41 protein-coding genes (2 of these 41 running past the window's edge) are annotated in these 57,671 nt (G+C 43.8%); 22 read left to right on the top strand and 19 right to left on the bottom strand.

The genetic code is table 11. The annotated features are described in order from the left end of the window. The 3 genes in view from BLQ87_RS13820 to BLQ87_RS13810 are tightly spaced (at most 11 nt apart) and all read right to left on the bottom strand, a layout consistent with a single transcriptional unit that may run on beyond the window. Positions 1-222 carry the beginning of a DUF5777 family beta-barrel protein gene (locus tag BLQ87_RS13820; RefSeq protein ID WP_074607608.1) on the bottom strand. The gene continues 732 nt to the left of window position 1, outside the view, so 222 of the gene's 954 nt are visible here — the first part of the coding sequence; the start codon lies at positions 220-222; its stop codon lies off the left edge, out of view. Then, entirely contained in the window at positions 222-767 is a 546-nt protein-coding gene (locus BLQ87_RS13815; protein ID WP_074607605.1) for a YceI family protein, read from the bottom strand. Before BLQ87_RS13815 ends, BLQ87_RS13820 begins: the two co-directional genes overlap by 1 nt. Positions 768-778: 11 nt before the next feature. Further along, complete coding sequence (locus BLQ87_RS13810) at positions 779-1,141, bottom strand: c-type cytochrome (RefSeq protein ID WP_074607604.1); 363 nt, start codon at positions 1,139-1,141, stop codon at positions 779-781. A gap of 234 nt (positions 1,142-1,375) precedes the next feature. Between BLQ87_RS13810 and BLQ87_RS13805 the strand changes: the two genes are divergently transcribed. Both BLQ87_RS13805 and BLQ87_RS13800 read left to right on the top strand, forming a co-directional pair. Then, on the top strand, positions 1,376-1,963 hold the full coding sequence (locus BLQ87_RS13805; protein WP_074607602.1) for an RNA polymerase sigma factor: 588 nt from the start codon (positions 1,376-1,378) through the stop codon (positions 1,961-1,963). Next, positions 1,947-3,095 (top strand): outer membrane beta-barrel protein, encoded by a 1,149-nt coding sequence (locus BLQ87_RS13800; RefSeq protein WP_074607600.1) that lies wholly within the window; start codon positions 1,947-1,949, stop codon positions 3,093-3,095. The genes BLQ87_RS13805 and BLQ87_RS13800 overlap by 17 nt, the downstream gene beginning before the upstream one ends. Here the strand turns inward: BLQ87_RS13800 and BLQ87_RS13795 are convergent. Genes BLQ87_RS13795 through BLQ87_RS13780 form a run of 4 tightly spaced genes read right to left on the bottom strand, consistent with a single transcriptional unit; the run spans position 3,090 to position 9,587 of the window. After that, positions 3,090-6,029, bottom strand: coding sequence for an FAD-binding and (Fe-S)-binding domain-containing protein (locus tag BLQ87_RS13795; RefSeq protein ID WP_074607598.1), 2,940 nt, complete (start codon positions 6,027-6,029; stop codon positions 3,090-3,092). The two genes, BLQ87_RS13800 and BLQ87_RS13795, sit on opposite strands and share 6 nt — an antisense overlap. 11 nt (positions 6,030-6,040) lie before the next feature. Beyond that, positions 6,041-7,573: an L-piperidine-6-carboxylate dehydrogenase gene (gene amaB / locus BLQ87_RS13790; protein WP_074607596.1), complete on the bottom strand. Its 1,533-nt coding sequence runs from the start codon at positions 7,571-7,573 to the stop codon at positions 6,041-6,043. 1 nt (position 7,574) lies between these two features. Continuing rightward, complete coding sequence (locus BLQ87_RS13785) at positions 7,575-8,486, bottom strand: DUF1338 domain-containing protein (protein ID WP_074607593.1); 912 nt, start codon at positions 8,484-8,486, stop codon at positions 7,575-7,577. A gap of 6 nt (positions 8,487-8,492) precedes the next feature. After that, on the bottom strand, positions 8,493-9,587 hold the full coding sequence (locus tag BLQ87_RS13780) for a saccharopine dehydrogenase C-terminal domain-containing protein (protein ID WP_083361860.1): 1,095 nt from the start codon (positions 9,585-9,587) through the stop codon (positions 8,493-8,495). A 76-nt stretch (positions 9,588-9,663) separates the two neighbouring features. Between BLQ87_RS13780 and BLQ87_RS13775 the strand changes: the two genes are divergently transcribed. Further along, the gene (locus tag BLQ87_RS13775; protein ID WP_074607590.1) at positions 9,664-10,560 is read left to right on the top strand and encodes a LysR family transcriptional regulator; all 897 of its coding nucleotides are present in this window, start codon (positions 9,664-9,666) and stop codon (positions 10,558-10,560) included. An 11-nt stretch (positions 10,561-10,571) separates the two neighbouring features. On the opposite strand, the gene BLQ87_RS13770 is transcribed toward BLQ87_RS13775, so the two are convergent. Beyond that, on the bottom strand, positions 10,572-10,922 hold the full coding sequence (locus tag BLQ87_RS13770; protein ID WP_074607588.1) for an RNA recognition motif domain-containing protein: 351 nt from the start codon (positions 10,920-10,922) through the stop codon (positions 10,572-10,574). 217 nt (positions 10,923-11,139) lie between these two features. On the opposite strand from BLQ87_RS13770, the gene BLQ87_RS13765 reads away from it, so the two are divergent. From BLQ87_RS13765 to BLQ87_RS13740, 6 genes are all read left to right on the top strand, one after another. Further along, on the top strand, positions 11,140-12,048 hold the full coding sequence (locus BLQ87_RS13765) for a lysophospholipid acyltransferase family protein (RefSeq protein WP_074607585.1): 909 nt from the start codon (positions 11,140-11,142) through the stop codon (positions 12,046-12,048). A 174-nt stretch (positions 12,049-12,222) separates the two neighbouring features. Continuing rightward, positions 12,223-14,547, top strand: coding sequence for a hypothetical protein (locus tag BLQ87_RS13760; RefSeq protein WP_074607583.1), 2,325 nt, complete (start codon positions 12,223-12,225; stop codon positions 14,545-14,547). A 7-nt stretch (positions 14,548-14,554) separates the two neighbouring features. Next, positions 14,555-15,478, top strand: coding sequence for an aldo/keto reductase (locus BLQ87_RS13755; RefSeq protein WP_074607580.1), 924 nt, complete (start codon positions 14,555-14,557; stop codon positions 15,476-15,478). Next, a complete protein-coding gene (locus tag BLQ87_RS13750; protein WP_074607578.1) occupies positions 15,466-16,638 on the top strand; it encodes an enolase C-terminal domain-like protein in 1,173 nt (390 codons plus the stop codon). Before BLQ87_RS13755 ends, BLQ87_RS13750 begins: the two co-directional genes overlap by 13 nt. A 15-nt stretch (positions 16,639-16,653) precedes the next feature. Continuing rightward, complete coding sequence (locus BLQ87_RS13745; RefSeq protein WP_074607576.1) at positions 16,654-18,213, top strand: SLC5 family protein; 1,560 nt, start codon at positions 16,654-16,656, stop codon at positions 18,211-18,213. A 197-nt stretch (positions 18,214-18,410) separates the two neighbouring features. Continuing rightward, positions 18,411-18,866, top strand: coding sequence for an L-rhamnose mutarotase (locus tag BLQ87_RS13740; RefSeq protein WP_074607574.1), 456 nt, complete (start codon positions 18,411-18,413; stop codon positions 18,864-18,866). A gap of 3 nt (positions 18,867-18,869) precedes the next feature. Here BLQ87_RS13740 and BLQ87_RS13735 read toward each other — a convergent pair whose 3' ends face one another. Then, positions 18,870-19,736 carry an AraC family transcriptional regulator gene (locus tag BLQ87_RS13735; RefSeq protein WP_074607571.1) on the bottom strand — a complete coding sequence of 289 codons (867 nt, stop codon included), beginning with the start codon at positions 19,734-19,736 and terminating at the stop codon, positions 18,870-18,872. Positions 19,737-20,262: 526 nt separating this feature from the next. On the opposite strand from BLQ87_RS13735, the gene BLQ87_RS13730 reads away from it, so the two are divergent. The 12 genes from BLQ87_RS13730 (at position 20,263) to BLQ87_RS13680 (ending at position 44,359) form a co-directional block, all read left to right on the top strand. Continuing rightward, complete coding sequence (locus BLQ87_RS13730) at positions 20,263-23,379, top strand: SusC/RagA family TonB-linked outer membrane protein (protein ID WP_074607569.1); 3,117 nt, start codon at positions 20,263-20,265, stop codon at positions 23,377-23,379. Positions 23,380-23,398: 19 nt separating this feature from the next. Next, positions 23,399-25,219: a RagB/SusD family nutrient uptake outer membrane protein gene (locus BLQ87_RS13725; protein WP_074607566.1), complete on the top strand. Its 1,821-nt coding sequence runs from the start codon at positions 23,399-23,401 to the stop codon at positions 25,217-25,219. A 273-nt stretch (positions 25,220-25,492) separates the two neighbouring features. After that, the gene (locus BLQ87_RS13720) at positions 25,493-28,018 is read left to right on the top strand and encodes a glycoside hydrolase family 3 C-terminal domain-containing protein (protein ID WP_218129456.1); all 2,526 of its coding nucleotides are present in this window, start codon (positions 25,493-25,495) and stop codon (positions 28,016-28,018) included. Positions 28,019-28,034: 16 nt separating this feature from the next. Beyond that, positions 28,035-31,046, top strand: coding sequence for a LamG domain-containing protein (locus tag BLQ87_RS13715; protein WP_143010443.1), 3,012 nt, complete (start codon positions 28,035-28,037; stop codon positions 31,044-31,046). 55 nt (positions 31,047-31,101) lie between these two features. Next, entirely contained in the window at positions 31,102-33,567 is a 2,466-nt protein-coding gene (locus BLQ87_RS13710; protein WP_074607559.1) for a beta-galactosidase, read from the top strand. A gap of 3 nt (positions 33,568-33,570) precedes the next feature. Continuing rightward, complete coding sequence (locus tag BLQ87_RS33775) at positions 33,571-33,720, top strand: hypothetical protein (RefSeq protein WP_172664911.1); 150 nt, start codon at positions 33,571-33,573, stop codon at positions 33,718-33,720. Between the two features lie 38 nt (positions 33,721-33,758). Next, positions 33,759-35,480 carry a discoidin domain-containing protein gene (locus BLQ87_RS13705; RefSeq protein WP_074607929.1) on the top strand — a complete coding sequence of 574 codons (1,722 nt, stop codon included), beginning with the start codon at positions 33,759-33,761 and terminating at the stop codon, positions 35,478-35,480. A 13-nt stretch (positions 35,481-35,493) separates the two neighbouring features. Further along, positions 35,494-37,512, top strand: coding sequence for a glycoside hydrolase domain-containing protein (locus BLQ87_RS13700; RefSeq protein WP_143010442.1), 2,019 nt, complete (start codon positions 35,494-35,496; stop codon positions 37,510-37,512). Between the two features lie 71 nt (positions 37,513-37,583). After that, positions 37,584-40,145, top strand: coding sequence for a hypothetical protein (locus BLQ87_RS13695; RefSeq protein ID WP_143010441.1), 2,562 nt, complete (start codon positions 37,584-37,586; stop codon positions 40,143-40,145). Positions 40,146-40,150: 5 nt separating this feature from the next. Further along, positions 40,151-42,427: a hypothetical protein gene (locus BLQ87_RS13690; RefSeq protein WP_074607925.1), complete on the top strand. Its 2,277-nt coding sequence runs from the start codon at positions 40,151-40,153 to the stop codon at positions 42,425-42,427. 206 nt (positions 42,428-42,633) lie between these two features. Next, positions 42,634-43,890, top strand: a complete 1,257-nt coding sequence (locus tag BLQ87_RS13685) for a metallophosphoesterase family protein (protein WP_083361857.1) — start codon at positions 42,634-42,636, stop codon at positions 43,888-43,890. A gap of 40 nt (positions 43,891-43,930) precedes the next feature. Beyond that, positions 43,931-44,359, top strand: coding sequence for a DoxX-like family protein (locus BLQ87_RS13680; RefSeq protein WP_074607550.1), 429 nt, complete (start codon positions 43,931-43,933; stop codon positions 44,357-44,359). 23 nt (positions 44,360-44,382) lie between these two features. Here the strand turns inward: BLQ87_RS13680 and BLQ87_RS13675 are convergent, their stop codons facing one another. From BLQ87_RS13675 to BLQ87_RS13655, 5 genes are read right to left on the bottom strand one after another with little or no spacing between them, the layout of a single operon-like run. Next, positions 44,383-46,785, bottom strand: coding sequence for a glycoside hydrolase family 95 protein (locus tag BLQ87_RS13675; RefSeq protein WP_172664910.1), 2,403 nt, complete (start codon positions 46,783-46,785; stop codon positions 44,383-44,385). Between the two features lie 36 nt (positions 46,786-46,821). Further along, a complete protein-coding gene (locus BLQ87_RS13670) occupies positions 46,822-48,111 on the bottom strand; it encodes an MFS transporter (protein ID WP_074607548.1) in 1,290 nt (429 codons plus the stop codon). A gap of 32 nt (positions 48,112-48,143) precedes the next feature. Further along, a complete protein-coding gene (locus tag BLQ87_RS13665) occupies positions 48,144-50,366 on the bottom strand; it encodes a DUF7133 domain-containing protein (RefSeq protein ID WP_074607545.1) in 2,223 nt (740 codons plus the stop codon). Positions 50,367-50,381: 15 nt separating this feature from the next. Further along, positions 50,382-51,128, bottom strand: a complete 747-nt coding sequence (locus tag BLQ87_RS13660; RefSeq protein WP_074607542.1) for a ThuA domain-containing protein — start codon at positions 51,126-51,128, stop codon at positions 50,382-50,384. 12 nt (positions 51,129-51,140) lie between these two features. After that, on the bottom strand, positions 51,141-51,539 hold the full coding sequence (locus BLQ87_RS13655; RefSeq protein ID WP_074607540.1) for a c-type cytochrome: 399 nt from the start codon (positions 51,537-51,539) through the stop codon (positions 51,141-51,143). Positions 51,540-51,674: 135 nt separating this feature from the next. Between BLQ87_RS13655 and BLQ87_RS13650 the strand changes: the two genes are divergently transcribed. Continuing rightward, positions 51,675-52,709: a LacI family DNA-binding transcriptional regulator gene (locus BLQ87_RS13650; RefSeq protein WP_074607538.1), complete on the top strand. Its 1,035-nt coding sequence runs from the start codon at positions 51,675-51,677 to the stop codon at positions 52,707-52,709. On the opposite strand, the gene BLQ87_RS13645 is transcribed toward BLQ87_RS13650, so the two are convergent. The 5 genes in view from BLQ87_RS13645 to BLQ87_RS13625 are tightly spaced (at most 16 nt apart) and all read right to left on the bottom strand, a layout consistent with a single transcriptional unit that may run on beyond the window. After that, positions 52,675-54,036 (bottom strand): alkaline phosphatase family protein, encoded by a 1,362-nt coding sequence (locus tag BLQ87_RS13645; protein ID WP_074607536.1) that lies wholly within the window; start codon positions 54,034-54,036, stop codon positions 52,675-52,677. The genes BLQ87_RS13650 and BLQ87_RS13645 overlap by 35 nt on opposite strands. Positions 54,037-54,052: 16 nt before the next feature. Next, a complete protein-coding gene (gene eboE, locus BLQ87_RS13640; RefSeq protein ID WP_074607534.1) occupies positions 54,053-55,261 on the bottom strand; it encodes a metabolite traffic protein EboE in 1,209 nt (402 codons plus the stop codon). Between the two features lies 1 nt (position 55,262). Further along, positions 55,263-56,441 (bottom strand): 3-dehydroquinate synthase, encoded by a 1,179-nt coding sequence (locus tag BLQ87_RS13635; protein ID WP_074607533.1) that lies wholly within the window; start codon positions 56,439-56,441, stop codon positions 55,263-55,265. Between the two features lie 11 nt (positions 56,442-56,452). After that, positions 56,453-57,331 carry a UbiA-like protein EboC gene (gene eboC, locus BLQ87_RS13630; RefSeq protein WP_074607531.1) on the bottom strand — a complete coding sequence of 293 codons (879 nt, stop codon included), beginning with the start codon at positions 57,329-57,331 and terminating at the stop codon, positions 56,453-56,455. Positions 57,332-57,338: 7 nt separating this feature from the next. Beyond that, a protein-coding gene (locus BLQ87_RS13625; protein WP_074607529.1) for a TatD family hydrolase crosses the window boundary here: on the bottom strand, positions 57,339-57,671 show its final stretch. Its footprint extends 654 nt past the window's final position; 333 of the gene's 987 nt are visible here — the last part of the coding sequence; the start codon falls outside the window, past its right edge; its stop codon occupies positions 57,339-57,341.

The following is a 57,671-nucleotide window of genomic DNA, read 5'->3' as shown; positions in this document are numbered from 1 at the left end:
ACGATGGTCTACTTTAAAATCCAGTTCATTCTTGAAAAGGGTTTCATTGGTATGTCCGTTGATCAGCTTGGTTGATTTGAAAGTAGCACTTACTTTCTCCCTGCCAGCAGCCGGAACTGCCAGTTCTTTTTCGAGCTCTTCCTGTGAAAATGCGGCCTGCCCGGTTAACAACAACAGGGCGGAAAAAACGAGTAACCGGGATTTAATTATTTTTGTCTTCATTATTTTTTAGGTAAATAGGTGGCCTGAATACGAACTTCAACGTACTCAGCAATGTTTTTAAATACAAGTGTTGGGATCTCAATACCATGGTCGGCAATTTTTACTTTAAAGACTGCGTTGGCATTTAGCATTCCCTTACCGACAACCAGGTCGGCCTGGGTTTTGTAAGCTTTGCTGATCCCGTGAATGTTCAGGTTGCCTTCGATGCTGACTTTGTAGGTTCCATCAACATCCATATTGACCGGCCCTTTAATGGTTCCCTTAAATTCAGACACCGGATACTTGTCGGACTCCATGTAGTTTTCATTGAAATGCTCCTGCATCAGTTTCTTTTTAAACTGAAAGGAGGTGTTCTTAACTTTGAAAATGATGTTGCCGGATTTGGTATCAATTACGGAGCCTCCGGCAGCACTTTTTCCCTCAATGTCTTCCATGACCGTGCTGGAGAAAAAAGAGGCTTTTGCATTGTTGCAGATCAGGATTTGTTGTGCATTTACCGAACAGCTGAGGAGGATAAATAGCATAAAAAGACAGGTGTTTTTCATGATAGTTCAGGTTATTCAGGCATGTTTTTATCGAACCATTCTTGTAGAGATTTCAGCTCTTCGGCAGACAGTGTTCTTCCCAAAGGCATGGATTTATTGACCAATACCGCTTGCCGGATCCTGCTCTGGTTGGTGGTAATAGAAGCCAGTCCATTGAAAGTCCAGATGGCTGCTGCGCCTCTTCCCGCACTGTGACATCCGCCACATTTGGTTTGAAAGAGTGCCTGGGCGAAATTGGTATAAGTTACTGCTGTTTCCGGTTTTTCGGGGGTAACGGGCGGTGTTGGTGCCATTTCTGCAGCTTGTCTTTTAGAACAGCTGAGCAACAGCAGGTACATTACGGTCAGGGTCAGGTAGACCATACGATGCTTCATAGGGGGATAGTTTAAGGTGAAAGATGTGTTTAATTATAAGTGATACGCGGAGCCAGGAATAATGGTTGCTTGCGGGTTTGAATTATACTTTGGGAAATAAAATAATAATCTGTGTATCAGTTTGATAGATGACGAAAAATATATTTTTCTTACCTTGCGCAACCTTTTGTCGGTTTGCATCGTATGAGGAAGTAGAAAATGGTCAGGTTAAAAAAGGTAATTACATTTATTTAGGTGCAGGAGATTATTAAAGGGTGTATTCGGAAAGACAGATCCAGTCAGTATCTGCTCTATAAAGAACTCTATAGCTATTGCATGGGTATTTGTAAGCGTTACGCAGTAAATGATGCAGATGCCGCAGAGGTGCTGAACAATGCATTCCTCAAAGCATTTAACCACATTGAAAAGTACGATCCCAGTAAACCTTTTAAAGCATGGATGGCGAAGATTACGGCCAACACGGCAATCGATCACTATCGCATGAAACTGCGGTTTTCAGATCATGATGACATTAACGAGCATGTACATATTGGTCAGGGAGCAGCAGTTTACGACCAGTTGGCCTATGATGACCTTTTGAGCCTGATTCAAACCCTTTCTCCCGCTTACCGTATCGTCTTTAATTTGTATGCGATAGACGGGTATTCACATGAAGAGATTGCCGAGACATTAAACATATCCACAGGAACATCGAAATCAAATTTATTCAGAGCAAGGCAGAAATTGCAGGAAATGCTGGCCGCAAAAGATCAGGCCGAAACAGGATTAAACATTGTAATAGCGAGAGATAAAAACATCAGCGTAAATGAAAGACGAGCATAACATAGACCAGTTGTTTAAAGCTGGACTAGGTGATCCAGAAATTCCTTTCAACGAAATGGATTGGGAGAAGATGTCCAAAAAGCTTGATGCCCATGAGAAGAGACGCATGCTGCCGGTTTGGTGGTTTGTTGGCGCCGGTATTGCAGCCACAGTATTGATTTTCCTGTTTACTATCCTGTTGGAAGAGGAACCTGTAAACAAAAAATTGCTAAAAGCTAAAACCCAGAACCCAAACAAAGAAACGGTAGAAAAACGGGTTCATACAGAAGAGCCGGTAGATAAGAGCAGCATAGCCCTGGCAGCGCATAGTAATAAAGAAGTGCATCGCAATAAAAGTATAAACGGACTGGAGTCCGGCAATCAAATAGGGGAGCCTGGAGCATCAAAAATTCAATTGGTGTCAACGAATCCCTTGCCTGCAAATGTTCTGGCTTCTGATTTTCAGTTAAGCGGACCTAAGGGCGATACGGCACAATTTATTCCGATGAAAGCAGCGGAAGCCTACGTTGGGGTACATACTGGGGCTAAAGTGCCCGTATATGCCAATGTAAAGCGTTCCGGTTTAACGTTCAGCATCATGGCGGCTCCGGACATTTCCGGAACCGGCGCTAACCTGTCCTCAAAGGTCAGTACGAACATCGGACTGCTGGTAACTTATCCGCTTAGCAGGAAGATAAGTGTAAGCACCGGAGTGATTTACGCGAAGAAGCTGTACAACTCAGCTGGTCCTGCCGCAATCAATAACGGATATGGGAATCAATCCTGGGAGGTGAATGCAGATTGCAGGGTATTGGATATTCCTTTGAATGTGAATTATCAGGTGTTCAAAAAACGAAAACTTTCGATAAGTGTGAACACTGGGCTATCAAGTTACCTGATGTTAAATGAGCGTTATGACTTAACGAGTGGCCCTGATCGCAGTGCTTCAAGGGTCGAGGTCAGCAACCAGAATCAGCATCTTTTTGGTGTGGCCAACCTGTCGGTAAGTGTGGAGCGAAAAATAAATTCATCGTTGAGCATCGGAGTACAGCCATTTGTCAAATTGCCATTGACGGGAATAGGGAATTACGACATCCGCCTGAACTCTACGGGTGTTTCCGTGTTCATGAGCTTTAGCAAACTGAAGTTATAAAACTAAATCAGGGTCTGATAATGCATTAAATAAAATCTCCACCGTGTGTGCCGCTTTTCGGCCCGTTCCATCTTTGATCTGATGCCTGCAGCTGGTTCCGGGTGCTGCAATAATGACCTCTGCTTCCTGTTTTCTAACTTCCGGAAACAAAACCAATTCGCCGATTTGCATGGAGAGGTCATAGTGTTCTTTTTCGTAACCAAATGAGCCTGCCATACCACAACATCCTGATGGTATGGTTCGCACCTCATATCCCTCCGGAAAACCTAACGCAAATTCGGTTGCTGAAAGCAAACCCAAAGCCTTTTGCTGACAATGTCCATGAAGTCTGATCGTTTTCTTCTCTAAGCTGAACTGCGATTTTAGAATGCGTTCTGCCTTCATTTCGGCTGCCAGGAATTCATCGATCAGATAAGTATTGCCAGCCAATTTTGTGGCATCGGCAAGCTGGCAGTCCTCTACCAGATCCGGGTATTCATCCCTGAAAGTTAATATGGCTGAAGGTTCAATACCAATTAAAGGCGTGTCAGCTGTAATTGTATCGCTTAACGACGCAACGTTATATTGGGCAAGGGCTTTCGCTTTTCTAAGCAATCCTTTTGAAATACTGGCACGTCCGCTTTCTTTATGATTCGGAATCTTCACTTCATAGCCAAGTTTTTCCAGTAATAAAAAAGCCTTTATGCCGATTTCGGCATCCTGATAATTGGTAAACTCATCACAGAACAGATAGACTTTTTTTTGACTGATATGAAGGTCTCTCTTTTGAGAACTTCGCTGATTGACCCAGGCTTTTAACGTCAGAGGGGGCAGTTCCGGCATACTTCTTTTTACCGCAAACCCAGCTATCTTTTTGATGATACTACTGGTCATCCGACCACTCATTACAAAATTATATAAGTGAGGGATCAGTGCAGTGAATCTTGAAATCAGGCCATAATTGGCAATAAGCCAGGACCTGAACGGAACACCATTTGCATCCTGGTAATGCTGTAAAAATTCGGCTTTTAATTTAGCCATATCCACGTTGGAAGGGCATTCTGATTTGCAACCTTTGCAAGACAGGCATAAATCCATTACTTCCTTGATTTCAGGATGATCAAAGGGATTGTTTTTTAAAGAACCCGTTAAAAATGTCCTTAATACATTAGCTCTTGCACGTGTCGTATCTTTTTCATTGCGGCTGGCCATATAGGAGGGACACATGGTACCGCCCATCAAATGGGACTTACGACAATCACCTGATCCGTTACATTGTTCAGCATGCTGTAAGATATTGTGACCCTGGTATTTGAATACGGTTTTAAAAACAGGACTGGTCTGCCCGGCCTTATACCTCAACATCGTGTCCATAGGTGGCGTATCCACTATCTTTCCGGGATTGAAGATATGATGCGGGTCCCAGGTTTCCTTTAATTCCCTTAGCAGTTGATAGTTTTTAATTCCGATCATCCGCTCAATAAACTCTCCGCGAAGTCTTCCATCTCCATGTTCGCCGCTTAAAGATCCTTTATATTTTTTTACCAGATCCGCGATTTCTTCTGCAATGACCCGGAACATCCGGTTTCCTTCCTGCGTCTTCAGGTTCAAAATCGGCCGAAGATGTAATTCTCCTGAACCAGCATGTGCATAATGCACAGAATGCAGCCCATGCTTTTTAAGAATCTGATTAAATTCACTGATGTAAGCAGGAAGATCGTTCACGTCAACAGCGGTATCCTCAATAACAGGAACTGCTTTTTCATCACCTGGCAGGTTACTTAATAAACCAAGCCCTGCCTTTCTTAAGGACCATACTTTTTTTATATCCTGTCCAAAAACCATTGGGAAATGATATCCTAACCCCAGCAAATGCATTTCTTCTTCCAATTGTTTGCATGTTTCCAGCACCTGGGCATGGGTATTGGCCGAAAATTCTATAACCAGGATGGCAGCAGGATTACCCTTCACAAAGAAACTGTTGACTTCCTGTTCCAGGTTTCCGGCAACACATTCTAAAATGTAATGATCGATGAGTTCAACAGCGTAGGGATGGTATTTCAAGGCAATTAAATTGGCTTTTAAGGCTTCTTCAATGGAGTTAAAATGAACACAAAGCAGGCCTGTCTCCGGAGGTGGCAGCTGTTCTAAATTAAGCTTAATCTCGGTGATAAAAGCCAATGTGCCTTCCGAGCCGCAGAGTATTTTACAGAAATTAAAATCTTCAGTTCCGGCGGTAAAGGGAGATGAGTCTAATAGTAAATCAAGCGCATAGCCTGTATTCCTTCTTTCTATACTTGTTTTCGGAAACTCTTTCCTGATTTCCTGTTGGTTGCCGTAGTCGCCGAGTTGTGCACGTATGGAACGGTAAAGCGCTGCTTCCAGATTTTCTCCCTGGCACTTTTCAATAAACTGATCGAAACTTAATGCGCCGAATCTGGCTTCTGATCCATCACTTAGCAGGGCTTTAATTTCTAAAGTGTGTTCCCTGGTGCTTCTATAGACCACCGAGTTGGAGCCACAGGAATTATTGCCTACCATACCACCGATCATTGCACGGTTGGCAGTGGAGGTCTCCGGTCCAAAGAAAAGCCCATGGGATTTCAGAAAGAGGTTAAGCTCATCCCTCACCACTCCGGGCTGAACACGAACCCAACGTTCGTTCGTGTTCAGTTCCAGGACCTGGTTCAGATGCTTTGAGACATCAACCACGATACCGCTACCTACCACTTGTCCGGCCAGAGAGGTTCCGGCGGTTCTTGGGATCAGCGAGGTTTGCTGTTGTTTAGCAAAAGCAATTAAAGACTTTAAGTCCGCTTCGGTCCGGGGTATCGCTACTGCCAATGGCATCTCCGAATAGGCAGAAGCATCTGTTGCATATAAAACCCGGGTCAGCTCATCAGTATGGAGGACGCCCTCCAGGGATTTAGCCAGCTGTTCCAGCTTATCTTTCATTGGGGCGCTTGTTACAGGTCAAATTTAATCCCTTGGGCTAAAGGCAGTGTATTGGAATAATTGATTGTGTTGGTCTGCCTTCTCATGTATCCTTTCCAGGCATCTGAACCACTTTCGCGACCGCCACCAGTCTCTTTTTCACCGCCAAATGCACCACCGATTTCTGCACCTGAAGTGCCAATGTTTACGTTGGCAATGCCGCAATCAGAACCATTCACTGATAAAAAAGCTTCCGCTTCGCGCAGATTTAAGGTCATAATTGCAGAAGACAGACCCTGAGGAACGCCGTTCTGTAAAGCGATGGCTTCTTCAAGTGTCTTATATTTGATTAAATAGAGTATAGGTGCAAACGTTTCTTCCTGTACAATTTCGTAGTGGTTTTCCACCTCGGCAATGCAGGGTTTCACGTAACAACCGGAAACATAACGGTCACCTTCCAATACTCCGCCCTCAACAATAAAATTGGCCCCTTCAGTGTTGCCTTTCTCAATTGCCGATTGGTAGGCCATAACTGCATCCGTATCAATTAGCGGTCCGACATGTGTTTTTTCATCCAGTGGATCGCCAATTCGCAATTGCCCGTAAGCCCTGACCAGTTTATTTTTGAAATCTTCATAAATGTCTTCCTGTACAATCAGCCTGCGGGTAGAGGTACAACGCTGTCCTGCGGTACCTACTGCGCCGAAAACAGCCCCGATTACCGACATTTCGAGGTCGGCGTCTTTGGAGATGATGATGGCATTATTTCCTCCCAGTTCCAGGATGCTCCTTCCAAATCGGGATGCAACCGCTGAGGCCACGATCCGGCCGATTTTAGTGGAGCCTGTGAAAGAAACCAGCGGGATGCGCTTGTTATTATTGATCATAGTTCCGGCTGCATTTCCAATCAGCAGGTTGCTGATTCCTTCCGGCAAATCGTTTTGTTTTAAAACGTCAGCGATGATGTTCTGACATGCCAGCGCAACAATTGGGGTTTTGGAAGAGGGCTTCCAGATGCAAACATTTCCACATACCCAGGCTAAGGCCGCATTCCAGGCCCAAACTGCTACCGGAAAATTAAAAGCAGAAATAATGCCTACAATTCCCAGTGGATGCCACTGTTCGTACATTCTGTGATTTGTCCTTTCGGAGTGCATGGTCAGTCCATACAGTTGTCTGGACAATCCCACCGCAAAGTCGCAGATGTCGATCATCTCCTGCACTTCGCCCAGACCTTCCTGTAAACTTTTGCCCATTTCGTAAGAAACCAGCGTTCCCAGATCCTGCTTATGCTTCCTGAGCTCGTCACCAAACTGGCGTACGATATCTCCACGTTTTGGAGCAGGTACATTTCTCCAGAAAACAAAAGCTTGTTCAGCAGTTTTCATTACATGTTCAAAAGATTGTGCTCCGGCGGACTGAACTTCTGCAATCGCAAGCCCATTAACAGGGGAGTAGGAAGTGATCGCAGGAGTGCTTTCTTCCTTAAGCCAATCGTTACCTGTTGAGGTGCCGGAATTCGTTGGATTGATTCGTAATCGGTGTAATACTTCTTGTATATTCATTTTATTGATTTCCTTTAACCTGCTTTAAATAGGTGCTTTCAAATATTTTATCTGCATTGCTGGCTTCGAAGCCCTCTCTGCGGTGTTCTGGTCTGATGTGGTGCTGATCAAGTGCTGCAAACTCCGGCAACACCAGACGTTCTGCAAACTCCACATAGCTTCCTGCGATTTCCATTTTTTCTCCTTTTGCAAACACGGCTTCCTGCATCTCGGCGACAGTACTGCTTTGTTTCAGTAAGCCGTCCGGGCTAATTTTGATCTTGCCGCCTTCATCGTTCAGTCTGATGCCCAGTAATTCCACGAACTGGTTAAAATCGGACAGGTGATTGTATCCTTTTTTCAATTCATGTACACTAATCGTATAATGGTTCAGGTAATACCGGTTAAAAATAACCCAGGCCGCATATTCGCTTTCCGACAACAGATCCATATAATCCTGTTTTTCCGCTAAGCCCCATAAGGGCTCATTGAAGAATTTGCCGATTTGCGTTGAGTCATTCAAATCCAGGGAGTCCACAGGATCATGAGCGATGCCTGCGGTATATTTTTGAATGATTTGTTGCGCATGCTCCGACAATTCCGTGACCAGCAACTCACTGATAAAAATTCTCGGATAGTCAGAAGATGGTGGAGCATACCAATAAGCATTCAGCTTTTTTCCTTCAAAATGATAGTTGTTCTTTTTGGTGTAGCCATGGTGCAGGAAGATTTTCTCAAATGATTCGATCCCCAGATATGGTACTTTTAGCGTCCTGAAGGCAATATGGTCGTTGATAATTTCTTCCTGACTGTTAATTAAACCATGGCTCACCATAGCGGAGCTGATCTGCTGTACGGCGGGAACATTTTGCTGGTAACGGTCAAACAAAATATTCAAGAACTTGCCTAAGACGCTTTTGGAATTAAAATTCATCTAAATCTATTTAAGTAATTGTGCCTCTTCCAAAGTACCGGTTTCAAAAAGCTGTCCAGTCTGGGTAGCGAGTAATCCTTCGAAAGGAATGTCTTCCTGTTTGATGAAACCCTTCTCCGGCAATGAGCCATTGGCAACCATTTCCACCACAGCAACCAAACTGGCCGCAGTAGTCCAGGAGATGGCACGCCAGCTTTGACCATCTATAAGGATAGGAGAATAAGACTTGCAGAATTCATTACGTTTTAATGCACCGTTTTTCCATCCTTCTGCCGCTGCATAAATAAGTACTACATCTTCCTCAACTGGCGGTTTCGCATTCTTCAGGATGTCTTCCAGTTGTTGTTTGTCGTTTTTCAGGTGGAGTTCATGAATCAGAAAGTTCATCAGGTCGCAATGGCCTGGATAGCGGATCGTTTTATAATCCAGTTTATCGATCTTTCCTTCATAGGTTTCGCACATCGTGCCCAGACCTCCGGAAGTATAAAATGCCTCGTAACTTGCGCCTTCAATATTAATCGCCTCTTTTCCCTGCAGACTGATGACCTGTTTGCGTTTGCCGTTTTGAATCGCTTCAGCATCATTAATGTATTCATTCACTACTCCGGCAGCCGACCAGGTAAAGGAATATCCCATTTCCCCGTTTGGATACTTTGGTAAAGCGCCTACCCGCATTTCTATAGAACGTAGCGTATCAAAGTCTTTGGCTAAATTTGCACCAATTATGCCAATGATACCCGGCGCCAGTCCGCATTGAGGAGCCATGACCGAATTGCCCGATTCGCTTAGCTTTCTGATGTAATCAGTCGTCTCCACATCTTCTGTTAAATCAAAATAATGTTTGCCCTGTGTATGTGCAATAAGGGCAATGGATTTGTTCAAAAAATAAGGCAATGCCGATACTACCGCGTCATGATCCGCAATCAGCTTCTGCATCAGTTCAGTATCTGTTATATCTCCGGTGATCACCCTAAAAGGAAGCTCATAAGGATAATGTGGTTGCTCTTTATCCATTCCGGTCACTTCGAATTGTTTGCTCAATAAGACGCCAACTAATGTGCCTACTTTGCCCAGGCCAAGGGTAAGTACTTTCTCAATCATATGGTTATGCTTTGGTTATTTCTAACTCAAATATGACTACATTTATCATAAGTAAACGATATGAATTAATTAAGAGATGATAAGTACAGCTAATCAATTAGAGCTCCGGCAGCTGAGCTATTTTAAAGTACTGGCACAGGAATTACATTATAGAAAGGCTTCAGAGCTGTTGTTTATTTCTCAGTCTGCGCTGAGTCAGCAGATTAAGCAGCTGGAGAACATCTTGAAAGTACCCTTATTTGAAAGAACAAATAAGAAGGTTCTGTTAACAGAGGCAGGTGCCTTGTTTTACAAAGATGTACTGCTAGTGATGAATAGGGTAGAACATGCGGTGAACAACCTGAAACTCTATAAAGATGGAAATACCGGGCAGCTCAGGATTGGATTTGTGGCATCGGCAATGGAATCTGTACTGCCGGCATTGCTGAAGCAATTCAATACCGATTGTCCAAATATCAAATTTCAGCTTGATGAGCTGAGTAATGCGGATCAGCTGACAGAGTTGCAAAATGAGCGGCTGGATATTGGATTCATGCGCTCAAATCATGTTCCTGATGGCTTTACCAGTCAGCAGGTAGGAACGGAAACTTTTTCAGTGGTATTACCAGCAAATCATCCGATAAATAAGAAGAATTTCCGGGACGTCGGACAGTTGATGAACGAGTATTTCATATTGTTCCCCAATGAGCAGAGCCAGTTGTATTATCAGCAGATCATTAATTTATGTGCCGACAGGGGATTTGCGCCGAAAGTAGCCCATCGATCGATTCATACGCCAACGATATTCCGCCTGGTCGAGAATGGTATGGGGATTTCTATTATTCCAACCTCACTGGCCGTATCTGAAAATCCAAACCTAAAGTTTATTGAATTGAAAAATATCCCGCAAAGAACAGCGCTGTACGTAGTCTGGAAGGTAAATAACAGTAACCCAGCGCTACCCTATTTATTGGAAATGTTGCCAGGAAAATAGGATGTCTGTCACTATAACCGCGGCCTTCTCTGGCGCTTTTTAATGGGCAGGGAATTTCTTTCCACTTTTAAGTATTCCGTTGAGATTGGGGGTGTGGGAGTTACTTCCACGCTGTCTTTTTCTTTGGATGCAATGCGAACGCTCAGTTCGCGTCCTGCCAGTAAGGTGCCATTCAGTGCTGAAACGGCATTCTCAGCCACTTCTGTGCTCGACATCTCAATAAAACCATAGCCCTTACACTTTTTAGTCGCCCTGTCGTAAATGAACTTGACAGTGTTTACTTCGCCATGTATACTAAACAATTCCGCAAGCTGTACTTCATGAATTTCTGGCGGAAATCCACCGACAAAAAGTTTTTCCATCAATATCCTGTTTATGTGAATACAAATATAAGGCCTTTGCGCAATTGTGCCGCATTTTATGCCCAAATTATCATTTTATTGACTCCACGAAGCTGGTCATTCCTACCCGATCTATCCGGCCTGCACCTCGTGTAATTTTGAACAGTGTAAAAATCTAACAATTCCATGGCAATTAGTATTGACTCTAAGTTTAATTTTGCATGATAATTCAGCCGAAATGATTAGAAAAGGTTTCTCCCATATTGGTATATTTTTACTGACCTCTATTTCACTCCTGCCTTTGTTTATTTTGTACAGACTGGCAGATGTGCTTTATTTGTTGGTATATCATGTTTTTGGTTACCGTAAAAAGGTGGTTAGAGAGAACCTGAGCAGGTCTTTTCCCGAAAAAAGCCCTGCTGAAATTGAGGTCATTGAAAAGACGTATTTCAAATATCTGGCCTCACTGGTCATTGAAATTGTGAAAATGAAAAGCATTTCAAAAAAGGAGTTGAATAAGCGGGTAAAATTTAAGAATGTGGATTTGGTAGAAGCTTATTTACAAAATAAAGAGAGCGTACTTTTCTGTTCTTCACATTATGGTAACTACGAATGGGTTTGTATGGCCATCGGACTCACCTTTTCAGCTGAGCATTTTCCGATTTACAAACCTTTAACCAGCGAGCCTTTTGACAATTGGTTTTTGAAAATGAGGAGTAAATTCGGAAACCATATGGTATCCATGCGTCAAACTTTAAGAGCGATTCAGGCGAATAAGCAGATCACAAGCGTGTTTACTTTCGGCAGCGATCAGGCGCCGCCAAAAGATGAATCTATCTATTGGACTACTTTTCTAAATCAGGAGAGTTCTATCCAGCTGGGGATCGAGAAAATAGCAAAGAAAACGAACAGACCCGTCTTTTATCTGAAAACAAGCTACGTAAAACGTGGCTACTATGAAGTAGACTGCGTTCCGGTTTGTTTAGATCCTTCAAAGACTGTGGAATTCGAAATTGCAGAACTTCAGGCCCGCATCCTTGAAGAAATGATAAATGTGGAGCCTGCCTATTGGTTATGGAGCCACCGCAGATGGAAACATAAACGGCCAGCGCCTCAGGAAAGCCATCGTGCTACTGATTTGGTTTAAATGAGGGGCAACCTTAGCTATCTGATCACATCCATATCATAGATCGCATCCCTTCCGGGCAATCGTAAATTAATATCGTGCAAAGGCAAAAATAACATCTGTAATGATCAAATTAGATGTAGTATGCTACTGTTTGCAATAGAATATTTGTTTACACACATAAATGAATTAAAAATGACATCCTTAAGAAGGGTTTTTGGCACCTTGGTTTGCTGTTCATGGAGTTTTGCCTCTTTGGCACAGCCGCCGCAAGAACCTGTTAATAAAATTTTAGCGAATTTAAATGGTTCGTTAAAATTTTCAGTAAAGCAGTTTAAGGGAACTGATCTGATTTCTCAGCAGATTTTTGGCAGGAATAGCTCATTGCAGACAAATACCGGAACATGGAATTTACAACTTAAACAGACACTGGTTCCCGGACATCCTGAGGCAGTTGATATTTCTGCCTCTTTTAAGATCGAAGCGGGTACAGCCCAATCTTCTGCGGTGGACGCCTCCTTTAATTTTAGTCAGTGGAACCCTGATAATTATGTGCTCGTTCCGGCCTCTGTTTATAACGGGAACCGCTACCGCGTTATTGGAAATGGATATAACCCGGATTATCCAAAGGATATGTATTATAATCCATCGGTTCCGCTTAGCATTTCCAATAACCCCCGTTTATCTATTGAAAAAGGGATGGTCTCTACGGTTCAATTGCAAACAGGCAATGCGGCTACGCCGGCGATGTGCTTCTTTTCTGAAAAAGAGAAGAAAGGTTTTATAGTGTTGACAGGGCAGCAGACCAGACTGGGCAATAATGGCCTGACGATTTCAGAAAATGCAGGAAAAGACAGTTGCTATTTTGGCATTTCTGCGCCGGCAGTACGTAAACTGGCGCCAGGATTTGGGGATTTTCACAAAAGTGGAGACCTTGCTCCGGATTGGAAAACAGGTGATGAACTTACACTCAGGTTTAGGGTATATGTTTTTAATGCAGAAAGCATTCCTGCACTGCTGACCAAATTTATGGAAGTGCGTAAGGATCTTTCAGGCCCTAACCATCCTCGTAATCTGGTGCCAATGAGTAAAATGTTTGAAGTGGTGTCGACAATTACCCGGGGCCGTTTTGTGCAGGTTCCTGCTGGTTCCTACTATTTACCGGAAAACAACAACGACTTTCAGCTGGGATGGGTGAGTGGAATGATGAATACCTATCCTATGCTTGCACTTAACGATGAAAAGGAACGTAAACAGGTTGCCGCCGAGCTGGATTTTGTAGTGGACAAGCTTCAGGGAAAAAGCGGATATTTTTATGGTGGGATTACGGCCGGTGGAGAAATCAGGCCGGAAAAAATGCACCCTGATTTTAAACCTGTACAGGCCATGGTCAGGAAAAATGCCGATGCTTTGCTGTGGTTTATGAAACACCTGATGTTGTTGAAAACCCAGGGCCATGGAAATATCATTAAACCAGCATGGGAAACTGCGGCTAAAAAACTTGCAGCTGCTTTTGTAAGAACCTGGAAAAAATCCGAGGAATTTGGTCAGTATATCGCCCCTGAAACAGGAGAAATAGCGGTATATAATTCTACTGCGGGCGCCATCGTTCCGGCGGGTTTGGCCCTGGCTGCCGACTATTTCCGGAACAAAGAATTCCTGAATGTTGCAGCTGATGCGACGAGATTTTACTATCGCCGGGATGTGCAAAAGCAGGGGCTTACCGGCGGCGATTGCGGAGATATCTCTCAGGATGCCAATTCAGAATCGGCATTTGGTTTTCTGGAATCAATCATGGCTTTGTATCATTATACAGGTGATACACAATGGTTAAAAATGGCGGAAGTTCAGGCTGCATTGTGCGCCACCTGGACCATCTCTTATGATCCTGTTTTTCCTGAAAACAGTGCCATTGGGAAACTCGGATCTCCTATGGCCGGCGCGGTATGGGCAAGCATCCAGAATAAACACGCGGCACCCGGAATCTGTACGGCTTCGGGAGATTACCTTTTCAAATTATTCCGTGCTACAGGAAACATAAAATACGCTGATCTGATCAGGGATATTCAACATGCACAGGCAGAAGCCGTGAATATGCCGGGACACATCACCACCGATAACCTGATCGGGTCTTCAATGGAGCGGATTCAGCCAAGTGACGCGGAAGGGAAAGGAAGTATCGGTAATTTTATCAATACCCGCAACAGCTGGACGGAAACCAATGGCATATTGATGGCGATGGAACTTCCAGGTATTTATTTGCGCCCGGAAAGCAGGAAGCTGTACGTGTTTGATCATGTGGAGGCTAAAATCCTTGAAAATGCTAAAACATGGACGATACTTTCGTTGCGCAATCCAACTGATTACGATGCCAGTGTTTCCGTTATGGCGGAAACGGAAAAACAGGCCGGAAATCCACTGAATTATACCGCTTTTGTAAACTGGCCCAAAGTAAAAGTAAAGGCCGGAGAAACAATTAAGGTAAAGATTAATAAGGCGGGAGTGGCCAGTTTATTGTAAATTGTAAATGACAAAACAGGAAATGACATTCTCTATCAAAAATCGATTGGTGTTAGGTACAGCCGGACTCGGCGGTGTCTGGGGCAGGGTAGAGGCCGAAGCGTCTGTAGAAACCATTTTGATTGCTTTAGATCAAGGTATTTCAGCGATAGATACTGCTCCTGCTTATGGAGATGCAGAAGAGATGGTTGGCTCAGCATTGAAGCAATGGACTGGCGAAAAACCATTGATCAGTACCAAGGTTGGGCGTTTAAAAAGCCATCTGGCAACTGAAGCTTATTATGACTACAGCCCGGAGGGTATGAAAAAAAGTCTGGAAAACAGTCTTCAGACGCTTGGTGTATCTGCTGTCGATATACTTTTTCTACACGACCCCTCAGCCATTCCGGAAGCTGAAATAGAACGGATCCTACAGCAAATGCAGGATCTTAAAAATGAGGGATATACCGGAAAATTAGGTCTTGGAGGAAATGCACCCGCGTTCCTGGAGCCTTATCTCGAAGATCAGCTGTTTGATGTGGTCATGGAATACAATAAGCTCAATGCATGTTGCATAGATGCGCTAGGTACCACCGTTCCCTTTTATATAGAAAGTGGAAAAGAATATTATGCAGCCAGTCCACTTAATATGGGTTTACTGGGCTGTAATTTTTCCGGGTTTACTGCATCTCCTCCCGACTGGCTCAACTTAGATAGTGTGGAACAAGCCAAAAAAATAAACGAAATTGCACAAGAATACAATATTCCCTTACCCATTCTCGCCCATCGATTCCTGATTAGTCTTCCTTATCCGGTTAAAATCGTTATTGGAGCAGCGAACCCACAACAACTTACAGATACGCTGTCTGCATTCAATACCGGAGCTTTACCTCCGGAGCTATATTTTAACATCCTTCAGGCACTCTCATCAAAACATAAATGCATCAAATAGATAACGAAATTTTTAACATACAAAAAATCCGTATCCGGGTTTTAGAGCAAGTTCCTTCAGTTACTTCTTTTCAGGACGCAACTATGGGACCTTTCCCGCACTTCGGGATTTCGATCATTACCATTGAGGACGAAGATGGAAATATTGGAGAAGCACCAGTGTATCATACCTATATCAATATCCTGGAATCCTGTTTATTTCCAATTCTGTTCCATAGTCATTCTGTCCCCTATAAGGACTTTTATCCTAAATTGTATTGGTCTATCAGAAATGAGGGGTTTAAGGGAACGGCGGCAGCTTTGCTTGGTCAGATTGACATGGCCTTATATGATTTGGCGGCGAGAAGAAAAAATATGCCTTTGTACCGATATATAGGCTCCCAGCGTAATGAAGTGAAAATGTATGGAAGTGGAGGAGGGACCAATTACACGTATGCGGAATTAGAGCAGGAGTTACAGGTGTTCATGGATGCCGGAGCAAGCTGTTATAAAATGAAAGTCGGAAAGGATTTTGGGACTAAAATTAAAGAAGACATCGCCCGGGTAAAATTTGTACAGCAGTTCTTGGGTAATAGAATGAAGCTGGCAGTAGATGCCAATCAGATCTGGTCTTGTGAAGACGTTTATCGGTTTATAGATGGTGTTGGAGAAGAGGGGCTCTGCTGGCTGGAGGAACCGGTACACTCCGCTGCTTACGAGCAGATCGAGAAACTTTGCCAGCGGGTATCTGTTAGCGTAGCCTATGGTGAATCGGAACGCACGGCTAAAATTTTTCCTACGCTGGTCAACTGTGGGGTGAGTCACCTCCAACCGGTTCCAACACAGATAGGTGGGGTAAAGGAATGGATGGAGGTCAGGGACCTTTGCGAGCGGAATAAAATACAGTTCTCTTCCGGTGGATATTCCTTATATTCAACCGCGCTTATGGCTTCTGCTGAAGAGAGCAGTATGGTCGAATATCTCTATTCCATCATGGATGGTCTGGGACAGTATTTTTTAGTGTCTCCAATATGGAAAGACGGAAAATTTATTCTGCCGGAAACAGAAGGATTTCCCGTAAGGATAGATTGGGAATATTGTTATAAAGAAAATAAGATCATTCGGGAAAGGGTATGGGAAAAGCAAAATGTCCGTAAGTACAATCCTGTTGTATCGATGTAATTAACCAAATATATTTTGAATTTATCGTTTAATCAAGCCGATTATTTAGTCCTGGGATGTTACATCTCGGTTTTGTTCTTTGTTGGATTTTACCTGAACAGAAAAGAGAAAAGCCAGCAGGATATTTTTCTCGGTGGAAGAACCCTTAAATGGTGGCAGATCGGTTTTTCTATATTTAGTGCCAATGCCGGGCCGATGATGTTAATTGGTTTTGCAGGGATAGGGTTTTCCCATGGGATAGTTGGTAGTAATTTTGAATTGCTGGCCTGGATATTTCTGATGTTGTTGTCTATGATTTTCCTGCCCTATTACCTGAAAACCAAAATCAGTACCATTCCACAATTTTTGCTGATCCGCTTTGGAAAACGGTCTTATAACTTTCTGGTCATTTACAGCTTAATCTCCATACTGGTAGTTTGGTTAGGAAGTGCCTTATATGCCGGTGGCTTATTAATTTCCGGGATATTTGGCTGTTCATTGCTGACAGCCATTGTCGTCATTGCCCTTATCGCCACTAGCTTTACTGCTGTCGGCGGTTTAAAAGCGGTTGTCCGGACTGGTGTTTTCCAATCGGTGATCATCATCGTATCTTCCATCGTACTTACTTTTTTAGGTCTTCAGAAAATTGGCAGCGTAGACACGTTGGTGAGCCAGACGCCCGCCTCTTACTGGAAACTTTTTCTTCCTACATCGGATACCGAATATAACTGGATTGCTATTGTTTTGGGCTATCCTGTTGTGGCCATCTATTACTGGTGTGCGGATCAGACGATTGTACAAAAAGTACTGGCGGCAGAGAATTTAAAAGAAGGACAATACGGTGCAATATTCATTTCCCTTCTTAAAATTATCATGCCCTTAATCTTCATTCTTCCGGGGATTATGTGTTATGTTTTATTTAAAGATACCGCGCAGCCCGACAGTGCTTACATCACGATGGTTAAAAACCTGATGCCTCATGGTTTACTTGGCTTAAGTGTGGCCGCACTGATTGCCTCATTGATTGATACCGTGTCCTCGAGTTTAAACGCTTTCTGTACGGTCTTTACTTTAGATGTGGTCACGCAAGTCAGACCACTAAATCAGCAGCAGCAGGTGAAAATGGGAAGGTGGATTACTGTCGTTGCAGCAGTATTGGGGGTAGGGATTTCCCTGCTTTTCTCTTATTCAGGAAAAGACTTTTTTGAGCTGAGTCAGGGGCTGGTTTCTATACTTGCACCTCCGCTATCTGTGGTTTTCCTTGCGGGCATTATCTGGAAGCGCGTGAACAGCATTTCGGTCGAAATCGTACTTTATGGGGGAGGAATGATTTGTTTGATCTTGGGCGCCTGTCATGTATTAAACTACCCTTACAAGGGATACTGGCCTCATTTTCTATTGCTTTCCTTCTATATATTCGTAGCCCTGGGCATCGTAATTGTAATCAGCACATTATTGACAAAACCCCGGATAAAGCCGGTGATCCCTTCATTGCTGGAAACAAAGGCGGTGGTAGTAGACAATTCCAGGTCGATTTGGCTGATATGGCTGGGCCTGGCGTCGGTTATGGTACTGATCTATATTCTTTTTAATTAAATACACTTATGAAACCATCATGATCTTACAGATCACATCAAGAAATGAGATCATGATCACTTCATAACCATTAAACCGAGTTTACGAGCTCTTGAGAACCATTGAACTGAGCTTGCGAACTCTTGAGAACCATTGAAAATCAATAAAACGATCGAAAAAAATCAATAAATAACACGAAAAAAAACAAATATATTCCAATGAAAAGTAACACATTTTTGAAGTTAACACTGATCGTCTTTTTCTGTGCGCTTATAGTATGTTTTGTGGTAGGGAAGGTTCTTTACCGGGACAATTGCGGGCAGAAAGAAAATGAATTTGTAGAAAAAATATTTGTAGTCAATACTATAGATAACGGTAAAAAGATGGAGGAATACCTGGCTTACCATAAAAAAATATGGCCGGAAGTAGAGCAGGGCTTTAAAAAAGCGGGCTATAAAAACATTACACTTTACCGTTTCAATGACCTTATTGTCATGAAGATCAGGGTTCCCCGGGATGCCGATTTGAATAAGATGGGGAAGCTGGCAGAATCTTATAGTCCGCGTTGCGCGGAATGGAATGTCCTGATGAATGGGTATCAGAAAGGAGTTACCGGCACTGCAAAAGATCAGAAATGGGTAGAGGTGACTCCCTTTTACGAATTCAGTAACTAAGGCTTAAGCCGAGTTTTTATATTGCTTAATAAAATCTCTGGGCGACAAACCCTTTACTTCCTTAAAGTGCTTGTTGAAATTGGAGATGTTATTGTAACCGCTTTTGTAACAGGTTTCTGTTACATTGTGGTTGCCTTCCATGAGTAATTTGGCGGCATGTCCAACCCGGATTTCCTTGATAAAATCTACCAGTGTCCTGTTGGTCTTCAACTTGAAAAACCTACAGAAAGCTGCAGTAGACATTGGGATGATGGCCGCCACATCATGCAGTGAAATGTCCTCGGTAAAGTTTTTGAAGATGTAGTCAAATACCCGGTTTATTTTGTTGGCTTCCGCGGAATTCTCTATGATGTTAAAAGAAGGGGAGGACAGGGTCCGGTAAGTGTCTGATTGGGCAAGGAGGTCTAATAGCTGGAGCATTAAGGCTACGCGGGAGAGCCCGGTTTCAAAAAGCATTTGATGAAGGATACTTCTTGCCCTGGTTACTGTGGCTCCTGAAAACTGAATTCCCTTTGCTGCATTTGTAAAAAGATGATGCAGGTGCTGGGCTTCTGGTTTATCCAATAATTCCTTACCCAGAAAATCCGGAAAAAAATGAACCACAATTGCCTGGGGATTGATCTGCTCATCTATGGCATTGTAATATTGCCAGCAATGCGGTAAATAACTTCCAAGTAAGATCAGTTCAGTTCCTTCAAAATCCTGAATATGATCTCCGACAAAACGCTTCCCACAACAATTTTCCAGTAGTACAATTTCAAAATTGATGTGTGATTTTAAAGAAGTGTACTTCTTTATTTCCAGGATTTCCGACCTGACCGTAAAAGACTGATCGGGTGGAAACGTAAAGTTCTCGTATATATACTGCATTTTAAATAAAATCAGAATTAGAATAAATACATCCCCTATGTATTTATCGCTCAGAGTTCGAATTAAAGTTACGAAAACATCTCAGGTTTTCCATACAAATAAACTTGTTATTTAAGGTGAATTGAGCAAAAAAAGCATCGTAAATGGTCAAAATAGCAGTTGCTGTTCTATTGTGTTTTGCATTAGTTGAGCCCGGTGCCTCTTCGAAAAAGAAATACGATGGTTTTTTACATAAATAGTCTATTTTATTGCGATTGTGATAAGAAAACATGAGCAGCAGTAGAATTTACGATGTTTAATCCTTTTTTGCGCACCTGAGGTGTATTCCTATGTTATAGAAAGAAATTCAGTGCCTCTTCTTTAAATCAGCCATTTGTTTAAGGCTAATACAGCAAAAAAAGCATGATAAACTGTCAAATTAACGGTGGTTGGTCCCTCATATTCTCCTGAGATTTATTGAATAAGTGTTTAATCTATTGCAGCATTTAGGATAGACACGAAATCTAAAAACCCAAATAATAAACTTATGATGATGAAACGTGTACTAAAAATGCCACTGAGCTTGCTGGCTATGATCTGGCTCCTCACTCAGCCTTACCAGGTCCTGGCACAGGAAAGGTTCTCCGGGACCATTCTTGACGGAAAGGACAAAACCCCACTTCCTGGCGCAACTATTGTCGCCCAGGGCGGTTCAGGAAAAGCAATCAGTAATGCAGCAGGGAAATTTGAAATTTCCGCGACCAAAGGTCATTTACTGACCATTTCTATGCTCGGTTATGCAAGCCAGACTGTAAAGGCCAGTGTTGGGATGACGATCGAACTTGAACCTTCTGTTTTTAGTCTCGAAGAAGTAACCATTGGTTATGGAAGCCGGAGAAAGGAGTTGATTACCGGTTCGGTCTCCACGATTACATTGGATGATACCCGCAGAAATTCTCCGACAACAACATTAGGAAACTTACTGGCCGGTCAGATGGCGGGTGTAAGGGTAGGTACCCCTGCAGGTCGTGCAGGGACAGCACCCAGCATTCAAATTCGGGCAAAATCCTCTTTTAACGATCAAAATGTTTTGTATGTTATCGATGGTATGGTGACCGACAATGCCGCCGATTTTAATAACCTTAGCCCTAATGATATCGACAAGATTACGGCATTAAAAGATGCTGCTGCCACAGCTGCTTATGGTGCACGCGCTTCCGGGGGAGTAATTTTGGTAACGACCAGGCGCGGTGAAAGAAATCAGAAAGCCCAGATCAATTATTCGTTTAATACCGGGTTTGATAAGAGAGGGAAAAATGCAGAAAGAACGAGTGCAATCGAAACCGGACAAATTTTTAACCGGATCAACCCTAATGCAAGCGATGTTTGGACCCAGTCTGATTTTGACTACTTTAAAAATATAAACAACGGTTGGGGATATGACATTATAGATTACATTTGGCAGGATCCTTCCATTACGACACACAACCTGAATGCATCAGGAGGTTCGGAAAAGCTGAGTTATTTTGTTGGTGGTTCTTATGTAAAGCAGAATGCTTTCCAGAAAAACACTTCTTTTGATAAATACAATTTCCGACTTAACCTTACCGCTGATCTGACGAAAAATCTAACCTTATTTGCCGGGGTTACCGCCAACAATAATTCGACTCACAGGCCTCCGGGAAATAATGAAGCCGATGATTACCGCGCAGAACTATTGAGACAGCCGTATCAACCTGTATGGACCGATGCAGGCAATCCTATTGTTTTTGACTGGCATAACTTAGGTGCAGAAATGAGAGGTGATGGGGGTTATTCAAAGAATAACCAATTAAAACCGGTCATTAACCTGAAAGGAACTTATAAAATTCCTTTGATCGAGGGGCTTAGCGCTTCTGCTCAGTATATCAGGGCATTTAACAACGACCGTAGCAAGCGTTACTTTAAGCGTTATAATTTGTGGGTAATGAAAACTTTAGGCAGTCCTAAACAGATCAGTACCAAAGAATCTGATATGTTATCAATCAGACCATCAGGACATAATTCTGAATATCTTGAAGAAAGCTATAGGTGGAATGATGATGCGCAATTGAATTTTCAGTTGAACTATGATCGGACTTTCGCAGATAAACACCACGTACAGGGATGGGTTACTTATGAAAAAGCCGAAAATAAGCGTGGTGGTTTTGGTGCAGGCCGGGAAAAATTTCCTGTTTATTATACAGATCAATGGTGGGCCACCAGTGGTGACCGTGCCGATTCTTATGTCGACGGTGATCAGGAACGGACTACAGAACAAACTACCGGACGAAAATCATATGTCGGACAGTTTTTCTACGATTACAGCAGCAAATACCTGGCGAGTTTTACCTTCCGTTATGATGGATCGTATAAATTCTCTGCCAATAAACGCTGGGGATTCTTTCCTTCGGCTTCTTTGGGTTGGGTAATATCGCGTGAAGGCTTCTTCAGTAACGTAAAAGGAATTGAAATGCTGAAACTTCGGGCTTCTGCCGGTACGACCAGTGCGGATAATATTAAAGGATGGCAGTATCAGCAAAGCTACGAAAACGGCAGCTCTGCATTTTTCGGTACTTCTCCTGTCAATAATGTTGGTGTTGGCTATGGCGCGATGGTTAACCCTGATATCACCTGGGAAAAATCGGATAATTATGATGTCGGTGTTGATGTGAATTTCTTAAAGCATTTTAATGCGAGCGCGGAGTATTTCAGCGTAAAGACTTATGATATTCTTGTGGAAAGGGTTGCTCAGGTGCCGCCAACTTTTAGTCGTAAGCTGCCAACATCAAACTATGGTGTCTATAAATCGGAAGGTGTTGAGTTTTCATTTGGCTACAGGAACAAAATACATAAGTTGAATTATTATGCCAATATGAACGCCAGTTTTGCTGCCGGAACTCCGCTTGTCAGGGATAAAAATGTGACTTATCCATCGGATATTGATATCAACCGTTACGCATCAAAGGTCGTTGGCTATGTACAGACAGGCATGCTTAGGACCAAGACTGATCTGGATGCCTTTATTGCTGCCAATCCGAAATATAAATTTCGGGGTATCGCACCTGCCCTGGGTCAGTTAACCTATGCGGATTTGAGCGGTAAAGATGGCATACCAGATGGTATTGTAGATGACTGGGATAAAACCATCATCAGGAAAAATAATGATCCCATTTCATTGGGCCTGAACTTTGGATTGGAATGGAAAGGATTTAGCCTTGATGTCAGTTTTGCGGGCAGGTTGCACAATTATAAATATGTGAATAACCTGATAGATGGAAATGTGGAATGGAACCGCATGTGGAGGCCATGGGCTTATGATGCATGGACTCCTGAAAACCCAAATGCCACATTGCCTATCCGTTATTCTGCAAACGATGGTACCCGAAACGCAACCAATACAGAAAGTACTTTTTGGCTGAAGAATGCTGATTTTTTACGACTGCGGATGTTGAATGTTGGGTATTCAATCCCTTCAGGTATTACGAATAAAATGGGGATTAATGGTTTGAAGTTTTACTTCAGCGGTTCCAATTTGTTTGTAATCAGTAAGTTCAATAAGAAATATTTCGATCCTGAATTAGACAATGGCTTTAATTACCCTATAATGAAGTCTTTCAATTTCGGTGTCAATATCTCTCTTTAATTAAATAAACTCTGAACATATGAAACTTAATAATAAAATTTTTGGGCTATTTCTTGCCAATGTACTGGTACTATTACTGGTGTCTTCCTGCAAGAAAGGATTGGATTATACAAATAATGGTGTGATTGTTCCCGAAGCTGTTTGGGGTAATCCGAATATGATCAAGGCTTATCTGAATGATATTTACGGAAAAGCAATGCCGGGCTGGTCATTTAACGGGGCAGATTCAGATGAAGGAATCACGGAACCAAAACAATTTGGGGATTATCAGCGTGGTATTATTTCAGAAGCCGGTACCAAATCGGACCTTGATTATAATATTATAGACAGGGCTAACTTTTTTCTGGATGAACTGGAAAACGTTCCAACCACTGTTCTGTCTGCTGAACTGAATCAGCAATACACTGCTGAAGCCAAATTCTGGAGAGCATGGGCTTATTGGGGTATGGTAAGCCGGGTTGGAGGAATTCCGATTATTTTACACAAACAGGATTTCAGTGATGTGCCTGGTTTGTTCAAACCACGTAACAAGACATCTGAATGTGTTGCCCAGATTATTAAAGATCTGGACGATGCCATCGCTGTACTTCCGGGTGTATATCCCAATGCAGGTTTAGATTATGGCCGGATCACCAAGGTTGCTGCCATGGCGATGAAGGGGAGGGTATTGCTGAGTTATGCCAGTCCGTTATTTAATCCATCTAATAACGCTGCACGTTGGCAGACCGCCTATGATGCCTGCAAAGCCGCAGTTGATTACGGCGCAGCCCAGGGCCATGCATTACATCCTAACTATCGCACCATCTGGCATCAGGAACGAAATAAAGAAGTGGTAATGGTAAATCAGTATTTCGAACCTGGTCATACCATTCAATTTAGCCCGATCCGTCCTTTGCCAATGACTTCAGGCTCTACGAATAACAATCAACCTTTACTAAGTCTGTTATTGGCCTTTCCGAAAAAAGACGGTTCTCCTATGCAATTTGATAAGGACATGCTAAGTAATCCTGACTATAATACTCAATTTCTGGACGATTTTTATAACAATCGTGACGACAGGTTTTATACCACCGTTTGGTGTGGTGGTACGCCGTATCCAACACCAGATGATTATGCGCCTGGCTATGTAAAGGGAAATAGTTACTGGATTGTCTGGCAGCATGATGCGGCTGCAAACAAGTATACCATGGCTGCATCGAAAATCCATTCGGGTTATGTGTCAGGATCGGGTTGCACGGGTTTTTTCGAACGTAAAGGATTGGATACCACACTCACGGCAGTGTTGTCTGCGAAGGGCCAAACGGACTGGATAGAGATGCGTTATGCGGAATTGCTGATGAATTATGGCGAGTGTGCCAATGAAACCGGTAAATCATCGGAAGCTTTAGAGGTCTTAAAATCGATCAGAAAGCGCGCCGGTATTGCAGCAGGGGCTGCCGGGAATTATGGCATTGCAGCTTTATCACAACCAGATATAAGGGAAGCTTATATTAAGGAACGTCAGGTGGAATTTGCTTTTGAAGGCAAGCGTTTAGGTGATTTAAGACGTTGGAAACGTTACGATATTCTGAATAATCAGGGAGCAAGACATGGGTTGTATATCACTTTAAAGAACGCTGCCGATGTTCCGGCACCTGCAGATAATATTGCAAAATCGGCCGCTGTAAGGTCGAAATTCAGGGCCGCTTATATTGACAATTTAGATGGTGATATCAACTATAAGTTTAACCTTGATTTGAACCACTGGTTTTGGGCATTATCTCCATCCCAGATTTCCCAGTCAAAAGGTGTTTTGCTGCAAAATAAAGAATGGGGTGGTACATTTGATCCTTTAAACTAACACAACGCTTCTCTTCATACTTATTAATTCATCTAAGCCAGTAATGTTGACCCCCGGTCTGTCATTACTGGCTTTTTTGGATATATAAGGAAAATATAGCATTGGTTTTTGTCAATTTAGCAGTGGTGCCGGCGATTTTATACCATTAGCTTTACTTTCAGTAAGGGTTAGGTTGTGCGAGAATAACATAAAAATATGAAAAGGACTACCATACTATCTGTATGTATATTAATTCCTGTGCTTTTGAGGGGCCAGGATTTCAAAAGCTTCCCAATGTGGAATACCGCGCTCCCGCTGGAGCAACGGGTAAAAGATCTTACTGGTCGGTTAAGTTTAGAGGAAAAGGTGGGGCAGATGCTGAATGCTGCTCCTGCCATTCCTCGTTTAGGAATTCCAGCTTACGAATGGTGGAATGAAGTCCTGCATGGCGTTGCCCGGACACCCTACAAAACCACGGTATTCCCTCAGGCCATTGGTATGGCGGCTACCTGGGATGCGGGCTCATTAAAACTTATGGCACAATATAGTGCGATAGAAGGTAGAGGAATTAGTAACAAGGCCATACGCGAAGGGAAAACCGGCGACCGCTACCTGGGCCTTACTTACTGGACACCGAATATCAATATATTCCGGGACCCAAGATGGGGCAGAGGACAGGAAACCTATGGCGAAGATCCCTTTCTGACCGCCAAAATGGGCGCTGCATTTGTAAATGGCCTACAGGGAGATGATCCTAAGTATTTGCTCGCTGCGGCCTGTGCGAAACATTATGCCGTTCATAGCGGACCTGAACCGACCCGGCACTCCGATAATATCAATCCAAGTACTTACGACCTTTGGGATACGTATTTACCCGCTTTTAAGGAGTTGGTGGTTAATGCCGGGGTAGCCGGGGTCATGTGTGCTTACAATGCGGTAAATAGTCAGCCTTGTTGTGCCAATGATTTGTTGATGAACGATATCCTGCGCAGACAATGGAAGTTCACAGGCTATGTAACGAGTGATTGCTGGGCAATAGATGATTTCGTTAAAAACCATAAGAGCCATAAAAGTACAGCTGCAGCTTCTGCTGATGCGGTATTTCATGGTACAGACGTAGAATGCGGGACCTCTGTTTACAAATCGCTGGTGGAAGCCGTAAAGACAGGGATCATCACTGAAAAAGAGATTGATGTTTCTGTGGCCCGGCTATTTACCATCAGGTACCGTCTGGGATTATTCGATCCTGCAGAAAAAGTAAAATACAGACAAATCTCAGAAAATATACTGGAGGCTCCGGAGCACAAAGCACATGCGCTTAAAATGGCAAGACAGTCGATCGTTTTGCTTAAAAACACACCTGGTGTATTGCCATTGGCGAAATCGGCAAAAAAAATTGCCGTAGTTGGGCCTAATGCGGATAATAAAATCGCACAGCTGGGAAATTATAACGGCTTTCCAAGCAGGAATGTTTCTGTTCTGGATGCGATTAAAGAGAAGCTGGGTTCCCGGGCTTCAATTTCTTATGATGAAGGGGTAAGTTTTACTTCTGATACCTTATTTACTCCTGATGAAGGGTCTTTGTATGCCGGAGGTGTAGAAATGGCCTATTATAACAATACTAAGCTGGAGGGACCTGTGATTTACAATACCATGGCCCATCAAATTGATTTTGCCATGGCGGAAGGACAGGCACCGGCACCTGGTGTTTCCAATGTAAATTATTCGATCCGGTTCAGTACAACGATCAAACCTGTCGCAGATGAGACCATTACCTGGAAAATGGAGGGTGATGATGGATATCGCTTGCGGGTAAATGATTCCCTGATGCTGAACAGCTGGAATGGAAGCCAGGGGCAACGTAATTTTCGCTTAAAAGTTAAAAAAGATAAAACCTATAAAATAGTCCTGGAATATTGGCAAGGCAATGGCAATGCGACCATGAGGATGAAAAGCGGAAGCTATAAAAAGGCAGATATGACCACTATCGCAAACCGCGCGGCCCAGTCGGATGTCATCGTTTTTGTTGGCGGGATTTCACCTGAACTGGAAGGAGAGGCGATGTCAGTGAACGCAAAAGGATTCCTTGGCGGAGACCGGACCTCAATCTTACTCCCGGCAGTACAAACTGAAATGCTGAAACAGCTGCAGGCAACGGGGAAACCGGTTGTCCTGGTTTTGCTTACCGGAAGTGCGATTGCCATGCCATGGGAAAATGAGCACATTCCGGCAATTGTCAATGCCTGGTATGGTGGCCAGAGTGCGGGAACTGCAGTAGCAGATGTACTTTTTGGTGATTATAATCCTGCAGGAAGGCTGCCGGTTACTTTCTATAAAAATGATGCAGATCTTCCGGATTTGCTGGATTATAACATGAAAGGGCGTACCTACCGGTATTTTAAAGGAGCGGTACAATATCCTTTTGGTTATGGTTTGAGTTATACTAAATTCCATTATTCGTATATTAAAGCACCGCTTCAGCTTAAAAAAGGAAAACCGCTGGTCGTTGAAGCAATGCTGACGAATACAGGTAAGGTAAAAGGAGAGGAAGTGGTTCAACTGTATGTGGCACATTCCGGAACGAAGCAAATGGCGCCAATCCGGGCATTAGCGGGATTTCGCCGGATTGCACTTGAAGCGGGCGCCACTGCGAAAGTTCGTTTTGAACTGACTGCAGACCAGCTGATGCTGGTGGATGCTAATGGAAAACGGTATCAGCCGGAGGGAGCACTAACGATCAGTGTAGGCGGGGGACAACCGGGAGTGACACAAACAACGACTTCGAATGTGCTTCAGCACAACATAATGATAAACAAGTAATATAAATAAAGCCACAATGAATACTTTTCTGATGCTGTTTTTTAAAAACGTAAGTAAGCGTATCGCTTACTTACTTCCGGTACTTTTTCTTTTTAATCAGGTAAAAGCACAACAAAAAGTGCTCGCACATTATAACATGGGCCATTCGGGTGAAATATCCTATGCAACTTCCCCGGATCTGCTGAAAGATCTCTCCGGTTCAGGCAAGGATTTAAAGAGAAGCGGGCAGCCGGTATTTTTTGCGGATGCGCCAGCGGATAAAAAAATGAACGGAGAGGGGGCCATTTTGTTCAAAGATGGTGGTGTATATAGCATATCGTCTGCTTTTGGTAAAGCTGCTGAGTCTTTCATTCTCGAAGGCTGGTTCCAGGCCAATGCCCGTCAGGGCGCAAATGACCCGGGTAGAAATAAGGGGGTTGCATTGGCTTATGGTGATGAGAAGAACGGATATGTATTGTGGCAAAAGGGAAATCAATGGTCGGTAGCTATAGATGGACAGGAAGCAGCAAAGGCAATCGCACCTGCGGTTCCGGGCGAATGGATTCACATCGCCTTGCAGAATGACGGAAAGTCTGTGGCCGTTTTGGCGAATGGGATTAAAGTCCTGACCGGACTGGCACCTGCGAAATCACTGGGTCCAAATTTCTCTATCGGAGGATTAAATAAAGCCAGTTATTTTGGAGGTCTGGCATACGAAGTAAGGATCAGTACCTTGAATAAGCTGAAGTTCGATGCCGCTAAGCATTTGCTTTTCAATGGCAAACAAATGGCTAAAAAGCAGAAACAGGCCACTGATCAACAGCTGGCGCTGATCTCATCTCTTGCAGCAAATAAGTCCATCACACAGGTGTCGGAATTCCCTCAGGCAGCTGCCGAAAATGCGAAAGACTGGATGGTGAATCCGGTGAAAACTCCTGTACAACTATTGATGCAAAAGCAATCGGACCGTCTTTCTGCAAAATTGCTGTTAACGAACGGATTATTGAGCCGTGAGTTTTATGTGGCAGAAAATCTGGCTTGTGTTGGCTTTAAAAATGAATACAATGATGCTCAGTTTTTAAGGGCGATAAAGCCGGAGGCGCGTGTCATGATCGACAGCACCTGGTATGATATCGGCGGTCTAAGCGGCCAGCCGGAGAAATCATATCTGGTGGAACGCTGGTATAAGGACTTAATTGCCGAGCCTGCAGCTTTTCGCTTTACGGGTCTGGAAGTCATTGCACCTGTTGCCCGTTATCCATGGCAGCAAAAATATAATGCAGTTCATGCGGAATGGCCGCCAAAAGGGCTTCATGTGATGATGCATTATAAAGCGCCGCTGAATAAAAACGATTGGCAGACAGGCGTAGAAATTACTGTTCATTACGAGTTATATGAGGGAATGCCGGTGATTGCCAAATGGTTAACCATCAGCAATAATACCAAAACCTCATTCGTGGTAAGGGAAACGGAATGTGAAGTTTTAGCCATAAACCAGGATCAGATCAAAAGGATTCATACCGAGAGCGACTACTCTTTCGCATTGGCGAATGCCGATTTGGAAGGTGGCGCCCTGATGCATTACAAAGGAGTACCACCAGCCTATCAGACCGGACAATCTACAACGACATGGAGAATCGATAAAGATTACAATACCTGGGCGAGCCATAACCAGGCAGAAGATAAATTTCTGGGCTTTCCTCACCATAACCTATTGGTGAGCCGCGTTCCCATGGGTCCTTCGGAAACATTAAAATCCAATCAGCAATTTACTTCATTTACGACATTTGAATTATTACACGACGACGATGACCGCGAGCGCCAGAGCCTTGCACACCGTAAATTTTACCGGAAACTGGCCCCACAGGTTACAGAATCTCTGATTAGCGGCGGGATAACTTCACACAATAGAAAGGACCTGAAAAATTTTATCGACCAGATGGGAGAATTGGGATTTGAACGCCTTGACATTATGGCCTGGCCGGGAATTTCTCACGATAAGCTGGATGCAGACTATGTAGGCTTATGGAAGGAAATCTCCACTTATGCTGCTGCCAAAAAAATCGTGATGGGTGGATACGAGCTGCAGGTGGCTTCCAGAGGAAGAGGTAAGGACGTAGATTGTATAGATCCGCTAACCCATAAACCTGGGAGCTTATTTGGTCAAAGTGTTTGTATCGCCAGTAAATGGCAGGATGAGTATTATCCGAAAATGTGGGAGTTTTTTGATAAAACGGGCGTAATGACTTATAATATGGATGGTCCTTATCATGGGGATGTCTGTGCTTCGACGGAGCATGCGCACCATACCAATTTATATGATTCACAATGGCAGCAGTGGAAACAGCAGGTAAGTGTACTTCATGAACTTCAGAGACGCAATATGTATGCACCTATTCCGGACTGGTATTTTCTAAATGGTCAAACCGCAACGGGAATGGGTTACCGGGAGGCTAGTGCCAATCTAACGCCACAACAACAATTGTTGCTGGGCCGTCAGTATATCTATGATGGTACCTGGCATAAAACCCCAACAATGGGTTGGATGACATTACAGCTGGTAGGTTTTTATACCAATGATTCAAGGGTAGGCCTTGAACCGTTGGCTCAGAATCTGGACCGGTATGAGGTTGGCTTGTTCCAGCATTTGGCGAGTGGCTGCCAATTCACCGTAAGGGGCAATAGATTGTATGATACGCCTGAAACCAAAGCAATGGTGACCAAATGGGTAAACTGGTTTAAACAACATCGCGAAATTTTAACCTCGGATATTATTCATGTTTCAAGGCCTACAGGTAGAGACCTGGATGCCATCCTGCATGTCAATTCACAACTGGAGGAAAAAGGGATGCTGGCGGTTTTTAACCCGACAGACAAAGCGATCACCAAAAAACTGAAAGTACCACTTTATTATACCGGTTTAAAAGGAAATGCTAAAATATCGGATCAGGATGGTAAAGAAACCATACTGGAGCTCAATGGAAAGCAGGAAGCTTTTCTTAGCGTAACCATACCTGCAGGAGGGTATGGCTGGTTCCTGATCAAATAATCAAACGGAAACACACAACACACACATACACACAAATTGTTACCTGAACCACTAAATGAGAAAAAATGTTTTTATTACACTACTGCTATTATTTATAGCAGTTGATGCGAGCATGGCGGAATCCGCCAACTCGCATTTAAGATCGGATACGGTCAAACATTTCCCATATCCAAACCGCATCCGGTACAACGGGGATTGTATGACCATTGAAGGAAAAGATGTATTTATTTATAGTGCTGCTTTTCATTATTTCCGCTGTCCACAGGAACTGTGGCGCGACCGTTTCCGGAAGATTAAGGCCGCAGGTTTCAATACTGTGGAAACCTATATTCCCTGGAACTGGCATGAACAAACCATGCCTGCAAACATCAATGATGTCTCTAAATTTGATTTCCGGGATTTAAAAGCCTGGTTAAAAATGGCGCATGAGGAATTCGGACTTTATACCATCACACGTCCTGGACCATTTTTATGTGCAGAATGGTCGGGTGGGGGCTATCCCCGCTGGCTGGCCAAATTCGGGCCTGGTACTGGCGGACTTTGGTTGCGTGGTGCCGATCCGGAGCATATCCGATGGTCGATTCATTGGAACGATGCGGTTTCAAAGGTCCTGGCCCCATTCCAGATTACCCGGAAAAAGAAGGGACAGAAAGGAATCATCCTGTTCCAGATCGAAAATGAATACGATGCACATGGGACTAAGGACAAAGAACTCTTCCTGAAAGCCTTATATCGGAGTGCTAAAAAACAGGGGATAGAAGTGCCTATTTTTACCTGTCTGACCAGTCAGACCAGGGCGAGTAAAGATGCGGAATTAGGTCAGGTGTTTGACTGCGACAACTATTATGTTGGTTTAACTGATGCGGCGAGTTGCGCCCGCAGGATGGCTGGTCTCCGCAAACGTCAGCCTGATGCCCCGGGTTTTGTTACAGAATTGCAGGGAGGATGGTTTTCGCTGGTGACACAGCGCCTTAGTGAGGAACACGAATCGGATGTCCGTCATTTTAATGCAATTGGAATGATGTCGCTGTTAGGTGGCGCAACCGGTATCAATTATTATATGTTTTTTGGAGGTACACACTTTGCCGGATGGGGTGCACGCGGAATGACCACGACTTACGATTACAACGCGGCCATTCGGGAAAGTGGTGCTTTAGGGGAGAAATATTACGCGGCGAAAGCGATTGGTGAATTTGTAAACCGATATTCTTCACAGCTGCTCCACTCCAGAGGTGGGCTTTGTGAATTGAAGGATGCCCCAAAGAAACTTTTTGGAGGGATTCGTATTGCTGCTGATGGAACAAAGTTTGTCTTTCTTCATAATTCAGATCCCGATCAGGGAATGCAGGGCAGGGTCACACTTTTGCCGGGCAACAGTTCGAAGCCTACTGAACCGATGTACAACATCAATCAGTATGGCGAAAAAGTGCTGATCAAACCAACTGATGTCAATACTGCAGGTCCTGCAGCCGTTGCTCCTGTTACGGTTGATTTTAACTTATCGTCTCTGGGTGCAGAGGTGTTGGTGATCCCACCCGGCGCAAGTCCGGATCAGGGAGTGTGGTGGCCAAAAAAGACAGCACAACCGGTGCAGCCTAAATCAACGGCTAAATCGGTTCGTATCAGCACTGCGAGGAGCCTGGAGGATCCTCTATCGGAGGCGAAATGGATGCCTCTTCCAAAAGAGGCATCGCTCAGCGATATCGGTGTCAATGATTTTCGTTACAGTCTGTACCGTTCGGAAGTTCAGTTGAATGCGGCGGATCTTGCTAAAGAAAACCGGTTGTTGTTCAATATGTTCACCCGTGATATTGTGACGGCAAAAGTGAATGGTAAAATTGCCAAACGTCTTTTTCCTGAAAAACCCGATGCACAAACCTGGATCACCAGAGGTGCCCATTCCCGCATTCGCCCTAATGAATTTGACAACAGATTTGATGTGACAGGTTTACTGAAGGAAGGAAAAAATGAAATTGTAGTGGTATATGAGAATCTTGGGCATGCGCATGGCTATGTTCCCATGGAAGAATTGGCCGGAATCAGAGCAGCCGGTCTTTCTGCTGTGGATACGCTACTCACACATCCATTGAAATGGGAAGTGGCCGCAGATGTTGCGGGGGTAACCAAAGGTTTTACCGCTGCTGATTTTAAATCTGATCAATGGAAAATCGTTGCTTTGGACGAACAGTTTGAGATTCCCCGGAAAGGAAATGAAGTACAGCCTAAAGGAGAACAAAAAGGATTGTTTACCTGGTATAGAATAGAGTTCTCTTTCCCGGAAGGCAAGGAATATAGTACCACTCCATGGATGGCGAAATTAAATGCTTCCGGAAATGGCTATATGTGGCTGAACGGACATAATATAGGCCGTCATTGGGAAGCAGGCCCTCAACGGGAGTTTTACCTGCCGGAATGCTGGTTGAATTTCGGAAAACAGAAAAAGAATGTATTGGTATTCGGATTACGCCAGACCGAAAACGGAGCGGTCTTACGTGCTGCTGAAATTGTTCCCTCAAATTAGAAAATGAAATATCATATCACATTCAGAGCCATCACTTACCTCCTTTTATTTTTGGGACTAGGTGGGGCGGTAAAAGCGCAAACCAGCTCATTTAAATTGAAGGCCATAACACCTGGAATAAAGGAAGATGCTTTGCTGACTAATGTGCTGTAAAATCTCACATGAAACAGTAGGAAACAATTGCTATGGACATGGTTTTTAATTTTTATAAAAGAGTTGCCTGCCTGTTGGGCTTCTTTATTATCGCAGTTCAATTTCCCGTAATTGCTCAACAAAAGAATCAGAATTTTTGCAATCCGCTGAACCTGAATTACAGGTTCAGCTACGACAATTCCTCTTCTTACCGGGAAGCGGCCGATCCGGTCATCCATTTGTATAAAAACAAATATTTTCTCTATGCCTCGAAGTCGGGTGGATATTGGTACGCTGACAATATGCTCCACTGGACTTTCAGGCCCTCGGTCACTTTACCGGTAGAAGATTATGCACCTACAGTGGAAACGATTGGAGATACGGTGTTTTTTCTGGCTTCCGGAGGTGCCGGGAAGATCTATTATAATTTGAATCCGCTGGAAGACAACTGGAAGGTTTATAATGCTAAATTCCAGGTCTCTATGACCGATCCGGCTTTGTTTAAAGACGACGATGGCCGGGTATTTCTTTATTATGGTTGTTCCAACCGTGACCCGATCAGGGGGGTAGAATTAGATCCTAAACGTTTATTGGACACCCTGGGCAGCGCTAAAGTGCTGATCGGGCACAAATCAAAGGAACATGGCTGGGAAGAAGCGGGGGAAAAGAACGATGGAGGAAAGGAAGGCTGGAACGAAGGCAGCTGGATGACCAAATACAATGGCAAATATTACCTTCAGTATTCCTCACCGGGAACGGAGTTTAAAGTTTATGGAGATGGAGTTTATGTGGCTGAAAAGCCATTAGGCCCATTTACCTATATGCCGAACAGTCCTTTTTCCTACAAACCCGGTGGTTTCATCAACGGTGCGGGTCATGGGGCGACATTTCAGGATAAATATGGCAATTACTGGCATGTGGCTACGATGACGATCTCTGTCCGCCATATGTTCGAACGCCGTGTCGGATTGTTCCCTGCCTTTTTCGACCGGGAAGGACAATTGCATTGCAATACCGCTTTTGGGGATTACCCATCATTGATGCCGAACCGTAAAATGAATTTTGAAAAGGAATCAACTTTTCCAGGCTGGATGTTATTGTCTTACCACAAACCGGTTTCGGCTTCCTCGACTCTGCCAGGACATCAGCCGGAATTGGCTGGTGATGAAGAGGTAAGGACCTGGTGGGCGGCCTCAACGGGTAATAAGGGGGAGTGGTTGCAAATGGATCTGGAGAAGCCCTCCACGATACATGCGATCCAGGTGAATTTTGCAGATGAAGGCGCCAGATTAAAAGCAAATGATCACGTTAAACCTTATCAGTATACCATTTCCGTCTCTGAAGATGGAAAGAAATGGCACAGCATTGTGGATCAGTCAAAAAATACAGCTGATGTGACGCATGATTATCAGGTGCTGGATAAAGCGGTTAAAGCCCGTTACGTGAAGATGATAAACTACCAGGTGCCAGACGGGAATTTTTCTATCTCAGGATTAAGAATTTTTGGAAAAGGAACTGGCAAATTGCCGGAAGCAGTGAAGACTTGCAAGGTGCAAAGAGATGCTCAGGATACCCGTCATGCCCGTCTGGATTGGAAGGCAATAAAAGGGGCGACAGGCTATGTCGTTTATTTCGGAAATACAAAAAATAAATTATATCAATCTGCCATGGTATATGGCAACCCTTCGCTGGAACTCAGGGGATTAAATAAGGGTGTTCCCTATTTTTTCCGGGTAGATGCCTTTAATGAGAATGGGGTAACCCGGGGAACCCAGCAATAAACAAGTATTGATCATGAACATAAAAAATAATTTAATCCTCCTCATTATCGCTTTATTTTGCAGTTACAGCAGCCTGTATGCACAGAAAGTAGGTAAATATGTGAACCTTTTTATGGGTACAAGTGGCGACAATGGTCAGGTAGACCCCGCTGCATGTGTCCCTTACGGGATGGTCAGGGTTTGCCCTGATTCCAAACCAAGAAGTCATAGTGGTTATGACTTTGCTGTGGATTCCATCTCAGGATTTTCGGTAAACCGTTTATCAGGAATTGGCTGTGGCGGAAACGGAGGAAACCTGAGCATTAAGCCTTGTTCGAAAGACTCGGCTTTGAAGATCCTGAAAACAACAGAATATGCCAGTCCGGGTTACTATAAAACAGGTTTGACTAATGGACTGACCACTGAATTTACCGCGACTCAGCAGGTGGCTGTCGAAAGATACCATTATCCGAAAGGCAGGGAGGCATTGATGACTTTAAATGTCGCTTCCGCATTCAATTCCGTGTACGACGCCAGTTATGAAATCGTATCGGCAAGAACGGTTAGAGGTTATGTATGGGCGGGTACGACCTGCGATGTGGGCAGGTATAAAATATACTTCGACCTGACGACAAACAGAGATTTTAAAAAGGTATCCGGCACAAAAAAGATACTGGAATTTTCTTTTGGTACGGCAGATGGCCGTCCCCTGGAAGTCAGGATTGCATTGTCGCCGATAGATACCAAAACGGCTGCCATGGAGAACGACAGGCTAAGTAAACTGAACTTTAACAAAGTAAAATCCCAGGCAGCAGCACAATGGGAAAATCTATTGGGAAGGGTAAAGATTTCGGGAGGAACGGATGAGCACCGTAGCCTTTTTTATACTTCCTTATACCGCGTCTTTTTAAGTCCGGTAAACACGACTTCCGGGGATCAGCGTTTTTTTGCAACCAATGGTACAGTTCAGGAAGCAAAGGACTTTACCTATTATAGCTCATGGTCGATGTGGGATTCCTACCGGACCAAGTTCCCCCTGATCACGCTATTGGATCCTAAAAGTATGAAGGGGATATGTAAGTCGCTGTCCCGCTTATATGTGTATGGGAAACAGCCCTGGGCTACAGCCTTTGAATCTACGCCAACAGTACGTACGGAACATACGGTATCGGTACTCCTGGATGCCTATCGGAAGGGAATTACGGATATCGATTTGCCTTTAGCTTATCCTGGCTTAAAAAGGGAAGCAGACAGTTTGGAAACCAAACGCCCGGACCAGATCCTCGAAGCCTCTATTGACCTCTGGGCAATGGGAAAGATCGCTGAAATTGAACGTAATCCTGCTGATGCTGCAAAATATGGAGCGCAGTCTAAAAAGCTTTTTGACAACGTTTGGGACCTTTACCTGAAAAATGTGGATGGTTCTTTTGGTAAAATGCGCAGTAGCGGACTTTACCAGGGTACGAAATGGCAGTACCGCTGGGCATTGCCGCAATATCTGGACAGAATGGCTTCAACATCGGAAGGAAAGCTGACTTTAGGAAAGGAACTGGCTTATTATTTCGACCATCAGTTCTACAATCAGGGAAATGAAGTCGGGATTCATGCTCCTTTTATTTTTAATCGACTGGGCAGACCAGATCTTGCCCAGAAAACAGTAACGAGCCTGCTGACTAAAGAGATCAAACACCTTTACGGTGGAAATTCAGAATATGCGAGTCCGATTTACAGCAAAATATTTAAAAACGATCCTGTTGGCTTTTTACCCGAAATGGACGAAGATGATGGCACAATGAGCGGCTGGTATACCTTCGCTGCCATGGGCTTATTTCCATTGGTTGTTGGTGAACCGTCCTATGAAATTACCTCACCGCTGTTTGAAAATATCGAGATCAGACCGGGCAACGGAGAGAAAATAAAAATAAAAGTGATCAACCGTCATTCATTGGACGACCAGATCAAATCGATCAGTTTTAATGGCGATCAGATCAAAGATTTCAGAATAGATCATAATGAATTGATAAAAGGGGGGGAGCTATGTCTGGAGTATTGATCAGTTTAAGCGAGGAAACACACCACACACCAATAAATGAAACCGCGAAAATTCGCAAAAACCTAAACATTATGAACTATTATTGCGTTCGGCTACTCAGGATATTCCTGGTCCTGATGATGGGAATGAGCTCCAGCATGGTAACACATGCCCAGGCCATCCAACTAAAAAACCGTTATTCCTCAATCGGTATCGATAACAAGGGTTTTATCACCTCGATTAAAGACATCAGGACGAAGAAGGAATACCATCCGAAAGGACTTTCCTCTGCACTGATGAGCCTTTCCAATAGCCAGGGGGATATCATCCATCCTATAAAGGCGGTTTATAATCCAAAAAGCAAAGCAATTGTGCTCCACTTTAAAAACGGAGCGGTTGCCAACTTGAAAGCAGAGCAGAAAAACGAATACTACAGGTTTCAGTTGCTTTCTTTGACCAAAAAGGAAGAGGTGGATAACATCATCTGGGGACCTTATAAAACGAACATTTCAAAAACCATTGGGGATGTGATCGGTGTAGTCAGAGATGACAATTTCGCGATAGGCTTGCTTGGGCTAAATGACAATACTACGGGAGGTCCACCGACAGGTGGAGATATGTCGTTCATGTATTATTTTATACATTCTCCTGATCCGGTAAAATTTCCGCTTCCTCCGCACCTTAAAGAGGGACAAACCTTTACCATTGGTGGAGATGGCCATAATGATGTGGCTTTCTACTCGCATCCGGAGGAGTATTACAGAATGAATTATGGAAATGCGGCACGTCTTGAGCCGACATTTGGTTCTACGATTTGCATGCATTCCAGAGACAGGAGAAAGGAACAAATGATCCGTTTCCCGGTTTTGCCTGATAACATGGATGGAAAAGTAAATTCTGCCAGATATCAGCTTGTGCTGCCAACAGATGCCGGATTTATTGGTTCTGCAATGGCTTTGTATGCCTGTCCGGATTCGCTGGGCTTAAATACGATAGAAAAAGTTGTTTTGGCAGAAGGGCTTCCACATCCGGAGGTCAATGGAAAATGGGTGAAAGATCCCAAAGCTTATCGCCCTGATGTAGCATGGCACGGCTCACACGATAGTCTGGTGAATTATATGAACCGTCTTGGGCTTAAGTCTGTTCAGGACGAAGGCTGGGGCGAATATTATCCTGACCGGGTAAACAGATGGGCCAACAATAAGGTCAGCTTTAAATCCGGAGGGCCGATGACCATTCCTGATTTTGGTGCGTTAATGCAGAAAAATGGCATAAGCTGGGGTTTACATACCCTTTGTGAGTTTTTGCAGCCGGGACGCAATGGCGATGTGGCACCTGTACCTAACGATAGCCTGGCTATCATGCAGCGCACGGTGATCACCAAAGCGCTTTCTCCAACCGATACGGTCATCACAGTAGCAGACCGGGCTTACTTTAATGAATTTGGAGGATGGGAAGGAAACCATACCAATGTACTTAAGATCGGTAAAGAACTGATTGAATATAATGGCATCACCGAGACGAAACCATATACCTTCCTGAAGGTGAAACGGGGATTTCATGGTACAACACGCGGATCTTTTGCTTCGGGTACAACGATTGTGAAGCTACAGCCCAACTGTTACCATGGATTTGCTCCTGATATGAACTTACAGGAAGTGTATGGGGATTTTTATGGGAAATGGCTTGCAGATGGTGGCATGGATTACATCGATTTCGATGGATTGGAAAGTTGCATTTATCAGGGACATGGAGAATATTCCTTTAAGCGCTTTTTCCGGAGGCTTTTTGAAAGCTATAAGAAAAACGGGGGTAAATCGCTCCGCGTCATGGGAAGTGCGGTTGGAGAAGGAAGCTGGCATTACATGAGCGTATGTAATATCGGTGGAGGAGACCATATGTTTAGCCCAGTAAAGAACAAATGGGGAATAGAAGGAAAAGACATGCGCTACGTTTTTCAAAGCAGTTACCTTCCGGCTACCTTCGGAATAATTAACCTGGGCAGCGAATGGACGATGTATGATGCAGAAAATCTTCAGGCAAAATCGATTGGATGGGATGCAAATTACATGTTGGGTTTAAGTCAGCAATCGGTAGAAAACTGCGGGGAAAAAGAAGCCATCTTTAAGGCTTACCGGACCTGGGAAAACCTGAGAAATGAAGTGGATTTCTCCAAAGCATTAAAAGAAAAACTGAAGGACCTGAACTATAAGTTTCACCTGGAACAAACAGGGCAGCAATCTTTTGTGCTGTATCCGGTCGGCGAAACCCGTTTCGACAATGAGCCTTATACCTCAGCAGGGAAATCGTATCAGATCAATAATGAATTTCAAAGCCAGCCCCTGGAATTTTCAGTACGTGTGCATACGCCTAAAGATGTACAGGTTAATGGAATCAAGATCGTTCTGCCAAATGGAAAACAGATCCTGATTGACCACAAATTTTCTGATAGTGAATTTATAATATTGAAAGGGAATTCGCTGTATCTGGCCGATAGATTCAGGAAAAAGCAAAAGGAAATATTGTCTGACCCTAGCCTGACTTTGCCAAATGGCCAATCGAAAATTACCGTAGCTGCATTGCAGGAGGGTAATGAAAGAATTAAGCTTGACCTGCTTGTGAATACGATAGGAAAAGGGGAGAAGATTAAATAATGTATATGAAATTAATAAAATTCCGGAGTGTTAAATTGATGCTGTTACTATTGGCCTTCAGTTTCTCCGCCGAAGCGCAATGGAACTTTAGTACGAAGTATTTTAAGATCCACATTAACCATAAAGGCTTTATTACCAGTATGAAAAATACTACGGTTAGTCCCAACCGGGAATTTAGCCCTGCTGATCAGCCTTCGCCGTTGATGTGTCTTTATGACAGTAAGAAAAAAGTTTATTATGTACCCTATAAAGCATCTTATCATAAAGCGGATAAATCTATCACACTAAATTATACCAACGGTTCCGTTGCCAAAATCTCATTGGTCACTCAAAAAAAATATTTTAAACTGACCTTACAATCCCTGAGCCCACGCAAAGGGGTTGATGGGATTCAGTGGGGTAGCTATCATACCAATATCACCAACCTGTTTGGTGAAATCATTGGGGTGGCCCGTGATACCAGCGAAGTCAATAATTACGCAATTGGCATGCTCGCTCTTAACGACAACACGCTCGGTGGTACCTCAGAAACGATCGCCGATGCAGCACCCTTTCAATACCTCATTCATACACCAGATGCTAAACGTTTCCCCTTACCCGGTAATTTGCATGAAGGACAGGTATTTTCTCTGGGTGGTAATGGTATTAGTGATGTTGCTTTTTATGCCCATAAAGAAGCGTATTACAGAATATTGTACGGTAATAGCGCTGTGGTCGACAATAAAGGAAGAATCTCAATTCACTATAATTCCAGAGACAGATCTTTAAAAAGGGAGGTATTTTACTCTTTAATACCACATATGTCTGCGAATATTCCAAACCACATTGAAGTAGAGCCATTACCAGGAGTAGGGTATATCGGTTCTTCCGTTGCACTTTGGGGAAGTCCCGACAGTACCGCATTGATGGATGTTGTTCACAATATTGTGTGGTCTGAAAAGCTGCCTCATCCAACAATAAATGGCAAATGGGTAAAGGACCCTGCTGCATTTGTACCCGACGTGTTAACTTATGGAGGATTGTATGACAGTATCGTACCTTACACTGCAAGATTGGGTTTTAAAACGATCAGTTTATATGATCAGGGTTTTTTAAGACCAGATCGTGGCAACAAAGGTTATATCGACGGAAAGAATTTTGAGAAAAAATCTTTGAAATTAACATCCGGGGATAAATCGCAGAAGGAGTTTGCTGAAATGGCGGCCAAATATGGGATTACAATAGGAAGGACGCCAATTTCGAATGCCCTGGCTCCCGGTACCAGGGATGCCAGCCCAATCCCAAGTGACAGTCTGTGTTATCAGCAAAAACGTTTGTTGGCGAATGGGATCAGCCCGACTGATACCGTTATTATCGTGGATGACCCAACACATCTTGAGGAAATCGGCAGCTGGCAAGGACATGTTAAAAGTCTGAATATGATTAAAATAGGAAGAGAGCTGATCCATTATCTGGGGGTTTCCGATAAAAAACCATATCGGCTTTTGAAAGTAAAACGTGGGTACTGGAATACCACGCCAACAAGCCATAAAGCTCAGGATACGGTTTATAAACTTCAGGTAACTATAGATTACGGATATGACGGCCTGATTCCAAATATGGGTTTACAGGATAAAATTGCGGAGTACTATGCGGATGTCTGCCAGATCAATGGTTTAGGCTATTATGATTTTGATGGACAGGAATTTTTGTTCAATAATGGACATGGTTACTACTCGACAAAACGCTTTTTTCGCAAAATGTTTGAAAGAGCGGCGAAACATCGCATTCCGGATATCCGGTTTACCGGCTCAACCTTGTCAGAAGGCTCATGGCATTATCAAAGTATCTGGAATGTTGGAGGAGGGAAAAACCTATATGATGCCGACACCAGGGAATGGGGGAGTAGCACGAGTCAGGGGAAAGATCTGCGCGATGTCACCTATGCCAATTTTTTTCCGGTAGGAATGGGTGGTAATTTTCCGATCACAGCCAGTTCAACGGCGGAGCAATACGAGCACATACAAGCAATTTCTGTTGGTGTTGGAACAACCTACAGTCTGAAGTTGAGTCAAAAAGATGTGGAAAGCTGCCCTCAGAAAGATGCAATTTTTAAAGCCATCAGAACATGGGAAGATGCACGCGCAGCAAATGCCTTTTCACGTCTGTTAAAAAAACAGCTCGCAGATCCAAAGAAAAGCTGGACTTTAGAAGCTGTCGACAGCAATACCTGGAAATTATACGAGAAAATCAAAGGAGTAAAAGCCAATCCTATAGTTTTAAAAAGGGCTAAAGGGTATTAATTCGTTGATGAGGATAGTCATTCTGCTCAACTGAGCAATTCAGAACTCATAAATATTAAGATTATAATGAAACCATCATAAGCATACCGCTTACAAAAAGCAATGAACATGTTTATGATAGCTTCATCACCATTAAACCGAATTTATTCGCTCTTGAGAACCATTGAAAATCAATAGACAAAACGAAAAAAAACAAATATATTCTGATGAAAATTTTAAAAACTGTTACGTATACATTGGCGATTTGTTTCATGCTGTCGTCAACCTATGCACAAAACGCAATAATTCCTGGTCAGACCAAAAATACAGATGCCTTTATACAACACATACGCTGGGGAAGCAGTAAGAACCCCCTGGAAGGACTTACGATTACCTGGAAAAGCGCTGGTGAAAACGGCCGGATCAGATGGGGATATACGCACGCTTATGAGCAGGGAATCTTCTCTGCCATACGAAGGAAAGGGTATGCCGATAATTTTTTCAACTATACTTTTCCAACCGTAAAAGCCAGCAGGACCATCTATTACAAATTATTCGATGTTCAGCAAGGCAGCTGGACAGCGGAAAAAACTTATCAGACGGCACCCTCCGTAAATACGAAAGAATTCTCATTTTTAGCCATTGGCGACAGCCGTACAGGGTTAAATATCTGGAACGAGGTGGCTAACCTGGCACATACCAAAACACCTGATTTTACGATTTTTAGCGGCGACATCGTAAATAGTGGAAAATCGACTGCCGATTGGGACAATTGGTTCAGCAACGGAAAAACATTTATAGAAAATAACCTGATTTTTCATTCCATGGGGAATCATGATGCAGCGAGCGTACCCACCTATCAGAATGTCTTTGAATTGCCAAAATCTGTTCCGGAGAGCGGAACCAATCTGTATTATTCATTTACTTATGGTGAAGCGGTTTTCATTTCATTAAACTCGGAGGATGCGGCAGGCACAGCGCAATACAACTGGTTATTGAAGACTTTGAAAGCCAATGCAACAAAAAAATGGAAGATCATTTTCTTTCATAAACCATTCTACACTGTCGGTGCCCATTCCGGAGAAATGGATGCTTATTTTAATACCTGGTGGAAAGCCTTTGACGATTATGGCGTGGATTTAATTGTTAACGGACATGACCACATGTATGAGCGGACCAAACCCCTGAACAGGAATGTCAGTACAACAGTTCCAGTTGCCCAATACGGAAGTCTGCCGGGCCAGGGACGTTGTGAAATTGTCTGTGGCGGAGCGGGTGCTCCTCTGTATGCTGTATCGTCCAACTGGTTTATCGAAATTGCTGAAAGTAAGTATAACCTATGTAAATTTGACGTCACTGATAATCGCATTTGCAATACCACATTTGACAACAAAGGAAAAGTAATTGACTCATTTTGTCTGACTAAAAACACTTCCGGAAAAGGGAAACGTAAATTAGCACGAACGGGTCACCGCAAGCATTAATCCGGTTAAAACCGATATTTTTCAATTATAAAAAACGGAGATGTTCAATTACTTAACACGCTTTCGCCTGGCTGTAAGTCAGAACCCATTAGAATGGGTGGCACGCATTGGTGTTTTTGGTACTTTTTTGGGACATGGAACGGTCGCACTTGGGGTCAATGCCAAATGGATACCTTTACTTACCTCAGTCGGTTTTACAGCGGAGCAAGCTATCTTTCTGATGCCATTTATAGGAATAATGGACATTATTGTGGCCTTGGTTGTGCTGCTCGTTTACCGGGTCAGATTAGTCCTGGTCTGGGCTGTAATTTGGGCATTCCTCGCAGCATTAAGTCGCCCTGTTTCTGGAGAACCTTTTGTAGAATTTATCGAACGTTCGGCCAATTGGTGCCTGCCATTGGTTTTGCTGATGTTGAAACGAAATCAAAAAAACATCCCCAGGACTGAGCCATTGGTTAGGGAGGAATAATACGATTTATCCGGATAGCCTCCTTAAGGGGAGACTGTCCGGTAAATGGTATAGGTTTTACCCTTCAGGGTATTAAAGCTGATCAAATGGTCTGAGATCTTTTGGTAAGGGACTTTTCTTCCTGCACTTGTGATCTCCGCATTTCCAATACCGGGATAACTTAAAGTACAGCCATTTCCATTAAAAGATTTAAGGGTTGCAACAGTCAGTTTTCCTTTTTCCCATTTCATAGAAATTTCAAAATTACCTCGTGCCTTTAAACCGCTAACACTTCCTGTTTCCCAGGCTTCAGGAAGTGCAGGTAAAAATGCGATGATGCGGTTTCCGATTTCACCTTCCTGACTTTGAAGCAACATTTCAGCAACACCTGCAGTGTAACCAAAATTACCATCAATCTGAAAGGGAGGATGCTGATCAAACAGGTTCTGGGAAATGCTATGTTTAAATAACGCCATAATGTGCTCGTGGGCACTATTCCCGTCTTTGAGGCGTGCAAAGAAATTGATCGTCCAGGCCCTGCTCCAGCCAGTGCCTGCGCCGCCATTTTTCAGGCGGTTTGCCAGTGTTTTTTTAGCACCTTCAAATAGCTCAGGTGTTTTAACTGCCGTAATCTGATTGCCGGGATAAAGCGCAAACAGATGGGACACATGCCTGTGCCCGGGTTCTGCTTCCTTGTAGTCTTCCACCCATTCCCTTATCGCACCGTCTTTTGTAAGTTGTACAGGTACCAGTTGTCCCATGGTATAAGTTAGGGTGTCCCGGAACTTTTCATCCTTGTGGAGGAGCTTACCTGCAGCGATCGTTCTGATAAACAGGTCGTTTATGATCTCCGTATCCATGGTTGGCGCATAGGTCAGCATCGCAGCTTTCCCGGTAGCGGGGTCTATGTAGTAATTTTCAGGACTATAGGAAGGTGAGGTAACCAGGCGGTTCTTTTTATCGCGGACAAGGATATCGAGTATAAACTCCGAGGATTCTTTCATCATCGGGTAGGCGATGTTCTTTAAGAAAGCCTGATCTCCGTTAAACTCGTAGTGCTCAAATATCGGCTGTGTCATCCAGGGTCCGCCCATCGGGAACAGTCCGTTGGAAACCCCATCGTGGACTGCGGTGTGCCCAAAAGCATCGGTAAGATGATGCACGGTCCAGCCACGCGCACCGTACATTTGTTGAGCGGTTTCCTTTCCGGGAACCTTGAGTGCCTGCATAAAATGAATTAAAGGGAGGGTGGTTTCGGTAAGGTTACAAACTTCCGCAGGCCAGTAATTCATTTGCAGGTTAATATTGGTATGAAAATCTGCGTTCCAGGGTGCTTTAAGTTCCTTATTCCAGATGCCCTGAAGGTTAGCAGGGAGTAGGCCAGGTGCGAGTGAACTACCCAATAGCAGGTAACGGCCGTATTGAAAGAGAATGCCCTCCATTCCCAGATCGATGTTGTTGTTTTTTATTTTTTGCAGACGTTCATCGGTAGCCAGATTACTTTGCTGGTCAGGCCCGAGTACCAGTTCGACCCTGTTCATTTTGCTTTGATGGGCTGCAACATGCGCGGATTTGAGCGCGGCATAAGATTTACCGTTCAACGCGCTCAGGATATCCTGGCAAATCTTATCTGGAGATTTAGCTGGATCCAGGTCCATTTTATCCGCATCGTAATTGGTTGCTGCAGTGATGATCAGGGTAACCGAGCGGGCATTTTCGATTTTAAGATTTCCCTGCCCGCTGCTTAAGTTTCCTCCTTCAGTGCGTACCTGCACTACCGTTTCAAATTTCATTCCTGTACCATCAATCTGCCCGCTGAGGATCAACTGATTTTTTAGGCTGCGTACCGTAGCATCCTTTTCTCTGGACATACCCAGAAGGGTATTGATGGTCCCGGAACCCCTGGCCTCGAGGTGCATCACAATTGAGTTGGCAGGAGCAGAGGCAAACACTTCACGGCTATAAGCTTGTCCATCAAGCTCATATTCCACGCGGTGGATACCCGTGCTCAGGTCCAGTTCTCTTTTGTAATTTGTTGCTGCTGATGCAACCTCAAAATCTAAGGTCAGGTTACCCAGGGGCTGGTAAGATTTCACGCTCCCTGGGTTTCCGTTAAGTGATTCATTGGCCAGTAACATGGCCTCATCCGTTTTTCCTTCAAAGATCAGCTGCCGGATCTTCGGAAGCTGCTTCAGCGCTGCGGGGTTATTGTTGTTTTCTTTTTTACCCTGCCATACACTTTCCTCATTGAGCTGCAGCTGTTCCTGTTTTACTCCCCCAAAGACCATCGCACCCAATCTTCCGTTGCCTATAGGAAGGGCTTTATTCCAATCATTGGCAGCTTGTTTATACCATAGCTTCAGATCTGATTTCTGCTTTGTTTTAATGTGCTGTCCATTGACAGATAAGGAAGACAACAGCATCGCCGTTAAGACGAATTTCACCATATGATCCATGGTATGGGGGATAAGTTCATCAGGTTATTATACGTTATTGATTGCAGCTAAATCAGCTGTTTTGTTGATTTTCTTTGCGCGCATGTAGACCAGCAATCCGCCAAAAGCTACGACTAATACCATAGGAACGATCAGTGTAGCCTGCAAAATTTCAGGACCTGCCAGATTTTTGGCATCGGTAAGTGCCTGTGCAGGCGCGGAGTTTTCCGGGGCCTTTAAATATTCACCTAATGTCGCATCTAATGGCAAATGTTTCAGGATCAGGCTGTCGTAAAAGCTTCCCATAAATATGGTATAAACCGAAACGGCAAACATTCCCGCGCCTCCCATCAGGTTTAAGCCCAGGGCTCCGGATTTAGGAATATTTTCGGCCACAAAACCGATCATGGTAGGCCAGAAATAACAAACGCCGATACCAAAGATGATGGCAGCAAAGAAAATGGAATTTCCGGTAAAGGTGCTCAGCATATAAAGCCCCGCTGCGGCAAATATTGCCGATAGGAGCAATACCCCCTGTGGCGCCAGGCGTTTTACCACAGGCTCTGCAAAACCGCGTCCGATGACCATAATCCCGGTAGTAAGGGTCAGCAGCAAAATCGCATTATCAGTCACATTTTTAAGTAGCAGGCCGATCCATTGACCGGTAAACAACTCGGTAATGGCCGTGCCGAACATACAGATGAACATAAAAATAAACAGCGGAGAAAGTACGGCCTTATACATGTCTTTATTGGAATAACCAGACGATACCCTTTCCGTAACCGGAAATTCCAGTTTTGAAAACAGATAGCCATAAATTGCAGTTGGAATCAGCATCATGGCTACCTGCAGCTTCCAGCCCAGGCCAAGCTGAACAAAAAAAGTAACCAGCAATGTGCCGATCACAATGCCGCCCGGAAACCATAAATGGAAATGATTTAAACGGGTGGTTTTATTGTCCGGGTATAACGTAGCCACCAGCGGATTACAGGCCGCCTCCACCGTACCGTTGGCGATGCCAATAAGCAGGGTGGATAAAAATAAGGTCCAGTAACCCTGTGCAAAAATGGTGAGTACAATGCCGGCCAGGTGAAAAATAAAGGCCATCACGAGTAAACGCTTCATGCCAATGACATCCACCACAAATCCACCGATCACAATGGCCAGCGGAAAACCCCAGAAGGCGGCCGCTGTAATGGTCCCCAGTTCGGTTGCAGTCAATTGAAAATCGATCCCGAGTTGATTCATCATCCCGGCACGAATGCCGAAGGAAAGGGAAGTGACCAGTAGGGCCAGACAGCTGGCCCAGAATAGTTTGTTGGTTTGAATGTTAAGCATATGTTTAGGTTTATATTGGTTTTAACATCGGGTTATTTTTTAGCGGCTTCCAGTTCCTTTTTTGTCCAGGGTTTGTTCCGCTTGCTATTTTCCTGTCTTACTTTCTTAACATCGGCTGGTTTTACTACCGGTGCTTTATTCCCAAGGTCATTCCGGATATAGCTGATGACTGAAGCAATGTAATTGTCGTCATTTGCGCCGAGCGATGGCATCATATCGGGATAGGTTTTGCCGTCTACAGGTCCCCACAATCCATGAAGGAGAATTTTAATCAGCTTTTCAGGATCTCCGGTAACATTGGCTGATTTGGCGAGTGCCGGGGCAACCATATCTTTTCCGCCAATTGCCACACCTTTTCCGTCGGCACCATGACAGGTCGCACACAGTTGTTTAAAGATCAATGAGCCTTCATAAACCAATTTTTTATCTGCTTCACTTAATAACTCTGCATTCTTTTTAGACAATGCCCTGGCATCCAGACTGCCCTGGTATCTCTTCTGAGAGGTTGCCAGTACTTCGTTGTCAGGATTTTTAACCAGTAGTCCTTTAATGATGTCCTGCGCTTTTTCAGAACTACTGAAACGCAAGGTTAAAGCGAGTTGAAAGCGTACATCAGCACTAGGGTCACCGGTCATCTGCCCCAATGCAGTGATCAGCTGATCGTCTCCTTTTACCACTTTTTCTTCAGCTGCCCAAATGGTGGTTTTTCTTATTTCCGGGTCTTTATCATTCAGCACTTTAAGAATGGTTTCATTATCCAGTGCCTTTAGTCCGTTTAATGTCCACAGTGCATGAATACGGCCTAACTGTGGTGTGCCGGTATTCAGCGCCAATGCTTTTAGTTCGGGAACAACTGTTTTATCGCCACGAATTACGATCAGCTTCTGTGCATTGTCTCTCCACCAGCCATTCGCATGACTCAAATGTGATACCAATTGCTGAGATGACATTTCCAGTGTCCTGGGAATCGTTTTGTCCGGTTTCATACCGTCGTATACCACACGGTAGATTCTTCCACGTCCAATATTTTTATCCAGTTTCTTTTCTTCGATTTTCTTACGCAGGAAAGAGCCTTTTTTTGTCCATTCTCCTTCCTGAATAATACCCCGGTACATGTCCAGAATATATAAACAGCCGTCAGGACCGGTTGCGGTATTTATCGGCCTGAAGTTCATGTCAGTAGAAGCGATAAATTCTTCTTTTTCGTAGGCATTCTTTAAAGTGATTTTCCCTTCTGTATTGGTCACTTTCGCCCTTCTGATCAGTCGTCCTACCGGTTCACAGATAAAAAGATCGCCGATGGCATCCGCAGGCAATGAATTTCCCCTGAATACCGACTGACCGCAAGATGCTGTAAAATGGTTTAGTGTACTGTCTGCCCTCAATCTTCCAAGTCCTCCCTGTACATCAGGGGTAGAAATGATTGGCCATACGGCCTGAAAATCTTCATTGAACTGGTCTTTAAAATCAAACCTTCCATACATCGGATTTTGTTGAAAGGTGACTGCCGGCACTTCGCCTCCCGCCTGTGAAAAGAACAGGCGGCCGTAATTGTCATTGGTTAAACCCCACTGGCCACCTGGTCCGTCATAAAGTTTTTCCGATTTGATCATTCCATCTTCATAATAATACCGCTTGTCTTCTACGGTAACATAAAGCTTATTGTCAATATTCCAGATCAACCCGCTTTTCTGGTGTTCCAGATTACTGGTATTAATGGCATCGTTTTTAAATACCATTTTCTTTTCATCGGCAACACCATCGCCGTTGGTGTCGCGATAGCTGTAGATGTGATTGGAATTGGTTTCATTCACCAACAGGCGATCGTCAAGGCTGAGGATCATTCGTGGCAATACCATGTTGCTGATAAAGACCACAGATTTATCCATCTTTCCGTCGCCATTGGTATCTTCCAGCCTTTTTACAGAGCAGACAGGTTTCATTTCGCCTGTACCGTCTGCATCCTGCATATAGGTATTCATTTCAGCAACGTACAATCTGCCATTTCCGTCCCAAACCATTGCTACAGGCTCATGGATCATCGGTTCAGCGGCCACGAGCTCCAGGTGGTAACCTTTTGGCAGGTGGATGCTTTCCAGGCTTTCTTTCGGGGAAAGATAGGCTGGAGAAGGGGCGGTGTTGACCACAATCTTTCCTTCAGCATCCCGTTTTATCGCATTCCTGGAAATTTTGCAGGTATAGGTAAGTAAGGATAATCCGACGATAACGGATATCCATAGTTTATTTCTATTCATTTGGTTGCGTTCGATTTATTTTTTTTCGCCTAATGCGTATTTAATTCCACCAAGAAGGTGATTTAAAAATAGTGGTTCCGTATAAGACGCTTCTGTATGGCCAAGTTCAGTATAAAAGGCCCTGCCTCCGTCATATTTATGGTACCATGCCATCGGATGAACATCTCCCATTTTCCCGGAGCCCGGGTTATAGGTTTTTTCATCAATGGAGATAAGGATATTCAAATCTTTAGCCACCCATTTGAAATTGTACCATTCGTCTTTTCTTTTGTATTTCTCCGGAAGGTGCCTGGTAGAGATGTGTTTTCTATCTGTTACATTTAATACGGCTTCCTGTTGGGAAGGGTGACTGGAGAAGTAAGCGCCCACCAGGTTTCCATACCAGGGCCAGTTGTATTCGCAATCGGTTGCCGCATGAACGCCAACAAACGCACCGCCGGCCTGGATGTACTTTTCAAATGCGCTTTGCTGCTCCTCATTCAATACATCACCCGTAGTGTTTAAAAAAATTACTGCGTTGTATTGTTTAAGGTTGGCACTTGTAAATTTTGCAGCATCTACAGTGCTGTCTGCTTCAAATTTATTCTCTTTAGCGAGTTGAAAAATGGCCTTCAGGCCTTCTTTAATAGAACTGTGGTGAAAGCCGGAAGTTTTACAGAAGATCAGCACTTTTTTTCCTTTTGCATAAACCGCATCGTTTATGGACACCATGGCCAAAATAATCAGCAAGGTGAAGAATGGTCTTAAACCAAAAGTTTTCATATGCAGTGTTGCTTAATGAAGTGAGAGGATATACTTAACCATTTTCTTTGCATCACTTACAGATAAGGAAGAATGTGGCGACATCGGTATTTGCCCCCATACACCGGCACCGCCGTTGATAATTTTGCCAGCCAGTTGGTCGTAACTTTCTGCGTTATCAGGATATTTTACCGCGACGTTCTTGTAGGCGGGACCAACAAGTTTAGTGTCCAGTGTATGACAAGCCATACAGTCGGACTTTGCTAATAAAGCTTTCCCTTCCGCAATGTCTGCGGCAGTGGCAACTGCTGCTTTAGCGGGAGAAGTTGTTTTTGCAGTTTTGGTCGTTTTCTTTTTGGTGGTCTGGCCAAAACTAAGGCTTGGTGTAATCGCAAAAAGTGCGAAAACCGGAATAATCAGGATTTTTTTCATTGTGTGTTGGTTGTTTGCGTGTTTGTTCTTTGATAAGCTAAAATAAACAAATATTTAAAAAAAGCAATCGATTGCCTAGAATTATATTTCACATATTTGACGCGTTTTGCTCATTATCGTTAAAAGCCAGAAATTATGAAAAAGCTAAAGAGAGTTACCATTTATGATATAGCAGAAAAATTGAATTTAAATCCTTCATCTGTATCAAGAGCTTTAAATAACGGAAGTAATGTGAGTCTGTCTACCAGGGAACTGATCCTGAAAACAGCAGAAGAGATGAACTATAAGGTAAATAGTATCGCTGCTAACCTTCGAACAGGGCACAATCAGACCATTGGTGTCATTGTACCGAGGATAAACCAGAATTTTTTTGCCAATGTAATTGCCGGGATTGAAGAAGTGACTTACGAAAAGGGATACAACCTGGTTATTTGTCAGTCTAATGAATCCGCCGATAGGGAAATAAAGTGCGTAAACACCTTAGCAAATCAACATGTAAGTTGTATCATCATTTCAGTCAGTGCAGATTTCGAAGATTATGCCCATTTGGAAAACATTCGTAAGCAGGGGATTTCATTGATTCAATTCGATAGGGTAGCTGATGAACTGGATACCATGAAAGTAGTAAATGATAACGAAAAAGTGTCAATGGAAGCGGTTTGTCATATGATTTCAGAGGGTTACCAACGAATTGCGCTTTTGGAAGGACCTCAGAATTTAAGCATCTTCCGTCAGCGTAAAGCGGGCTATCTGGCCGCACTGAAAAAATATAAGCTTCCGGTGATTCCTGAGCTGATTATGGAGAATGCCTGGACAACAGAACTGGGCGCTGCCGCAACCAAACATTTGCTGGCATTGGCCGAACCACCAGATGCGATCTTTGCTTCCACCTCAGATTTTTCTGCCTTGGGGGTCTTGGAGGTTGCCGATGAGTTGGGCATACAGGTGCCACAGCAATTGGGAATTTGCGGATATTCAAATGAATCCTTCACACAAATTACCAATCCTTCAATTACCACCATAGAACAGAACAGCGTTTTAATGGGTAAAACCATTGCACAGCTTTATTTCGACGAATTAGAATCCGGTACATCAGTTGCCCAAAATAAACTCGTGAACATTCAGCCAGAGCTGATCATTCGCAATTCGACGTTAAAGCTTTCCAGATGACCTCATAAACCTGGGTAGCAGCGATGCTGCCGGTATGGATCAGCTCATCTGTAATCAGTACCGGATGAAATGCTTCCGGCGTATCTGCAGCACCGTGTGAGCCTTTGATCAACGTGGCATCCAAAGGAATAACATCCATGACATACCGGAAGCCTGCTTTCTTTCTCAATAATTTATAGGCAGCCCTTGGTTTTGAGGACAGGAACATTTCCACAGGATCATACCCCGGTTTTTTGTGGATGTCTACGCATCTGGCATAATCCGGTGCTTTGGCATCATCAAACCAAAAATAATAAGTAAACCAGCTTTGTGATTCGGCAACAACAACAAAATCTCCCGCCCGTTCATGGTCAAGGCCATGTGTCTTTTTACCTTCGGCATCTAAAACCAGCGCAATACCGGGGGTATTTTCAAGCAGCTCTTTTACCTGCGTACGGACAGCAGGATCATTAACGTATACGTGTGCAACCTGATGATCCGCCACAGCAAAGGCCTTTGAAGCACCTGCGTCCAATAGCTCCAGGCCGCGTTCCAAACGGATTTGTAAAAGACCTGCTTTTCTGAGGATGCGGTTTAAATGAACAGGGTTGCTGACCGGTGTAATGCCATATTCCGAAAGTATAATGATATTGGCATTTTTACTTTCGTAAAAGCTGACGAGGTCTTTCAGAATGCCATCTATCTCCCCAAGTTCCTTTGAGATGTGTTTAAAATCAGGTCCAAATTTTTGCAGGCAATAATCAAGATGAGGAAGGTAGACGAGTGTTAATGTCGGATCGTAAAGTTCGTCGGTTAACATTGAGGCATCGGCAATCCATTTGGAGGATTTGACGTTTGCACCAGGCCCCCAGAATTGAAACAAAGGGAATTGGCCCAGCTTATCCTGTAACAGATCCCTCAGCTCAGCCGGTTCAGAGTAACAATCCGGTATTTTTCTGCCATCTGCCAGATAATTGGGACGTGGTGTAACCGAATAATCTGCATTAGAATACATATTGTACCACCAGAACATATTGGAACAGCTGAAATCAGGATTTTCTCTTTTTGCCCGGTCCCAGATCTTTTCGCCCTGAACCAGTTTGTTCGACTGCTTCCAGAACTTAATTTCCGCGTCCTGCTGATCATACCAGCCGTTCCCTACGATACCGTGTTCCATAGGGTGCTTGCCGGTTAAATAAGTCGATTGTACGGCGGTAGTGACGGCCGGTAACATAGGTGCAATGGTATTTAACTTTTTACTTTTGAGGTATTGCTCCAAAAAAGGCGTATGTTTTCCTATCAGGTTTGAGGACAGGCCTACCACATCAATGACTACTGTTTTCTTCATTTCAAAAGGTTTGTATTTAGGCAAGGGTATCGATCACCCAGTTTAGCTCATTACTGATCGATTGGGCAATTGGCAATTTCATTTGTTCGGGTAAAACTTCCCAGGTATAGGTTTCTACCTCAAGGTGATTGGTAAAGGGTTTTGTTTTCTGGAGCCTGAGCAGGGTCACAATATCGTCCTGAGTGGATTGAAGCAGACCGGTTTCTTTGATCGAAATGGGCACATGGAAATGAGACCGCCATTCTATGATGTCGCCGTCATCAACAGCGGCCAGGGCCGGGGACAAATCAGGATAACGGATTAAACTCCCGTCCTTTTTCAATGCGACCACCTGGTGTAAATAGGTGGGTTCATCAAATACCGCAAAGTTTGTTTTGATCAATGCCCTGCTGTCGGCAGTCCCGTTTAAATTTGCTTTTAGAGCGGCACTAATCTGAATTTTACCAACGCAAATCTGCTGTTCTGCCAGTTCTGCCAGAATCGCTTCATGCGCTTCATAACCAATAGCGAAATGACAGACATCATAGCAAAGACAAACGTGTTTTTTTAACAGGCTTTCTGCCTCATGAGCGGAAAGGTTAAAATGTTGGGCAATCATTGGGATACCCAATACCAGCAGGTCATTTTTAAACCAATCGATAAATTCCCTCCCGGTTTCCAATATCCCATCCGGTTCAGGCTCAATGTCAAGGTGAAGGACTTGTCCTGTTTCCCGGTGGATGCCGATCAATTCCTTCACGACCGCTATGATCTGCAATGTTGCGGCTTGTTTTGCCGAGTCAAAATCATTTTTATCCTTAAACCAATGTCTGTAGCTCAATGGGGAAGTCGAAACCCCTCCATCCATACCAGCTGGCAATAAATCCTTTAACAGATGAAACAGCCTGATCGTATAGTCTTTTCGCTCGGGAGTGGTCCAGTCGGGCGCATGTACATTTTCTTTCACAATTGTCCGGTGAAAATCTCCATAAGGAAAACCATTCATGGTGAAAACATAGGCCTCATTTTTTTGCAGCCAATCTTTAAACTCCTTTAAGTGCTGAGGATGACTCAATTGCAGACTTGCTTCCTGAGATAGCCGTAATCCCAGCCCCATGGCTTGATCGGGAGCTACCTGTTGTTTGATATCCGGAAAGTTCTGTTTTAAAGCATCAAAATCTTCCGTCCAGTTTTTGCCTGCATGAATGTTGGTACAATAGGTTAAATGGCCTGAATTTACTTTCATCTTAGTCGTTATTGAAGTTTAAGCTGGTACTGTTTTCAAGGAAATTTGTGATATAGCTGCTGGCCTTAATCAATAACTGAGGAGACATTTCGTGTACTTCTTTTCCCGTTCCAAGATCGGTTAACAAGGTAATGGTTAACCTTCCTCCCAAATGTTCCCGGAATTCTGCCAGGCCTTTTAAAAGGGGAGATTGCAAATCGTTAATCGTCATGATTGGATCCGTAATTTCAAAAGAAAGTTGCAGCAACACATTCAGGATCCGATGTAATTTGTCTTCCGTTAAAAATCCGGCTAAAAATGAATAGGTACTATCGAGGGCAATTCCCATTGCTACCGCCTCACCATGTAAAACGCCGAAATTACTCAGTTGTTCCTGCTTATGGGCACTCCAGTGACCGAAGTCAAGCGGTCTCGCCGAGCCTGTTTCAAACGGATCGGCTCCTCCGATATGTGCCAGGTGGAGTTTTGCGCAATATTTAATCAGGTAATTCATCTGCTCCGCAACTCTGTTCCTCAATGCCTCCGCATGGTTTTCGATCCAGCAAAAGAACTCCTGGTCCTTGATGAGGGCAACTTTTATCGCTTCAGAAATTCCCGAACGGTAGTCCCTGTCGGTTAGGGTAGTTAAAAACTGTTCGTCATTAAACACGGCCGCCGGAGGCGCGAAAGTACCCAGGAAATTTTTCTTTCCTTTATAATTTATCCCGTTTTTTACCCCAATTCCGGAGTCATTTTGCGAAAGTACAGTTGTAGGTATCCGAATGTGCTTAATCCCGCGATGTGCAACAGCTGCAGCATACCCAACCAGATCGAGAACGGCACCGCCGCCAATAGCGGCAATATAAGAGTGTCTGTCTATTCCGTAGCTATCTGTTGCATCAATGAGCTGATCAAATAGGCTCAGGTCATTCTTGGACCTTTCTCCACCGGGAACAATTGCGAAATCGGGAAGGAGTGCTACCGTCGGATGCACTAAAAAGTAAGTACGGATGTTATCGATCAGATTCGGGTGTGCAATAAAGACACCCTCATCTATCACAAAATATATTTTCTGACCCCCTTCTGCGGCTCTTTCTCTAAAAAAGTCGGCAAGGGTGGTATTTTCTATGTTAAAAAGGAATTTTGTAAAATAGATTTTATAATCAAACTTTACACTAAAAGATTGTGCTAAATAGCTCATGGTTTTAAAGACTAGGTAACGGCAAAAGCTTTGCCCAATAAAAGGGATATCGGCAGTAAAACAACGATAAATATGGCGATGGGGAACACGCCAAAAGCAGCAGCCCATGCTGCATTCATTAGTATCAGGGCTATTACTCCTGATTTCACCGCTTTGCCAATATTTTTACCAATGGGTTGTTGAATGGCCCGGAATAAAGGGCTAAAAATCATCACCGCAAAAGGAAGGATAAAGATCAGCGAAGGCAGCAGGTTACCTTTTGTCTGCGCTACGGTTAAAATTGCAGCGATGACCATAAAGTATAATAAAGCAGCGAAATAAAGTGTCTTTTTCTGACCACCATGTACTTCACCTCTGCTGATCATCGTAATTGCCCCAATATAAACGATGGGAACAAGCGCTAAAAACCACCAATGTTGAATTTCGGCAGGAATCACACTGACCCCGAGCAACAGGTTCAATCCCCGGCAAAGGCCCATATTTATCGGGCCAAAAATAAGGTGGTGTTTTAAAAACTTGTTGTAAACAAGCGCAGAGATCATAACCGCTGCTGCCAGATACTGCGAGTTGGAATGGTAAAGCCCTGCTGAAAATATGCCGATGAAAAAAAATATACCGGCAAAAATTGTGGCTGATTTTTTGGAAATCAGCCCGCTTGGTATCGGCCGCTCCGGACGTTCAATCGCATCCAGTTCGGCATCGAATACGTCATTCATAATGATGCCGCCACTATACAATCCAATCGTTGAAAGGCAAAGCAGGATAACGGGAAACAGGTCGGTTTCAGCAGAAAAATATCCTGCGATTGCGATTCCGGCCAATACATCGGCCACTGCGGTCACCACATTTGCAGGACGCATTAACCTGAGGTATCCTAAGATTTTGTTCATGTTATAATCAGGAGATGATGATCGAATTCTTATCTATTCTTGGCTGCTGTCCGCCGCGCAATATGGAGTTGCTGGCAAACTTCTGACTTTGATCAATATCCTTGATTTTAATAAAATCATGTTCGTCAATCTGTCCGCTTTGCGCAAAGGCGCTAATGGCGTTCCGATAGGTAACGAGTTCAATATCGGCTAAACTGATACCGGATCTTTTCATTAAGACCGCAGTTTTTGGGATCGCCAAAGGATCACTGATGCCCCAGTCGGCTGCAGAATTGATCATGATCCTTTCCGGGCCATATTGTTTCACTACTTCTACCATCCGTTCATTTCCCATTTTGGT

The sequence above is a fragment of the Pedobacter steynii genome, assembly GCF_900103665.1.
Taxonomy (GTDB): Bacteria; Bacteroidota; Bacteroidia; order Sphingobacteriales; family Sphingobacteriaceae; genus Pedobacter; species Pedobacter steynii.
Note: the sequence above shows the minus strand (reverse complement) of the source record. Positions and strands in the feature narration are given on the sequence as shown.

Excerpts from the sequence above, each read along its gene's own strand:
- BLQ87_RS13725 (WP_074607566.1), top strand. The coding sequence starts at position 23,399 with ATGAAACTTAATAATAAAATTTTTGGGCTATTTCTTGCCAATGTACTG.
- BLQ87_RS13795 (WP_074607598.1), bottom strand. The coding sequence starts at position 6,029 with ATGAAAGATAAGCTGGAACAGCTGGCTAAATCCCTGGAGGGCGTCCTC.
- BLQ87_RS13750 (WP_074607578.1), top strand. The coding sequence starts at position 15,466 with ATGCATCAAATAGATAACGAAATTTTTAACATACAAAAAATCCGTATC.
- BLQ87_RS33775 (WP_172664911.1), top strand. The coding sequence starts at position 33,571 with ATGAAATATCATATCACATTCAGAGCCATCACTTACCTCCTTTTATTT.
- BLQ87_RS13670 (WP_074607548.1), bottom strand. The coding sequence starts at position 48,111 with ATGCTTAACATTCAAACCAACAAACTATTCTGGGCCAGCTGTCTGGCC.
- BLQ87_RS13650 (WP_074607538.1), top strand. The coding sequence starts at position 51,675 with ATGAAAAAGCTAAAGAGAGTTACCATTTATGATATAGCAGAAAAATTG.
- BLQ87_RS13740 (WP_074607574.1), top strand. The coding sequence starts at position 18,411 with ATGAAAAGTAACACATTTTTGAAGTTAACACTGATCGTCTTTTTCTGT.
- BLQ87_RS13700 (WP_143010442.1), top strand. The coding sequence starts at position 35,494 with ATGAACATAAAAAATAATTTAATCCTCCTCATTATCGCTTTATTTTGC.
- BLQ87_RS13675 (WP_172664910.1), bottom strand. The coding sequence starts at position 46,785 with ATGGTGAAATTCGTCTTAACGGCGATGCTGTTGTCTTCCTTATCTGTC.
- BLQ87_RS13690 (WP_074607925.1), top strand. The coding sequence starts at position 40,151 with ATGAAATTAATAAAATTCCGGAGTGTTAAATTGATGCTGTTACTATTG.
- BLQ87_RS13685 (WP_083361857.1), top strand. The coding sequence starts at position 42,634 with ATGAAAATTTTAAAAACTGTTACGTATACATTGGCGATTTGTTTCATG.
- BLQ87_RS13710 (WP_074607559.1), top strand. The coding sequence starts at position 31,102 with ATGAGAAAAAATGTTTTTATTACACTACTGCTATTATTTATAGCAGTT.
- BLQ87_RS13770 (WP_074607588.1), bottom strand. The coding sequence starts at position 10,922 with ATGGAAAAACTTTTTGTCGGTGGATTTCCGCCAGAAATTCATGAAGTA.
- BLQ87_RS13730 (WP_074607569.1), top strand. The coding sequence starts at position 20,263 with ATGATGATGAAACGTGTACTAAAAATGCCACTGAGCTTGCTGGCTATG.
- BLQ87_RS13665 (WP_074607545.1), bottom strand. The coding sequence starts at position 50,366 with ATGAATAGAAATAAACTATGGATATCCGTTATCGTCGGATTATCCTTA.
- BLQ87_RS13655 (WP_074607540.1), bottom strand. The coding sequence starts at position 51,539 with ATGAAAAAAATCCTGATTATTCCGGTTTTCGCACTTTTTGCGATTACA.
- eboC (WP_074607531.1), bottom strand. The coding sequence starts at position 57,331 with ATGAACAAAATCTTAGGATACCTCAGGTTAATGCGTCCTGCAAATGTG.
- BLQ87_RS13785 (WP_074607593.1), bottom strand. The coding sequence starts at position 8,486 with ATGAATTTTAATTCCAAAAGCGTCTTAGGCAAGTTCTTGAATATTTTG.
- BLQ87_RS13635 (WP_074607533.1), bottom strand. The coding sequence starts at position 56,441 with ATGAGCTATTTAGCACAATCTTTTAGTGTAAAGTTTGATTATAAAATC.
- BLQ87_RS13705 (WP_074607929.1), top strand. The coding sequence starts at position 33,759 with ATGGTTTTTAATTTTTATAAAAGAGTTGCCTGCCTGTTGGGCTTCTTT.
- amaB (WP_074607596.1), bottom strand. The coding sequence starts at position 7,573 with ATGAATATACAAGAAGTATTACACCGATTACGAATCAATCCAACGAAT.
- eboE (WP_074607534.1), bottom strand. The coding sequence starts at position 55,261 with ATGAAAGTAAATTCAGGCCATTTAACCTATTGTACCAACATTCATGCA.
- BLQ87_RS13800 (WP_074607600.1), top strand. The coding sequence starts at position 1,947 with ATGAAAGACGAGCATAACATAGACCAGTTGTTTAAAGCTGGACTAGGT.
- BLQ87_RS13755 (WP_074607580.1), top strand. The coding sequence starts at position 14,555 with ATGACAAAACAGGAAATGACATTCTCTATCAAAAATCGATTGGTGTTA.
- BLQ87_RS13645 (WP_074607536.1), bottom strand. The coding sequence starts at position 54,036 with ATGAAGAAAACAGTAGTCATTGATGTGGTAGGCCTGTCCTCAAACCTG.
- BLQ87_RS13810 (WP_074607604.1), bottom strand. The coding sequence starts at position 1,141 with ATGAAGCATCGTATGGTCTACCTGACCCTGACCGTAATGTACCTGCTG.
- BLQ87_RS13765 (WP_074607585.1), top strand. The coding sequence starts at position 11,140 with ATGATTAGAAAAGGTTTCTCCCATATTGGTATATTTTTACTGACCTCT.
- BLQ87_RS13715 (WP_143010443.1), top strand. The coding sequence starts at position 28,035 with ATGAATACTTTTCTGATGCTGTTTTTTAAAAACGTAAGTAAGCGTATC.
- BLQ87_RS13660 (WP_074607542.1), bottom strand. The coding sequence starts at position 51,128 with ATGAAAACTTTTGGTTTAAGACCATTCTTCACCTTGCTGATTATTTTG.
- BLQ87_RS13815 (WP_074607605.1), bottom strand. The coding sequence starts at position 767 with ATGAAAAACACCTGTCTTTTTATGCTATTTATCCTCCTCAGCTGTTCG.
- BLQ87_RS13680 (WP_074607550.1), top strand. The coding sequence starts at position 43,931 with ATGTTCAATTACTTAACACGCTTTCGCCTGGCTGTAAGTCAGAACCCA.
- BLQ87_RS13780 (WP_083361860.1), bottom strand. The coding sequence starts at position 9,587 with ATGATTGAGAAAGTACTTACCCTTGGCCTGGGCAAAGTAGGCACATTA.
- BLQ87_RS13775 (WP_074607590.1), top strand. The coding sequence starts at position 9,664 with ATGATAAGTACAGCTAATCAATTAGAGCTCCGGCAGCTGAGCTATTTT.
- BLQ87_RS13720 (WP_218129456.1), top strand. The coding sequence starts at position 25,493 with ATGTGGAATACCGCGCTCCCGCTGGAGCAACGGGTAAAAGATCTTACT.
- BLQ87_RS13695 (WP_143010441.1), top strand. The coding sequence starts at position 37,584 with ATGAACTATTATTGCGTTCGGCTACTCAGGATATTCCTGGTCCTGATG.
- BLQ87_RS13735 (WP_074607571.1), bottom strand. The coding sequence starts at position 19,736 with ATGCAGTATATATACGAGAACTTTACGTTTCCACCCGATCAGTCTTTT.
- BLQ87_RS13760 (WP_074607583.1), top strand. The coding sequence starts at position 12,223 with ATGACATCCTTAAGAAGGGTTTTTGGCACCTTGGTTTGCTGTTCATGG.